This is a genomic window from Vreelandella sp. 2A-K22 (assembly GCF_054065485.1).
The window spans coordinates 1-57,671 of the sequence record NZ_JBSUGC010000019.1 but is presented as its reverse complement, the minus strand read 5'-3'; the positions used below and the strand labels follow the sequence as shown (position 1 = coordinate 57,671).

General features: G+C 56.7%; 48 protein-coding genes and 1 pseudogene (1 of these 49 running past the window's edge). 27 read left to right on the top strand and 22 right to left on the bottom strand.

Features of this window, described 5'->3' with window-relative positions; translation table 11 throughout:
* The 4 genes from ACW17M_RS21815 to ACW17M_RS21800 form a co-directional block, all read left to right on the top strand.
* Positions 1–214 carry the 3' portion of a DUF7709 family protein gene (locus ACW17M_RS21815; RefSeq protein ID WP_027958672.1) on the top strand. It extends 113 nt beyond the left edge of the window, so 214 of the gene's 327 nt are visible here — the last part of the coding sequence; the start codon falls outside the window, past its left edge; the stop codon is at positions 212–214.
* A 51-nt stretch (positions 215–265) separates the two neighbouring features.
* Positions 266–802, top strand: a complete 537-nt coding sequence (locus ACW17M_RS21810) for a PDDEXK-like family protein (protein WP_041158648.1) — start codon at positions 266–268, stop codon at positions 800–802.
* A gap of 116 nt (positions 803–918) precedes the next feature.
* A complete protein-coding gene (locus ACW17M_RS21805; RefSeq protein WP_138800842.1) occupies positions 919–1,161 on the top strand; it encodes a type II toxin-antitoxin system Phd/YefM family antitoxin in 243 nt (80 codons plus the stop codon).
* Positions 1,158–1,421 carry a Txe/YoeB family addiction module toxin gene (locus ACW17M_RS21800; RefSeq protein ID WP_039859212.1) on the top strand — a complete coding sequence of 88 codons (264 nt, stop codon included), beginning with the start codon at positions 1,158–1,160 and terminating at the stop codon, positions 1,419–1,421. The genes ACW17M_RS21805 and ACW17M_RS21800 overlap by 4 nt, the downstream gene beginning before the upstream one ends.
* A 171-nt stretch (positions 1,422–1,592) precedes the next feature.
* Here ACW17M_RS21800 and putA (ACW17M_RS21795) read toward each other — a convergent pair whose 3' ends face one another.
* The 6 genes from putA (ACW17M_RS21795) to ACW17M_RS21770 all read right to left on the bottom strand — a co-directional run bounded on the left by putA (ACW17M_RS21795) (position 1,593) and on the right by ACW17M_RS21770 (position 12,411).
* The gene (gene putA, locus ACW17M_RS21795; protein WP_457548085.1) at positions 1,593–5,249 is read right to left on the bottom strand and encodes a bifunctional proline dehydrogenase/L-glutamate gamma-semialdehyde dehydrogenase PutA; all 3,657 of its coding nucleotides are present in this window, start codon (positions 5,247–5,249) and stop codon (positions 1,593–1,595) included.
* A gap of 144 nt (positions 5,250–5,393) precedes the next feature.
* Positions 5,394–6,887, bottom strand: a complete 1,494-nt coding sequence (gene putP, locus ACW17M_RS21790; protein ID WP_009287104.1) for a sodium/proline symporter PutP — start codon at positions 6,885–6,887, stop codon at positions 5,394–5,396.
* 251 nt (positions 6,888–7,138) lie between these two features.
* On the bottom strand, positions 7,139–10,330 hold the full coding sequence (gene putA / locus ACW17M_RS21785) for a bifunctional proline dehydrogenase/L-glutamate gamma-semialdehyde dehydrogenase PutA (protein WP_457548084.1): 3,192 nt from the start codon (positions 10,328–10,330) through the stop codon (positions 7,139–7,141).
* A gap of 162 nt (positions 10,331–10,492) precedes the next feature.
* Entirely contained in the window at positions 10,493–11,314 is an 822-nt protein-coding gene (locus ACW17M_RS21780) for an AraC family transcriptional regulator (RefSeq protein WP_022522991.1), read from the bottom strand.
* A gap of 60 nt (positions 11,315–11,374) precedes the next feature.
* Positions 11,375–11,734, bottom strand: coding sequence for a hypothetical protein (locus ACW17M_RS21775; protein WP_022522992.1), 360 nt, complete (start codon positions 11,732–11,734; stop codon positions 11,375–11,377).
* A 269-nt stretch (positions 11,735–12,003) separates the two neighbouring features.
* Positions 12,004–12,411, bottom strand: a complete 408-nt coding sequence (locus ACW17M_RS21770; RefSeq protein WP_022522993.1) for a CBS domain-containing protein — start codon at positions 12,409–12,411, stop codon at positions 12,004–12,006.
* A 241-nt stretch (positions 12,412–12,652) separates the two neighbouring features.
* Here ACW17M_RS21770 and ACW17M_RS21765 point away from each other — a divergent pair, with 241 nt between their 5' ends.
* The 8 genes from ACW17M_RS21765 to ACW17M_RS21730 all read left to right on the top strand — a co-directional run bounded on the left by ACW17M_RS21765 (position 12,653) and on the right by ACW17M_RS21730 (position 18,894).
* Positions 12,653–13,213: a YqaE/Pmp3 family membrane protein gene (locus ACW17M_RS21765; protein WP_009287102.1), complete on the top strand. Its 561-nt coding sequence runs from the start codon at positions 12,653–12,655 to the stop codon at positions 13,211–13,213.
* An 88-nt stretch (positions 13,214–13,301) separates the two neighbouring features.
* The gene (locus tag ACW17M_RS21760; protein WP_022522995.1) at positions 13,302–14,171 is read left to right on the top strand and encodes a carboxylate/amino acid/amine transporter; all 870 of its coding nucleotides are present in this window, start codon (positions 13,302–13,304) and stop codon (positions 14,169–14,171) included.
* A gap of 63 nt (positions 14,172–14,234) precedes the next feature.
* Positions 14,235–15,170 (top strand): NAD(+) kinase, encoded by a 936-nt coding sequence (locus ACW17M_RS21755; RefSeq protein ID WP_027958678.1) that lies wholly within the window; start codon positions 14,235–14,237, stop codon positions 15,168–15,170.
* A gap of 2 nt (positions 15,171–15,172) precedes the next feature.
* Positions 15,173–16,159 carry a metallophosphoesterase gene (locus tag ACW17M_RS21750; RefSeq protein ID WP_190373022.1) on the top strand — a complete coding sequence of 329 codons (987 nt, stop codon included), beginning with the start codon at positions 15,173–15,175 and terminating at the stop codon, positions 16,157–16,159.
* Positions 16,160–16,399: 240 nt separating this feature from the next.
* Positions 16,400–17,251: a rhomboid family intramembrane serine protease gene (locus ACW17M_RS21745; RefSeq protein ID WP_159176972.1), complete on the top strand. Its 852-nt coding sequence runs from the start codon at positions 16,400–16,402 to the stop codon at positions 17,249–17,251.
* A gap of 10 nt (positions 17,252–17,261) precedes the next feature.
* Entirely contained in the window at positions 17,262–17,546 is a 285-nt protein-coding gene (locus ACW17M_RS21740) for a YeaC family protein (RefSeq protein WP_022522996.1), read from the top strand.
* Positions 17,530–18,390, top strand: coding sequence for a DUF2797 domain-containing protein (locus tag ACW17M_RS21735; RefSeq protein ID WP_457548083.1), 861 nt, complete (start codon positions 17,530–17,532; stop codon positions 18,388–18,390). The genes ACW17M_RS21740 and ACW17M_RS21735 overlap by 17 nt, the downstream gene beginning before the upstream one ends.
* A gap of 78 nt (positions 18,391–18,468) precedes the next feature.
* The gene (locus ACW17M_RS21730) at positions 18,469–18,894 is read left to right on the top strand and encodes a CopD family protein (RefSeq protein WP_022522998.1); all 426 of its coding nucleotides are present in this window, start codon (positions 18,469–18,471) and stop codon (positions 18,892–18,894) included.
* Positions 18,895–18,919: 25 nt separating this feature from the next.
* On the opposite strand, the gene ACW17M_RS21725 is transcribed toward ACW17M_RS21730, so the two are convergent.
* Positions 18,920–19,381 (bottom strand): DUF2231 domain-containing protein, encoded by a 462-nt coding sequence (locus tag ACW17M_RS21725; protein WP_022522999.1) that lies wholly within the window; start codon positions 19,379–19,381, stop codon positions 18,920–18,922.
* A gap of 36 nt (positions 19,382–19,417) precedes the next feature.
* Between ACW17M_RS21725 and coxB the strand changes: the two genes are divergently transcribed.
* Genes coxB through ACW17M_RS21705 form a run of 4 tightly spaced genes read left to right on the top strand, consistent with a single transcriptional unit; the run spans position 19,418 to position 25,551 of the window.
* A complete protein-coding gene (gene coxB / locus ACW17M_RS21720; protein ID WP_457548082.1) occupies positions 19,418–20,461 on the top strand; it encodes a cytochrome c oxidase subunit II in 1,044 nt (347 codons plus the stop codon).
* Positions 20,458–22,998: a cytochrome c oxidase subunit I gene (gene ctaD, locus ACW17M_RS21715; RefSeq protein ID WP_457548081.1), complete on the top strand. Its 2,541-nt coding sequence runs from the start codon at positions 20,458–20,460 to the stop codon at positions 22,996–22,998. The genes coxB and ctaD overlap by 4 nt, the downstream gene beginning before the upstream one ends.
* 4 nt (positions 22,999–23,002) lie before the next feature.
* Positions 23,003–23,359: a hypothetical protein gene (locus ACW17M_RS21710; RefSeq protein WP_051051983.1), complete on the top strand. Its 357-nt coding sequence runs from the start codon at positions 23,003–23,005 to the stop codon at positions 23,357–23,359.
* A 47-nt stretch (positions 23,360–23,406) separates the two neighbouring features.
* Positions 23,407–25,551 carry a heavy metal translocating P-type ATPase gene (locus ACW17M_RS21705; RefSeq protein WP_457548090.1) on the top strand — a complete coding sequence of 715 codons (2,145 nt, stop codon included), beginning with the start codon at positions 23,407–23,409 and terminating at the stop codon, positions 25,549–25,551.
* Here the strand turns inward: ACW17M_RS21705 and ACW17M_RS21700 are convergent.
* Positions 25,548–25,847 (bottom strand): winged helix-turn-helix domain-containing protein, encoded by a 300-nt coding sequence (locus tag ACW17M_RS21700; protein WP_022523004.1) that lies wholly within the window; start codon positions 25,845–25,847, stop codon positions 25,548–25,550. The genes ACW17M_RS21705 and ACW17M_RS21700 overlap by 4 nt on opposite strands.
* Before the next feature lie 41 nt (positions 25,848–25,888).
* The gene (locus ACW17M_RS21695; protein WP_457548080.1) at positions 25,889–26,974 is read right to left on the bottom strand and encodes a PA0069 family radical SAM protein; all 1,086 of its coding nucleotides are present in this window, start codon (positions 26,972–26,974) and stop codon (positions 25,889–25,891) included.
* A gap of 224 nt (positions 26,975–27,198) precedes the next feature.
* Between ACW17M_RS21695 and ACW17M_RS21690 the strand changes: the two genes are divergently transcribed.
* Together ACW17M_RS21690 and ACW17M_RS21685 are read left to right on the top strand one after the other, a co-directional pair.
* On the top strand, positions 27,199–27,744 hold the full coding sequence (locus ACW17M_RS21690) for a DinB family protein (protein WP_457548079.1): 546 nt from the start codon (positions 27,199–27,201) through the stop codon (positions 27,742–27,744).
* A gap of 138 nt (positions 27,745–27,882) precedes the next feature.
* Positions 27,883–28,353, top strand: coding sequence for a GNAT family N-acetyltransferase (locus tag ACW17M_RS21685; protein ID WP_457548078.1), 471 nt, complete (start codon positions 27,883–27,885; stop codon positions 28,351–28,353).
* Between the two features lie 146 nt (positions 28,354–28,499).
* Here ACW17M_RS21685 and pgi read toward each other — a convergent pair whose 3' ends face one another.
* From pgi to ptsP, 4 genes are all read right to left on the bottom strand, one after another.
* Positions 28,500–30,167, bottom strand: a complete 1,668-nt coding sequence (pgi, locus tag ACW17M_RS21680) for a glucose-6-phosphate isomerase (RefSeq protein WP_457548077.1) — start codon at positions 30,165–30,167, stop codon at positions 28,500–28,502.
* 178 nt (positions 30,168–30,345) lie between these two features.
* Positions 30,346–32,085, bottom strand: a complete 1,740-nt coding sequence (locus tag ACW17M_RS21675; RefSeq protein ID WP_457548076.1) for a PTS fructose-like transporter subunit IIB — start codon at positions 32,083–32,085, stop codon at positions 30,346–30,348.
* The gene (gene pfkB / locus ACW17M_RS21670; protein ID WP_457548075.1) at positions 32,082–33,065 is read right to left on the bottom strand and encodes a 1-phosphofructokinase; all 984 of its coding nucleotides are present in this window, start codon (positions 33,063–33,065) and stop codon (positions 32,082–32,084) included. The genes ACW17M_RS21675 and pfkB overlap by 4 nt, the downstream gene beginning before the upstream one ends.
* Positions 33,065–35,935, bottom strand: coding sequence for a phosphoenolpyruvate--protein phosphotransferase (ptsP, locus tag ACW17M_RS21665; protein ID WP_457548074.1), 2,871 nt, complete (start codon positions 35,933–35,935; stop codon positions 33,065–33,067). Before ptsP ends, pfkB begins: the two co-directional genes overlap by 1 nt.
* A gap of 300 nt (positions 35,936–36,235) precedes the next feature.
* Between ptsP and cra the strand changes: the two genes are divergently transcribed.
* On the top strand, positions 36,236–37,213 hold the full coding sequence (cra, locus tag ACW17M_RS21660; RefSeq protein ID WP_190373026.1) for a catabolite repressor/activator: 978 nt from the start codon (positions 36,236–36,238) through the stop codon (positions 37,211–37,213).
* Here the strand turns inward: cra and ACW17M_RS21655 are convergent.
* Complete coding sequence (locus tag ACW17M_RS21655; RefSeq protein WP_022523012.1) at positions 37,210–37,686, bottom strand: methylglyoxal synthase; 477 nt, start codon at positions 37,684–37,686, stop codon at positions 37,210–37,212. The two genes, cra and ACW17M_RS21655, sit on opposite strands and share 4 nt — an antisense overlap.
* Positions 37,687–37,790: 104 nt before the next feature.
* Positions 37,791–39,293, bottom strand: a complete 1,503-nt coding sequence (pyk, locus tag ACW17M_RS21650; protein ID WP_009287090.1) for a pyruvate kinase — start codon at positions 39,291–39,293, stop codon at positions 37,791–37,793.
* A gap of 211 nt (positions 39,294–39,504) precedes the next feature.
* Between pyk and gap the strand changes: the two genes are divergently transcribed.
* Positions 39,505–40,509: a type I glyceraldehyde-3-phosphate dehydrogenase gene (gap, locus tag ACW17M_RS21645; protein ID WP_138800826.1), complete on the top strand. Its 1,005-nt coding sequence runs from the start codon at positions 39,505–39,507 to the stop codon at positions 40,507–40,509.
* Positions 40,510–40,523: 14 nt separating this feature from the next.
* On the opposite strand, the gene ACW17M_RS21640 is transcribed toward gap, so the two are convergent.
* From ACW17M_RS21640 to ACW17M_RS21615, 6 genes are all read right to left on the bottom strand, one after another.
* Complete coding sequence (locus ACW17M_RS21640; RefSeq protein ID WP_457548073.1) at positions 40,524–41,573, bottom strand: LacI family DNA-binding transcriptional regulator; 1,050 nt, start codon at positions 41,571–41,573, stop codon at positions 40,524–40,526.
* Positions 41,574–41,738: 165 nt separating this feature from the next.
* Positions 41,739–42,845, bottom strand: a complete 1,107-nt coding sequence (locus tag ACW17M_RS21635) for an ABC transporter ATP-binding protein (protein WP_022523015.1) — start codon at positions 42,843–42,845, stop codon at positions 41,739–41,741.
* Positions 42,846–42,907: 62 nt separating this feature from the next.
* Complete coding sequence (locus tag ACW17M_RS21630; protein ID WP_457548089.1) at positions 42,908–44,527, bottom strand: alpha-glucosidase family protein; 1,620 nt, start codon at positions 44,525–44,527, stop codon at positions 42,908–42,910.
* Positions 44,528–44,557: 30 nt separating this feature from the next.
* Positions 44,558–45,400, bottom strand: coding sequence for a carbohydrate ABC transporter permease (locus ACW17M_RS21625; RefSeq protein ID WP_138800824.1), 843 nt, complete (start codon positions 45,398–45,400; stop codon positions 44,558–44,560).
* A complete protein-coding gene (locus ACW17M_RS21620) occupies positions 45,400–46,383 on the bottom strand; it encodes a carbohydrate ABC transporter permease (RefSeq protein WP_457548072.1) in 984 nt (327 codons plus the stop codon). Before ACW17M_RS21620 ends, ACW17M_RS21625 begins: the two co-directional genes overlap by 1 nt.
* Positions 46,384–46,398: 15 nt before the next feature.
* Positions 46,399–47,670 carry an ABC transporter substrate-binding protein gene (locus ACW17M_RS21615; RefSeq protein ID WP_009287084.1) on the bottom strand — a complete coding sequence of 424 codons (1,272 nt, stop codon included), beginning with the start codon at positions 47,668–47,670 and terminating at the stop codon, positions 46,399–46,401.
* 455 nt (positions 47,671–48,125) lie between these two features.
* Here ACW17M_RS21615 and ACW17M_RS21610 point away from each other — a divergent pair, with 455 nt between their 5' ends.
* From ACW17M_RS21610 to ACW17M_RS21580, 7 genes are all read left to right on the top strand, one after another.
* Positions 48,126–49,634: a carbohydrate porin gene (locus tag ACW17M_RS21610; RefSeq protein WP_027958695.1), complete on the top strand. Its 1,509-nt coding sequence runs from the start codon at positions 48,126–48,128 to the stop codon at positions 49,632–49,634.
* A 164-nt stretch (positions 49,635–49,798) separates the two neighbouring features.
* The gene (malT, locus tag ACW17M_RS21605; protein ID WP_457548071.1) at positions 49,799–52,519 is read left to right on the top strand and encodes an HTH-type transcriptional regulator MalT; all 2,721 of its coding nucleotides are present in this window, start codon (positions 49,799–49,801) and stop codon (positions 52,517–52,519) included.
* 145 nt (positions 52,520–52,664) lie between these two features.
* Entirely contained in the window at positions 52,665–54,359 is a 1,695-nt protein-coding gene (locus ACW17M_RS21600) for an alpha-amylase family glycosyl hydrolase (RefSeq protein WP_457548070.1), read from the top strand.
* On the top strand, positions 54,347–55,462 hold the full coding sequence (ugpC, locus tag ACW17M_RS21595) for a sn-glycerol-3-phosphate ABC transporter ATP-binding protein UgpC (RefSeq protein WP_457548069.1): 1,116 nt from the start codon (positions 54,347–54,349) through the stop codon (positions 55,460–55,462). Before ACW17M_RS21600 ends, ugpC begins: the two co-directional genes overlap by 13 nt.
* Positions 55,463–55,573: 111 nt before the next feature.
* Positions 55,574–56,098 carry a DUF3455 domain-containing protein gene (locus ACW17M_RS21590; protein WP_009287082.1) on the top strand — a complete coding sequence of 175 codons (525 nt, stop codon included), beginning with the start codon at positions 55,574–55,576 and terminating at the stop codon, positions 56,096–56,098.
* Positions 56,099–56,216: 118 nt separating this feature from the next.
* Entirely contained in the window at positions 56,217–56,771 is a 555-nt protein-coding gene (locus ACW17M_RS21585; RefSeq protein WP_236614951.1) for a sigma-70 family RNA polymerase sigma factor, read from the top strand.
* Positions 56,768–57,505, top strand: a complete 738-nt coding sequence (locus ACW17M_RS21580) for an anti-sigma factor (protein ID WP_457548068.1) — start codon at positions 56,768–56,770, stop codon at positions 57,503–57,505. Before ACW17M_RS21585 ends, ACW17M_RS21580 begins: the two co-directional genes overlap by 4 nt.
* Positions 57,506–57,522: 17 nt before the next feature.
* Here the strand turns inward: ACW17M_RS21580 and trkA are convergent.
* A pseudogene (gene trkA, locus ACW17M_RS21575) lies at positions 57,523–57,671 on the bottom strand (Trk system potassium transporter TrkA); the annotation flags it as partial.

Below are 57,671 nucleotides of genomic sequence, written 5' to 3'. Positions count from 1 at the left end.
GGGCACTGTCGCAACCATGCTCCACAACATTAATCTATACAATTCAGGCGAGCGCGGGCAAGTAGAGAAAGAGCTTGAGCTGGCGGTGCCGACACTGATCAAGGTAGGACTGTTTGAACTATTTGCGCCTGATGATTGGATAAACGGCTCTAATCCTGGGCGTCGTTTCGTAGGCGAGCTTGCAAAAGGCTACTTGTCAGAAGCAAGAGGCTAAAGCAATGTACGCAACAAGCTTGGGATTACGGCGTTACGTGGAGAGAAGGCGTTGAACCATAGCGAACACTCGTCTTTTAGAGAAAAGCTCGTTGAGCATCTTTTCATTGGCGAACTGCTAAAGCTTTCCTGGAAGGAATTTGGCTGCACGCTAGAGGTGGCGAGTCCAGAAGTTGATAACGCTGGCTATGATCTAATAGCGGAAGATAATGGGGTCGTGAGGCATATACAGCTTAAAGCTTCATACGTTGGCGGCAAAACAGCCAGCCAGAAAGTTCATACGAGGCTTTCTGAAAAGCCTTCTGGGTGTGTTATTTGGATTTATTTCAACGAAGATACCTTGGAGCTGGGGCCATTCCTCTTCTTTGGCTCTCTTCCAGGCGAGAAATTGCCTAGCCTTGACGGGCTTAAGGTTGCAAAACATACCAAGGGCGACCAGGGCGGATTTAAAGCCGAACGCCCTAATATAAGGGTTTTGCCAAAAGGTTGGTTTAAAAATTTCAGTTCTATCGATGAGGTCTATGAGGCCTTATTTGGGGCAACATGTTACAAGGCCGCTACCACGAAACCGGGAGAAAAGGCTCAATGAGTATCAGGGCCATACACGCGAAAGACGTATTCTGACGGTGTTATGCACAACGTTCGCCTTGACGTACGTACCCAAAGGCGTACATTGTTAGAAAATTGAATGAGCAAGAGGGCGTCATGACCGGAATCACAGCAACTGAGGCGCGCAGCAATCTTTATCGGTTGATCGACGAAACTGCCGAGTCTCACCAGCCCATCGTCATCATGGGCAAGCGGAACAAAGCTGTCTTGGTATCCGAGGAAGACTGGTCGGCGATTCAGGAAACACTTTACCTGCTCTCCGTGCCAGGTATGCGGGAGTCTATTCGTGAGGGGATGAATACCCCCCTAGATGAATGCGGTGAGGAGCTGGACTGGTGACATGGAAGTTGGTTTACACCAAACAAGCCCAAAAAGATGCGAAGAAACTGGCCTCCAGCGGCCTCAAGCCAAAAGCCCAGGATTTACTGGTACTGATTGCAGAAGACCCCTACCGTAAGCCGCCTCCGTTTGAGAAGCTCATTGGTGATCTTGCTGGCGCCTACTCACGCCGGATCAATATCCAGCATCGCCTAGTCTACCAAGTGCTTGAGGACGAGCGAGTGGTGAAAGTTCTTAGGCTCTGGAGCCACTACGAATAATGCATCACTAGCTGCTATTACCGGAAAACTCGTTCGTTAGATAAAAAAAGCCGCTAACGAGTAGTGGCTAACTATTGATTACTGAGACAGTCTGGGTGGAGGGCGAGCGACCTCAATGAGTCGCTCGCCTCCTAAGCACCGATCCCTAAGCACCTACCATTTAGCGCCGACCTATTCAGCCGTTGCCAGCAGGCTGGCGTTACCACCCGCTGCGGTTGTGTCTATGCACAGATGACGTTCCACCACGTAGCGATCCGGCGAGATGGTCTGGGTCTCGAGCGATACGATGGCTCCGTCGCGCTTGGCCAGCGCCATCCGCAGTTCACGTGTCCAGTCGCTGGCGCCAGCGGCGGCGACCGCCGCAATGCCTTTGACTTCGCTCAGTGTCTCGGCCGAAACGCCTCCATCAAGCCCAGCCACCGGTGCGCCGGCATCGGTCAGCGGCTTCACGGCTTGCTCGGCACCTGGTGCGACTACGACAGCGGCACAGCCCGCGCCTAGGGCCTGTGCTGCTTGAGCAATGGCGATATCCAGCGTCGGCCCTAGGCACAGAACCACTCCCTTGGGGTACATTGCCAGGCGGTTGCTTTCCCCTGTCGGCCCTGGGAGGGTCTGCGGTGTCATATCTAACGCTGCCGTTTCGGCAAGTGCCTTGCGGATCACGCCGCCTTTGCCGGAGAGCGCCTTGCGCAGTACCTCGATGCGATTGGGTCGTACCGCCCAGTTACGCGCATCCAGCCCGTCTATGGCCGATTGGAGGTCGCCGAGTGATACGGCTTTTCCCTCCGGCGTCTCGTGGCACTCGGCTTCAGCGGTGCGGCGGAAGCGATTGACGTAGAGCGGGCCGCCAGCCTTAGGCCCGGTACCTGAGAGGCCCTCGCCGCCGAACGGCTGAGAGCCAACGATGGCACCGATCTGGTTACGGTTGACGTAGACGTTGCCGACATGGATGCGCTCGACGATCTGCTGCACGCGGTCGTCGATGCGGGTATGCAGGCCGAAGGTCAGCCCGTAGCCCTTGCCATTGATGTCGTCGACGACCTTGTCGATATCCCGCGCCTTGAAGGTGGCCACGTGCAGAACCGGACCGAAGATTTCACGTTCGAGATCTTCAATGCCTCCAACCTCGATCACCGCCGGGGTGACAAAGGTACCGGTGTCCGGTGCAGACAGTTTCTTCAGCACTTTGCCAGCTTTCTCATTCGACGCCACGTAGTCGCTGATTTCCTGTTGGGCATCGGCGTCGATCACTGGCGAGACGTCGGTATCGGTGTTCCAGGGGTCGCCAATGGTGAGCGCGTCCATGGCGCCATAGAGCATGTTGAGCAACCGGTCGCGGGCCTCTTCCTGGACATACAGCATGCGCAGTGCCGAACAGCGCTGGCCAGCCGACTGGAAGGAGGAGATCAGGATATCGCGCACCGCTTGCTCGGTCAGCGCCGTGGAGTCCACGATCATGGAGTTCAGACCACCGGTCTCGGCGATCAGTACGGCGTCGGGACCTGCGTTGTCCGCCAGAGCCTTGTGGATGATCTGTGCCACCGGGGTCGAGCCGGTGAAGCAGACGCCAGCGATACGTGGATCGCTGGTTAGCGGGCCGCCCACCGTTGGGCCGTCGCCAGGAAGCAACTGTAGTGCCGCTTCCGGTAGGCCAGCCTCACGCATCAGCTCGACGGCGCGGGCGGCGATCAGGGGCGTCTGCTCGGCGGGCTTGGCGAGCACCGCGTTGCCAGCAACCAAGGCGGCAGCGATCTGGCCGGTGGTGATGGCCAGGGGAAAGTTCCACGGGCTGATGCAGACGAAGATGCCGCGGGCGCTGCCGGGCTCTTCCGCTTCCAGCCGCTCGCCCTCGTTGGCGTAATAACGCAGGAAATCCACCGCTTCGCGCACTTCGGCAATACCATCGAACATCATCTTGCCCGCTTCGCGGGTGGCGATCACGGTCAGCTCGGCAATGTGTTCCTCGTAGAGGTCGGCGGTGCGTCGGAGTACCGCGGCGCGTTCGGCTGCCGGGCGCGCCGACCACTCTTTGAAGCCTTGCTCGGCGGCGTCGAGGGCAGTGGCGACCTCTTCCGGGGTGGCTTCATGCACCTTGCCGATCACCCGAGAGCCGTCGGCGGGGGAGACGGCATCGCGCGCCGGGCCCTGGGGAGCGGGGCTGCCCACCAGCATGGGGCCTGCGGTCCAGGTGGCGTCGGCAAATGCTTCGCGGGCATTGAGCAGCGGCAAAATCGAAGCGGGTTCGTTGATGCGGTAGCCCTTGGAATTCTTGCGGTCGGGCTCAAACAGCTCGCTGGGCTGGCGGATCAACGGGCTTGAAACGTCGTTGCCGAGTTGCTTAAACCCTTCAATGGGATCTTTTGAGACCTCGCTGGGCGGAATCGAGCTATCCACCACCTGGTTGACGAACGAGGAGTTTGCGCCGTTCTCCAGCAGGCGGCGTACTAGATAGGCCAGCAGGTCGCGGTGCGCGCCGACCGGGGCGTAGATGCGACAGTGCGTGCCCTCTGACTCTTTAACGATGTGGTGCAGCGATTCGCCCATGCCATGCAGGCGCTGGAACTCGTAGCTGTCCTTATCGTCGCCCGCCATTTCTACAACGGCGGCGCAGGTGTGGGCGTTGTGGGTCGCGAACTGCGGGTAGATGCGGTCGCGTCGGTCGAGAAGCATTTGCGCGCAGGCCATGTAGCTGACATCGGTGTTGACCTTGCGGGTGAAGACCGGGAAGGTCTTGACCCCCATCTCCTGGGAGAGCTTGATCTCGGTATCCCAGTAGGCGCCCTTAACCAGCCGCACCATGATTTTGCGGTCAAACCGCTCGGCCAGCTCGTAGAGTGTCTCGATCATCGGCGCGGCGCGGCGCCCGTAGGCTTGCACGACGACCCCAAAGCCGTCCCATCCGTCCAGGCTGGGGTCGGCCATTAGGGCCTCGATCACGTCGAGGGAGAGATCCAACCGATCCTGCTCTTCGGCGTCGATATTGAAACCGATATTGGCCTTGGCCGCCTGCTGCACCAACTCCTTGGCGCGTGGCACTAGCTCTGTCATCACCGTGTCACGGTGTGTGTACTCATAACGCGGATGTAGCGCCGAGAGCTTCACCGAAATGCCGGGGCTACCGCGTACATCGCCCTTGGCCTGCTCGGCGATGGCGGAGATCGCCTTGGCATAAGCCTGGTGATAGCGGACGGCATCTTCATCGGTGCGCGCTGCTTCGCCTAGCATGTCGTAGGAGTAGGTATAGCCCTGTTTCTCCAGTTCGCGGGCATTCTTCATGCCTTCTTCGATGGTCTGGCCAAGCACGAACTGGCGGCCGAGAATCTTCATCGACTGGCCAACCGCCTTGCGTACCACCGGCTCGCCCATCCGGCGCACCAGGCCGCGCAGCGCTCGGGTCGGGCCCTTGGGGTCTTCTTCCAGCACCTTACCGGTCAGCAGCAGTGCCCAGGTAGAGGCATTGACCATTGATGACGAGGACTTACCCAGGTGGGCGCCCCAGTCGGAGGGCTCGATCTTGTCGTGGATCAGGTCGTCGATGGTTTCTGCATCGGGCACGCGCAGTAGCGCTTCTGCCAGACACATCAGGCCAACGCCCTCAGTGGTCGAGAGCCCGTACTCGGCAAGGAACGCCTCCATCATCGAGGGCGACCTTTCCTTGCGCACACGCTCCACGTAGTTGGCGCCAACGGCGGCGACCTTCTTGCGGTCATCCTCCGACAGCTTGATACGCTCGACCAGCCCGTGCAGCACATCTGCCTCGTTGGCGTCGTAGTTGGTGCGAATGCGTGAGCGTAGATCACTCACGTCGCTATGCAGATGGTCGTTCATACAGGGTCTCTCCTTGCTAGCCGACACTAAGGCGTTGCTGCGTCGGTTAGGGTGTAGTCATACTTTTTGCAGTCAACACAAAATAACTAACCTAAAGAGGGCTCCCGCGGGAGCCCTCTTGATACGCTCAATGTGGCTGAGCGCTTACTTGCGTTCGATATGCTGATATTCACCGGCATCGTCAGTCGCATTGCTGACTACGATGATGGCGATGAAGGACGCGATGAAGCCAGGAATAATCTCGTACACGCCAGGACCACCCAGGAATTCACCGTTCCAGCCCAGTGAGATCCAGATCATAACGGTGAGAGCGCCCACGACCATGCCTGCGATGGCGCCATTGCCATTGGTGCGTGACCACATCAACGACAAGATAATCAACGGGCCAAACGCGGCGCCGAAGCCTGCCCAAGCGTTACTGACCAGCCCCAGAACCTGGGAGTTTTCGTCAGAGGCAATAACCGCTGCCACAATGCCCACAAGTACTACACAGACACGGCCTACGGCGACACACTGCGCTTCCGTTGCGTTCTTGTGCAGGAACAGGCGATAGAAGTCTTCGGTTAGTGACGAAGAGGCCACCAGAAGCTGGCTTGAAACGGTGCTCATAACCGCTGCAAGCAACGCCGCATAGAGGAAGCCGGTAATCAACGGATGGAACAGTAGGTCTGCCAGGATGATAAAGATCGTTTCCGGATCTTGGACATCAATACCGTTGCGGATCGCATAGGCCCGGCCGAAGATGCCCAAAGAAACGGCACCAATCAGCGAGATGAGCATCCAGCCCATGCCAATGTTGCGGGCAATGGGCACATCCTTGAGTGTGCGGATCGCCATGAAGCGCACAATGATGTGCGGCTGACCGAAATAACCCAGGCCCCAGGTCACAGCCGACAGCCACCCGATGAAGGTCAGCCCCGACGTCCAGGAAAGCAGGGTGGGATCGACTTCATTCAGGGTCTGTGTTGCCTGCGATAAGCCGCCGCCACCTTCGCCAAACAGCACCACCGCTGGCATGATCACCAACGCTAGCATCATGATGCAGCCTTGCACGAAGTCCGTCATGCTCACTGCCAGGAAGCCGCCGACAACCGTATAAATAAGCACCACGCCCAGGGTGATCATGACCCCCATGGCGTAGTTGCTCATATCGCCGAAGTTGTAAATGCCAGTAAACGCGCTTTCAAACAGCTTGCCGCCTGCCACTAGGCCTGACGCTGTATAGACTGCGAAAAAGATCACGATGACGACAGCGGAGACTGTCCGCAGTGACATTGACCGCGTTGGGAAGCGGTTTGCCAGGAAAGCCGGAATGGTGATCGCGTTGCCGTAGTGAACCGTCTGTTCACGTAGACGAGGGGCGACTAGAATCCAGTTGAATAACGCCCCCACGAGCAAACCAATGCCGATCCACGCCGAGCCTAAACCCGAGACGAACATTGCACCGGGCAAGCCCAGCAGCAACCAGCCGCTCATATCTGACGCACCGGCCGACAGGGCCGCTACTTTTGGGCTGAGGGTACGACCACCCAGCATGTAATCTTCAGAGGAAGAGGTGGATTTGCGCATCGCATAAATACCGATGGCAACCATTAGCGCAAAGTACGCAATGAGACTGATCCAAACACCTATAGCCATGTAACTTCTCCAATTATTAAGGACGGAGCTAGCTCCGACAGGTTAGTGCGCATACCGAGAAGAGTACGGTACTGGCGCAGTCTTGTTGTTGTTAGCCCCTTTTCATATCCATGTTATTGGCCCTAGTGAGCCCGCTATAGATGAAGACAGAAAGGTCTGTGGTGCCTTTGTATGTAACGATCCCTATATTATTTTCGACCATGAGATAGTTTCCTGTTCAGGAGTTCAGGTTAGTGATGTTGATGAGTAGCTCACTCATCGCCTAGCGCCAACAGCGACGCATTCCCGCCTAAGGCGGCGGTGTTATTCGTAATCGTTTTCTCGGTGACAAAGCGCTGAAGATAGTGAGGGCCACCGGCTTTTGGGCCAGTGCCTGAAAGGCCTTGACCACCAAACGGCTGCACACCCACCACGGCACCGATGATATTACGGTTGATGTACACGTTACCCACGCGCATTTTCTGGGCGACTTCAGCGGCAAACGATTCGTTGCGGCTGTGCACGCCAAACGTCAGGCCGTAGTTGCGACCGTTGATGTCGTTGATGACCTTATCAAGCTGGCTAGATTTGTAGCGCACGATATGCAGGACTGGCCCGAACTGCTCGCGGGTCAGCGCATCGATGCTGTCGATAGTGAAAGCGACGGGGGCTACGAAAGTACCCTCCTGGGTATGCTCAGCGGCCATTGGCGTTTCAGCGACAAGGCGATTTTCAGCCTTAAGTTTTTCGATATGCTCCAGCAGGCCTTTGCGGGCGTCTTCGTCGATGACAGGACCAACATCGGTTCCCAGTTCGCGGGGGTCGCCAATGTGTAGCTCGTTCATGGCGCCTTTGAGAATCTCGATCACTCGGTCGGCAACATCGTCTTGCAGATACAGTACGCGCAGTGCCGAACAGCGCTGGCCGGCGCTCTGGAAGGCTGACTGAACCACATCCACCACGACCTGCTCGGGCAGGGCAGTGGAGTCGACAATCATGGCGTTCATGCCGCCGGTTTCGGCGATTAACGTGGGCAGCGGGGCGTTCTCCCTTGCCGCCAGGGCGCGGTTGATAATTTGTGCGGTGTCAGTGCCACCCGTAAAGACCACGCCGGTAATCCGCGAGTCGGAGGTCAACACGCTGCCTACCGTCGGGCCATCGCCGGGCAGTAGCTGAACCACATCCCGGGGCATACCGGCTTCGTAGAGCAGCTCTATGACCCGGTGGGCAATAATGGAGGTCTGCTCCGCCGGTTTGGCCAGTACGGTGTTACCCGCCACTGCCGCGGCCACTACCTGGCCACAGAAAATTGCCACTGGGAAGTTCCAGGGGCTAATCGCCGCGAATACGCCTTTGCCGCCCATCATCAAGCGGTTGGATTCGCCGGTGGGGCCGGGCAGCACAATCGCTTCGCCAAAGTCCTCTTCTGCGCGCATGGCATAGAGGCGGCAGAAGTCGACGGCTTCTCTGATCTCATCGACACCATCGGTCAGTAATTTGCCGCCTTCCCGGGAGCAGAGTGCCATTAGTTCCGCCATATGCTCTTCCATCAAATCGCCCAGGCGACGCACGATAGCGGCGCGTTCGGCCACGGGCGTGGCATCCCAGCGAGGGAAGGCGGCCCAGGCAGCATCCAGAGCCTGGGTTGCCTGCTCTTTGCTGGTCCACTGCACGCTGCCCACAGTTTTGCGGCGGTCATAAGGGCTGGTGACGCTATGGGTATTAGCTGTGTCGTCTGCGACTGCAAAGGCCAGCAGCGGCTTGGCCGGGTACTGCTTGTCCATAAACGCGGCCATCTTCTCCATCAGCGGGTAGTAGTGGCTGCGAATGTTCAGGTTGACCCCGCGAGAGTTGCGTCGTTTAGGGCCGTAAATATCCTTGGGCAGTGGAATGTTCGCATTGGCCAGGTTTTTCTGCTGGCGCAGGGTCTCAATCGGGTGCTGACACAGTGACTTGACCGGTACATCCGGGTCGACCAACTGGTGAACAAACGATGAGTTGGCACCGTTCTCAAGCAGGCGACGAACCAGGTAGGGCAGCAGGTCTTTATGTGCTCCCACCGGGGCATAAATGCGGCAGTAGGTGCCTTTCGGTGCGCGCTCAAGCGCGGCGTCATAAAGGGCTTCACCCATGCCGTGTAGGCGTTGAAATTCGAATGGACGGCTGTCGCGGTTGGCGAACTCGAGGATCGTCGTCACCGTGTGAGCGTTGTGGGTCGCGAACTGAGGGAAAATACGCCCACGGGTATCGTTAGAAAGCAGGAACTGTGCACAGGCGAGGTAGGCAACATCGGTGCCCGCTTTGCGGGTAAACACCGGGTAGCCGTCGACCCCGAGCTGCTGGGACTCTTTGATTTCAGTATCCCAATAGGCGCCTTTGACCAAGCGTAGCGGAATCTCATCCCCCTGCTGGTCGGCCAAACGATTGATGTAGTGTAGCACCGGCAGGGCGCGCTTGGAGTAAGCTTGGACAACCAAGCCAAAGTGCCCCCAGCCTTTGGCGGCTGCGCTTTCGTAAACCGCGCGGAAGACTTCCAGGGAAATCTCCAGGCGATCAACTTCTTCAGCGTCAATCGTAACGGCCACATCAAGCTCGCGCGCCTTGCTCACTAGCTTGATAACGGTGTCGACCAGCTCAGCTAGCACCTGCTCGCGGCGGCCAAACTCATAACGGGGGTGGAGCGCAGAGAGCTTGATGGAGACTGACGGCGCCGGGGTCTTATCGCTTAAGGTTTTGCAGGTTTTTCCCACTTGCTCGATCGCGCGTGCGTAGTCGTCAAAATAGCGCTGTGCGTCGTCCCGGGTGCGCGCAGCTTCACCCAGCATATCGTAAGAGTAGGTGTAGCCTTTATTGAACAGTGGTTTGGAGCGCTTGAGGGCTTCATTGATATCGCGGCCCAGCACAAACTGTTTGCCCATGATCTTCATCGCTTCGTACATGGCACGGCGAATAACCGGCTCGCCCATGCGATTGACCATGCGATTAATAAAGCTGGCGGGCTGACCCTCCTTAGGGTGATCCATTTTCAGCACGCGGCCAGTCATCAATAAGCCCCAGGTAGAGGCATTGACCATCCAGGATTCGCTCTTACCTAGGTGAGACTGCCAATCGGCGGGGCCGAGTTTGTCCTCGATCAAGGCGTCGGCGGTGGCTTTATCGGGGATGCGCAGCATAGCTTCCGCAAGGCACATCAGCATCAGGCCTTCATGGGTATCCAGGCTATATTGCTGTAACAGTTCGTCGATGGTATCGACAGCCGTGTCCATCTTACGGACGTCCTCAACCAGCGCAGCGGTATTGGCTTCAATGCGGGCGAAATCTTCGTGGTTGGCATTCAGCACCTCGATCAGTTCACTGACGTAACTATTTTCGTCCACTAGGTAGTGGTCGCTAACGCGCGCCATGAGGGTGTCGAGATCGGTTTGCCAGATGGCAGGGTCACGCATGTGGTTGGCATTGAGCATTGAAGCCCCCGAAAGTCTGAACAGAACAAATGGGTAACAGGGCATTTCGCCCAAGCAAATAAGCGAATGTAGAGTGCAGCTACCTTTGGTGTATGTTGATTTCAGGGCAAAACGTGTCAATTCCGCGGCAAGAGTAGCCTTTATACGACTTTAGTAGAGTTTTTACTGGCCTGCTACTGACCCTAAAGCAGCGTTTGATGGGTTAATCGAGATCGGTGGTACATCTGCCTGGCGTAATTTCCGCGGCGATAATCCGTAACTGCGGCGAAATGCATGAGAGAGCGCGCTTTGGTTGGCAAAGCCGGTTTGAATCGCAATATCGGTGAGGGGCAAGCGGCTTTGCAGGATCAGTTGACGGGCCGCATGTAGACGTTGGCGCTTGACGTACTGCCAGGGCGAAAGCCCCGTTTGAGCGCGGAAGCAGTCGGAAAAATGCGCTTCGCTTAGACAGGCTAGCCGCGCTAAATCGGCGACGCGCAGGTCTTCGGCGAGATGTTGACGAATAAAGCGGTTAATACGCGTCAAATCCAGGCGCTGCTGCGTACTGTTGGCGGTAGTACCTAGGCGCGCTTTTAGTGAACCCAAAAGCGTGGCGGCTAAACGGTCTTGCTGAAAGGAGTTTGTCGATGTATCCAACCCTTGAGCAAGTTCGCTCTGCATAAACGCTAGGTAGTGGCGTAGTGCGTTATCTAGGCCAAAAAAGCGTGGGGCATCGAATAGTGCTACCAGTTCGCGGTTCTCACCGGTTAGCGCAGGGGCGTCTTCGGGAAGATCGAAAATTAACTGCCGGTTATGGCCGTAACCTGAGTAGTAGTGCTCGTGGTTAGCGGGCACGATACAGCCCGAGAATGCATTTACTCGCCCACCCAAGCCTTCAATTTCAAATTCTGAAGAGCCGCATAGCGTAATCACAATCTGATGAAAATCATGTGTGTGGTGATGTGTAGCGCTAGCTAGCGGTATTTGTCGAATGGTACTGGGCATGCAGTTCTCCTGAATTGCATTAGGTCTCCTGAACCGCAATACGCCTTCAAAACACAACAGCTACTGCTGGCGAAGGGCAGTGTGGGCGGATAAATGGTCGCGAAGGGCCTGAAGCTCTGCCTGTCCCTCTTGATTGAGCAACGGCTTACCCTGGGCAACCATCCAACGGCGGCCGTGCTGTTCCATCAGGTGTGCGGCACGGCGTCTGATGCCGTCCAAGTACTCGTTGTGCCGAATAGGGTAACCGATTATCGCGTTCCACTCGGTTTCGCTCACTTGGCTGCTGAGCGCTTTATCAAACAGCGCCAGTAAATCTTTGGGCTCCGTGCGGTAGCGTGGGGTGCTTGAAGTCATCAGCACCAGCATTACCGCACCAATCACGAGTAAGCAGACTCCAAACACTAATAAATACAGCGCCATTCGCTCTGCTCCTGGGCGTCATCCGTTAATAAATAGCTACGTTATTATACGCTTGGCGCCGCTCGGGTCGGAAATTTTACTTTTTTGCGAACTTTTACTTCATAGCGTGTCTGAGTATGTACAGGCAACATCGCGATAGCAGTCGCTAAAGTTGTTGTCCTGGCTCTTTGTTTTGATCCCTTGCTTCCGCTACTTCTTGAGTAGCGGCTTTTTTTTGTCTAAAGCTCAACTGTTCTTCGACACCTGATTTGAAACCGTTAAGCACTCTGCTAGTGGCGACGTATAGCCAGCAGCGCTACCAGGATATCACGTCGTGTCACAATTCCTATTAGACGCTGCTGTTCCACTACTGGGTAGACTTTGGGTTTAGGGCCTAGCATCTCCTGGGCCAGGTCGGTAATGCTTTTATTGGGAGAAACGCTGAGCACTTCGTGGCGCATCATCTCTTTCACCAGGGGCGCTTCATCGTCATGATAAATGCTGTCCAGCACACGTCCCATGACATCCTGCTCCGAAATAAAGCCGATTAAACGATCACTCTCATCCACAACCGGTGCGCCAGGCAGGCGATGCAGTGCCAGCCCCTTGGCCAAGGTTGTTATCGAGGCGTTGGGTGAAACGCGGTAGCAATCACGGGACATGATATCGCGGACGATGCTAGGGGTTGCTCTATTCATGGTGGGCGCTCCTCGCTCATCGTATTTAGCGCTATGGCAAATCGGGTATCGCAAATTATGCGAACTGATAAGTCGTCGCTAAGTGCTAAAGTAGCTTCAACACTTTCACTGTAGGCGATTTAAGCCGCTGTGTTCTAACTGCAAGCCGTGTTTTTTCAACGCTATCAGTACTGAATTTTCTAAGCTGTTAATTTTCTAACTGCTCAAATGACCTGCAAGTTAACGAAATAAGGAGCTACTCATGGATGCACGTGAGTACTTAAACCGCAAAGGGGTAGGGCTCGACCGCGACCCTGACCGGCCAAACACCTTGGAAGAGAAGGCCTGGGAGCGTGCGCGGGGTTCCGGTCACCAGCGGCCAAAATCGGGGACGCCTCACGACTGGGAGGATTGGGAGCGTTATCACGATGACCTGGCAGAAGGGGCTGAAACCCTAGAGCAAAAAATTGATAAAGAAGCCCACCGACTTGCCCAGGAGCGGGCAGCTAAGGCCGCGGCTGAACCAGCCTCCAGCTCAGTGGAGCACTTCACTCCGACGCCTAACGTTGATCCAGCGCCTGCCGAAGCCGCGTCTGCCAAAGCCACGCCGCCTAAAGCGACGCCCTTAGAGCAAGCGGAACAAACTGTCCCGGAGCCTGGAGCGTTAAAATTCGCCTACTATGCTCTTGCGTTACTATTGCCGCCGCTGGCGGTAGGGCTAACTGATGGTGGTCGTAAGCGAGTAGGGGTAGCTGTGTTGCTAACCCTAGCGGGCTGGCTGCCCGGTGTCGTGTATGCTTTTTGGTGGTTGCAGCAGCGTTAACTAAAGACCCTTGCAGACGTTAACTACTTGGCAGCCTGATCCAGGTGCGTATAATCCCGGTAAACTAATTTACAAGTCGGGGTTTACGATGGGTTATTTGATAGGCGTCACGGCGCTATGGGCGTTCTCATTTTCGCTGATAGGCGTCTACTTGGCGGGCCAGGTCGACAGCTACTTTGCAGTACTTTTGCGGGTAACGCTTGCTACCCTGGTCTTCCTGCCTTTTTTAAGACCCAGCCTTCTGCGGGGTAAGCACCGGCTGGCGCTTATGGGCTTAGGTGCTATACAGCTGGGAGTAATGTACACCTTCTTCTATCAATCCTTTCTGCTGCTGTCGGTACCTGAAGTGCTGCTGTTTACTATCTTCACGCCTATTTATATCGCGCTACTGGATGATCTGCTGTTTGGGCGTTTTACGCCGATTTATATCGTGACTGCACTGCTCGCCGTCGTTGGGGCGGGGGTGATTCGCTATGACGGCGTTGATAGCGGTTTCTGGGCAGGCTTTTTAGTTGTGCAGGGGGCCAACCTCTGTTTCGCGCTTGGTCAGGTAGGCTATCGCCGTTTAGCCGCTGATTTGCCACCTACCCTGGCGTGGCACAACGTGTTTGGTTGGTTCTTTATTGGCGCGATGGTCGTGGCCCTGCCTGCTTATTTACTCTTTGGTAACAGCGCAGCACTGCCTACCACGTCACTACAGTGGGGCGTGCTCGCATGGTTGGGGCTAGTGGCTTCTGGCGTGGGCTATTTTGCCTGGAACCAGGGCGCCACCAAAGTAGATGCAGGCACTTTAGCGATTATGAATAATGCGCTGGTGCCGGCGGGGCTAATCGTCAATCTAGTGATTTGGAACCGCGATGCGGATATTCCGCGTTTGCTGTTGGGGGCACTTATCATGGCCGCCTCCCTATGGCTCAATCACTGGTGGTGCCAGCGTCGTCAGGTAGCCGTTAGCTAAGCCTATTTGCCCGATAGCTGAGGTGTCCCCATAATGGCGACTTATGTTAGCGAGAGTCGGCCCATGAGCAACACCTTATCAGCAGACGCTAAGTCAGCGCCCTCCAGCGATCCATCAAGCAGAACCTTTAAAACTATTGGGCTGATTGGTCGGCTGGGGAGTGACAAAGTGGTCGACTCCCTTCAGCGGTTGGTAACCTACCTAGTCGCCCATGACTACTCGGTATTAGTGGAAGATCGCACCGCTACTGTCATACCGCACCATGGTCAGCCGGAAGCCAGCCGCCGCATGCTGGGCGAGCTGTGTGACTTGGTGATTGTGGTAGGGGGCGATGGCAGTCTATTGGGCGCGGCGCGTGCGCTATGCCGCAGCGGTACGCTGATTTTAGGCGTTAATCGGGGCCGCTTGGGGTTTCTTACCGATATCTCCCCAGATGAGTTGGAAACCCGCGTCAGTGAAGTGCTGGCGGGGGAGTTTGAGGTTGAACAGCGTTTTTTGCTCGATACTGTGCTCTACCGTAATGGCGTTGCCGTAGGTAATGGCGATGCCTTGAACGAAGTCGTGCTGCACCCCGGTAAAGCGGTGCGCATGATAGAGTTTGAGCTGTTTATCGATGGTCAGTTTGTGTATAGCCAGCGCAGCGATGGCTTGATCGTTGCCACTCCCACCGGTTCTACGGCCTATGCGCTCTCTGGCGGCGGGCCGATCATGCACCCCAAACTGGATGTTGTGACGCTGGTGCCGATGTTCCCGCATACGCTGTCGAGTCGCCCCATTGTGATCGATGCCGCTAGTGAAATACGTATTCACATTGGCGAAACCAACCAGTCCTACCCGCATATCAGCTGCGATGGACAAACTCGAGCGGTAGCCAAGCCCAACGATGTGCTGGTGATTACCCGCAAGCCTGAGCGTATCCAGCTGGTGCACCCCATCGGGCATAATTTTTACGAAGTGCTGCGCAGCAAATTAGGCTGGAGCCATCGGTTGGGGGATTGAGTATGGAGGGATACGACCTCATTGGCGATGTCCACGGCTGCGGTGCTACGCTGGCCTCACTACTGGAAAAATTGGGTTACCACCAGCGCAACGGCGTCTATCGCCACCCGCGTCGCAAAGTGATTTTCCTCGGTGATTTGATTGATCGTGGCCCGAGAATTCGCCTGGCAGTGACCATTGCCCGGCGAATGGTCGAGCAGGGCGAAGCGTATATCGTCATGGGTAATCACGAGTATAACGCCCTGGCGTATACCCATCCTGGGCCTGCAGGTAGCCACAAACGCTGGTTGCGCGAACATACGCCGCGGCATAATCGTATTATTCAGGACACCCTAGAGCAGTATCGCGACTACACCAACGAGTGGGAAGACACCCTGGCGTGGTTTAAAACCATCCCTTTGTGCTTGGAAATCGATGGTATCCGCGTGGTGCATGCCTGCTGGGATGAGGCGCTGATTGAAGAGCTGAAACAGCGCCGCCCTGATTACTGCATGGACACACAGTTTCTGATTGAGTCCACCAACTCCCAAACCCAGGCGTTTCGAATTTTAGACCGCCTCACCCGGGGCCCTCATGTCTCACTACCCAAAGGTATTGCGATACACTCTGGCGATGGCTTTACAAGACAAAGCTTTCGCGCCCACTTTTGGGCCCAGGCACCTCAGCAGTGGGGTGATGTCGTCTTTCAACCGGATAACTTGCCCGGCGACCTTGAAACGCGCGCATTGACCCACGAAGAGCGCCAGAAACTTAGCTACTACGGGCCAGAGCAGCCGCCGTTGTTTATCGGCCACTACTGGTGTGAAGGCATACCGGCACTGCCGACACATAATATTGCCTGCCTAGATTACAGTGCCGTGAAATATGGGCGTTTAGTGGCTTATCGCTGGAGTGGTGAGAGAGTATTAAATGCCGACCATTTTGTGTGGATTAAGGTACCAAAAGAGGAAAGGGCGCTGCCCAAACCCTGGGAAATCGACTTTGATTGACAGTTGTTTCATTTTATTACATAAAATTACATATTTTTTTCAAAACGGCTGAACTAACCCTGCCGCTGGCCATCTGAGTAAGTGTTCCCTTGAATGATCCCTTGCTTTTATTCTCCGGCGGTTCCCACCGCCGGTTTTTTTTGCCTGTTTGTTGGCAACCGTGTGGTTCATTCAGTAGTTGTCTTCAATAGCTACCCGCTGCGGTCAGCATGCCGCAAGCGCTTTGATTAGAGGGATGTCATGCATCCAGTGATGCTTCTGCCCGATCACGCGGATACCAGTGAACTTCGCCAAGCACTCTGGCGCCACCGCATTGGTCACCGCATTACCGATGAAGCGGACGGCCAACTGCTATGGATAGCCGACCCACGCCAGCTTGGCGAACTTAAAGCACTGCTAGAGCGCTGGCAGCGGGGCGAACCCCTGGTGCTTCATCAGGCTGCTCAGCGCCCGCGCACCATGACCAACTTCTTGGCATCGCTAAAGCAAGTGCCGGTAACGGCGCTGATGATTGTCATTAGTCTGGTGGTATTTGCCCTGATTGGTGTTTTTGGTGACCAGTTGATTGTCACTCTAACCATCGTGCCGATAGGTATTTCAGAGGGTGAGCTGGTCTTCGGTAATCTGTCTCAAACGCTTACGTCAGGACAAGTATGGCGCTTTTTATCGCCTGCTTTTCTGCACTTTGGCTGGATGCATTTAATATTTAACCTGATGTGGGTGTGGTACTTCGGACGTCAGATTGAAGCACTCCAAGGCAGCCGTACCATGTTACTGCTGTTGATTGTGGCGGGCGTTGGCGCGAATGTGGCGCAGTACGCGACCGGAACCGTGCTATTCGGTGGCATGTCCGGGGTGGTATATGCCTTACTGGCTCACGTTTGGTTGATGTCACGCAGGGTGCCCCAAAGCGGCTTCTTTGTACCGCAAATGCTGGTGGTCTTTATGCTCGGCTGGATGGTGTTCACCATGACTGATATGGCGGGCAGCGTTGGTTTTGGCAATGTCGCTAATGAAGCACATTTGGGCGGTCTACTCGTGGGGCTTGTCACAGGCTGGTATTATTCATCCCGCCGTTTGAAAAACCGTTAAGAGGCCTGCAATGAGCGAAATGACGTTCGAAAAAATGATCAACCAGATGACCCCAGCGATTTATGAAAGCCTTAAACAGGCGGTATCGCTGCGCAAATGGCCCGACGGTCGCCGCTTAACGCCGGAACAGACCGAACTCTGCTTGGAAGCCGTCATGCGCTTTGAGGTGGAGAACAACGTGCCGGAAGAGAGTCGCGTAGGGTATTTAGAGCAGCGTACCTGCGGTGCAGCGGCTAGCGGTGCTGGCGTAACGCCTGAAATGGCGGGTTTGGCACGGGATGCCACGCGTGATTGAAGCGGCAGTACCGGGCTTTTCAGTACAGGGCTGTTTAAGCAAAATGGCGGCAGCGCTACCTGGCCGCCAAGATCAGCCGGTGGTTTACCACTTACGCGCGGGTGAGCACCGTGTTGCGCTTAACGAGCGTATCGGTGAGCCGCTTAGTTTGCGGTGGACGGGAGCAATTGCCTGTACCCACTGCGGGCGAGCAACCAAGAAGAGCTTTGCCCAAGGCCACTGTTACCCCTGCTTCAAGCGGCTAGCCCAGTGCGATACCTGCATTATGAAGCCGGAAACCTGCCACTTTTTCCAAGGCACTTGCCGTGAACCGGAGTGGGGCGAGCGGCACTGCTTCCAGCCCCATATCGTCTATTTGGCTAACTCGTCGGGGCTTAAAGTCGGCATCACTCGCAAAACCCAAATGCCTACCCGCTGGCTGGATCAAGGCGCGATCCAGGCGCTGCCGATTCTTGAAGTGGATACTCGTCAGCAGTCCGGTTTTGTCGAAATGCTGTTTAAAGAGCAGGTGGCCGACCGCACCAATTGGCGTGCGATGCTCAAGGGCGACGTCGAAACCATGGATTTAAGTGCCGAGCGTGACCGTTTGCTAACCCTGCTAGCCGATGGGTTGCACCAACTGCGCGAAACCCATGGTGCGGATGCCATTCGCTTGTTGGAACAGCCAGCGCAACATTTTCACTACCCCGTCAGCGTTTTTCCCAAAAAAGTGGTGTCGCATAACTTTGATAAACAGCCGCTGGTAGAAGGCGTGCTGCAAGGCGTCAAAGGGCAGTATTTGATCCTTGATAGTGGGGTCATTAATCTCCGCAAATTCACTGGTTATGAGGTCCAGGTAAGTTGAACGGCTAGCCATAAAGGGGTGCTTTGACTAAGGTTAGGGGTGATCTGCCCCCGCCTTACGCAACGCAAGGAAGCCCCGATGCCTTGGCTTAAACTGCTTCACATTGCCGCGCTAGTGATCTGGTGCGGCTCACTGCTTTATCTGCCCGCCTTGCTTAGCCAGGCACTGCAGCTTCGCAAAGACGCGGGCTTCGCTCAGGGCACACCGCCCATGCCGCGGTTTTTTTATAACTCAGTCGCTACCCCGGCCGCTTTAGTGGCTATTGCCTCGGGCACGCTGCTATTTCTCATCCATGGTGTGTTGGGCGGCTGGCTGATCTTAAAGCTGGGTGCCGTAGTGGCCATGGTCGCCGCTCATGGCAGCTTTGGCTGGTTAATCTTGCGCCTTGAGATGGGCCACTACCGCTGGGTAAAACCCGCCAACTGGACGGCGCTATGTGTTGCGTTAGCGGGCATTATAGGTGTGCTGGGGCTTGTGTTAGCTAAGCCACTGGATTGGAGCTAACGCCGTGTCTTTTAACAGCTTAGTTTTAATCCTCAACGTCGACCCCCACGGCGTGCTCATACACCAACTGCCCACCCAGCCAGCCTGCCAAAGCGATCAACGCGGCGGTGAGCAGCGATACGGCCAGCCCCCAAGGCAAAATCGCGCTCGGGTCGTTGAAGCGCAGCAGCCAGTTCAGCGACGCCAACGAGAGCATCACCACCGCGACGATAGCGTGGCTCCAGCCGGTAATCAGGCGGCGAATGCGCGGCACAGTGACCAGGTCAATAATGCCTGCCGTGCTGGCAATCCAACCGCCAAATGCGCCGACACCGGCCAGCCACAAGCTGGCGCGCAACCAGAATGGGTCGCCGCTAAGCAGGAAACCGATATCGCTTGCCACCAGCGCCATCAGGGCTGCGACGGGAAAGTGAATCATCACGGGATGAAGCGGATGGCCGGCGAGAGATGCGTGGCTTTTAATCGAGCGCTGGCGAGGCTTTGCCATGATCACTTCCTGTGGGCAGAAAAAGGAATTCAAGGGATGAGGCTGATAATTCAACGCTTAACCAAGCAGCGGGTCAACTCACTTGGCACACCGCTAGCGCTGTTAGTCGGCCTGCTATTAGCCGGTTGCGCGGGGGATAAGTCTATTCTAGACCCGGCAGGCCAAGCCGCGCGAGACGTGGCGATGATTTGGTGGGTAATGCTGAGTTTTGGCACTGTGGTATTGGTGCTGGTGACTGCTTTTTGGCTGTATACCTTCAAGCGCAAGGAGGTCGTACGTACGTCTGCCGAGGAGCGAAAAATAGCGCGTCGCTGGATTATTGGCGGTGGCATTGTGCTGCCGGTGGCCAGCATTACCGCACTACTGGCCTTTGGTGTGCCCACCAGCCAGCGGCTTTTACCGTTGCCCCTGGCAGAACCGCCGGAGGTAATTGAAGTGATTGGCCACCAGTGGTGGTGGGAAGTGCGCTACCCCGGCGCAGAAGGGGGAGAGGTGGTGACTTCAAATCAGCTCATCATGCCCGCTGGTGAGCCAGTCGATTTTCACGTTACGGGTGCTGACGTTATTCACGCTTTCTGGGTGCCTCGCCTGGGCGGCAAGATCGATATGATCCCAGGGCGAGTGAACAAAATACGCTTGGAAGCGGACGAACCGGCGGTATTTGGTGCTCAGTGCGCAGAGTTCTGCGGCGCCCAACATGCCCAGATGCAACTCTATGTGGAAGCCGTCGGGCGTGACGAGTACGACGCTTGGCTGGCCGCCCGTCAAACGGAAGCATTATCGTCGCTAGCTGCAAACGATCAGGAGCATGAGCCTGCCAGGGAGGCATTTATGACCCATTGCGCGAGCTGCCACCGGGTAGCGGGACTATCCTCTGGGGAGGAGGGGCCGGATCTTTCTGATCTTGGCAGTCGGACTAGCTTAGGGGCAGGGATAATAGCCATGAAGGAGGGCGCAGTTACCCACTGGCTTAAGCACCACCAACGCTTAAAACCGGGCAACAAAATGCCGCCCCACGATGATATTGAGACGGCCACCTTGGCGTCCCTGGGGGCTTGGCTGGAGACGCTAACCCCATGACCACCATTAACCGTGAAGCGACCCCAGAAGGCGATAACATCGCAGCCCCCAACCAGTTGCACAGTGACTTGCACGATATCTGGGGCAATCCGCGTGGCTTAAAAGCCCTCACCATTGTGAATCACACCACTCTCGGCCTGCGCTTTATGGTGACCGGGATGGCGTTCTTCTTGCTCGGCGGGCTGTTAGCCATGCTGGTGCGCACCCAGCTGGCGCTCCCTGATCAAGACTTTATGTCGCCGGATATCTATAGCCAAGTCACCACCATGCATGGCACGGTGATGATGTTTCTGTTCGCCATTCCCATGCTGGAAGGGCTGGCGATTTATATGATTCCCAAAATGATCGGTGCCCGGGATCTGGTTTGCCCACGGCTAACATCCCTGGGTTACTGGTGCTATCTGTTTGGCGGCATCATCCTGTCGTTTAGTTTGGTGTTAGAGATGGCGCCTAATAGCGGCTGGTTTATGTATACCCCGCTCAGTGGCAGCGAGTACTCACCGGGTTTGGGCTCAGATTTTTGGCTGCTAGGGATCACCTTCGTAGAGATTTCCGCGCTCTCTGCCGGGGTCGAATTGGTGGTCTCGATACTGCGTACCCGCACTCAGGGCATGGCGCTGCACAAAATGCCGCTGTTTGCCTGGTATATCCTCGCCATGGCGCTGATGATCGTGGTCGGTTTCCCGCCGCTGATTCTGGGCAGTATTCTACTGGAGCTTGAGCGCGCAGTGGGGATGCCCTTTTTTGAAGTGACCGGTGGCGGTGATCCGATTCTATGGCAGCACCTATTTTGGCTGTTCGGCCATCCCGAGGTTTACATCATTTTCCTGCCTGCGGCGGGCATTGTCTCCACGCTGATACCAGTGTTTGCTGGCCGTCCGATCGTTGGTTACGGCTGGGTGGTCTTCGCCATTACCGTGACAGGCTTTATCAGTTTCGGACTATGGGTTCACCACATGTTTACCGTGGGGATTCCGCAACTGGCTCAAGCATTCTTCTCCGCGGCCAGTATGCTGGTGGCGGTACCTACCGCGATTCAGGTGTTTGTCTGGCTGGCTACGCTATGGCTGGGTAAGCCCAAAATGAAGCTTCCAATGCTATGGATCATGGGCTTCCTGATTATCTTCGTGTGTGGAGGTTTGACTGGAGTAATGCTGGCGCTGGTGCCCTTTAACTGGCAGGTGCACGATACCCACTTTGTGGTGGCGCATATGCACTATGTGTTGGTGGGGGGCATGTTCTTCCCGCTGATTGCCGGACTCTACTACTGGCTGCCGCTGTTTTCAGGGCGAATGCCTTCTGAAACCCTGGGCAAATGGGGCTTTTGGCTCACCTTTTTGGGCTTTAATGGCACTTTCTTGATCATGCACTGGACTGGCCTTTTGGGGATGCCGCGGCGGGTCTACTCTTATGAAACGGGCATGGGCTGGGATATTTTCAACCTGCTGTCATCCATGAGTAGCTTTATTATGTCGGCGGGGATTGCCATGGTGCTGCTGGATTTTGCGCTGCACTTCCGTTTTGGCAAACCCGCTAAGCATAATCCCTGGAACGCGGATACCCTGGAGTGGGCCAACAGTATGCCACCCAGCGCCTATAACTTTGTCAGCCTGCCAAAGATCGATACGCGCCACCCACTATGGGATGACCCGGATCTACCGCGCACCATGGCAGAAGGGCAACATAGCTTGGCGGTGGCTACCCATGGCCGGCGGGAGATGTGGGGCACCGACCCATTAACGGGCAAAGTGCGTGAAATCATTCACCTGCCGGGTAACTCCTGGTGGCCGCTGTTCGCCGCAATGGCATTGGCCGTGGTGTGTTTAAGCCTGCTGACGCGGCTATATCCGCTGGCGGGTATAGCCGTTGTCGTGGCCGGACTATTTCTACTGCGCTGGTCTTGGGAGAATGGTGCGCATCCAAAAGCGGCGCCAGATGCAGAGGTAGCCCCCGGTGATCCACCGCTGCACTCGCGCACCATGGATGGTCCAGGCTTATGGACCATGTCGATCACGCTGCTGGCCAATGGTTCGTTCTTTCTCTCTTACCTGTTTGGCTGGTTCTATCTATGGACGGTGTCCCCTGAGTGGCGGATGCCTGAGACCTCACCGCTCTCCTTGGTGGGGCTGATCCTTGCCGGGGTGGCGCTAACTGCTGGCGTGGGAATTCTCGAAAAACTGGTGCGCGGTTTGCGCCAGGGTAAGGATGCGGGGCTGGCTGTGGGCATGTATTGCATCAGTGCCCTAGGCTTTGTTCAGGTTGCGATAACGCTTTGGGTGCTGTTGAGTGCAGACTTGGCGGTGACCGAAACCTCCCATGATGCGATCATTATGGTCGGGCTGGCCTATGCGCTGCTACACGGCGGTTTAGGCGCGGTGCTGACCCTGCTTCAGGGCCTGCGGGTAGGTTATGGCTATGTGGGTGCCCATGCGCCTTTCGAGCCTGCCGTGGTTGCCCAGTGGTGGCGCTATAACCTGGTGACGTTCTGGATACTCGTGGGCGCGCTTGCCGTGTTGCCGCGTGTGATAGGGAGCTAAGTTAATGTCCATCACGATGCAGCGGTTACATCTTACCCATCCCTTACATTTCGTCATTGGCTTAACGCTATGGTGTATCTGGTTCGTAGCCGTTTACGGCGGGCACGCAATAGCCTGCTCAGTTGCGCCGCCTGCTCCCGAGCAGGGCGTATTCACCCTGGTAAACGCTATGCTGCTGGTGGTTAGTATCGCGGCGATTGCGTTACTGGCGGTGCTAACAGTGGGTTGTTGCCGCATGGCTAGGCGCCATGAAGGGCGGCTGCGCTTTAATGCCACTGTTTCCGCCGGGCTGTATCTTTTCTCTACCTTAAGCGTTGTGTTTGCTGCAATGCCGATTATTGGTATTCCGCCTTGCCTGTAAGCGATGCGCTTAACAAAGAGGAAGAGCAGCTCTATACCCTACACGGTATGTGGTGCACCAGCTGTGCCCTGGCCGTGGAGGGCTCTCTAAAGCGGCTTGAAGGCGTGCGTGAGGTTAGCGTCCACTACCCAAGCGCAACGCTCTGCATCAGCGGTACACCTGTCGCTATCCAGCTCCCAACGCTCGCCCCAAAGGTTAAACGTTTGGGCTATCGGCTTACGGAACTTGAGCCGGTGGCAGATGCCCATGGGCGTTTAGAAGAGGAGAGCCGCTACCTGACGCTGAGGCTAATGGTCGGTTCGCTGTTCGGCATGTGGACGATGCTCGCTTCACTATTGATATATGCGGGTGCATTGCCTTCGGAGCGGATTGAACTGGTGGTGGCGTGGGTATCGGGGGCATTTTCCTTACCTGTCGTGCTGTTCGCAGGCGTGCCGTTTTACCGGGCCGGGTGGCGCACGCTGCTCGCCAAGCGCCCCGGCATGGATGTTTTAGTTAGCCTGGGTGTTATCGGCGCGGTGGTGGTCTCGGTTTGGCTACTAGGGCGCGGCTCTAACGAGGTCTATTTCGACACGGCGGTGATGCTTATTGTGCTTTTACTGGTTGGTCGGCTGGTGGAAACGCTGTGCCGTCACCGTGGGCTAAAAGCGCTCGATGCCCTGGCGCTTCCAAATGATGACATAACCGTTTGGCAGAACGAGCACTGGGGATCGGTTCCTGTGGATGAAGTGACGAAGGGAACGCGCGTCGAGCTAGCGCCCGGTGAGTTGATAGCCCTTGATGGGATCCTGGAAGCCCCGGGTTGGATCGATACTGCCTCGCTTACTGGCGAAAGCCTGCCTCGCTACTTTAATGCAGGACAGAAGGTCTACGCGGGCTGCCGTTACCTGGGGACAACGCCGCTGGTAATGCAGGTGAGTGCTGGGGTAGGCAAGCGGCGACTGGATCGGCTGTGTGACGAAATGCGCCGCTATCAGGCCAAAAAAGGCGAATTGCAGAAACTCGCTGACCGTTTTGCCGCATGGCTAAGCCCACTAGCGCTAGTGCTAGCGATGCTAACGCTGCCCACTGCGCTGCTACTTGGGTTGGGCTGGGAGGATGCCTTTGTGCGCGCACTGTCGGTGTTAGTGGTTGCTTGCCCCTGTGCCGTGGGGCTTGCAGTGCCGCTGGCAAGTCTTGCCGGTAGTGGCCAGGCCATGCAGCAGGGTGTTGCGCTACGCGACCCGGCAGCGCTCGAAACCTTGGCTCACATTCGCTCGGTAGCGCTGGATAAAACCGGCACCTTAACCACTGGCAGCCACTCGGTGCTGCACTGGCAGGCCAGGGAGGGCATTGATAAGCACACTTTGCAGCGCAAGCTCAGAGCCGCTGTTGCTGGCAGCGAACACCCCTTGGCACAAGCGTTAGCGCGCTGGTTGGGCAGCCAACATGATCAACAACCTGAGCAATGCGTGGACGTAAACGAAGCGCCTGGGGAAGGGCGCCATGTGCGCTTGAGTAACGGTGAATGTCTTATGGTAGGCAGCGCCGGTTGGCTTTCTCGCCATCAGATAGCGCTGCCAGACCACGAGGAGGACACAACGCTGGCCTTTGCTTCTCAAGTGATGGTAGCTGATAGTGCAGGCTGGCTAGCCACGCTCTATCTTACTGATCAACCAGTGGAAGATGCTGAAAAAAGCGTGAAACACCTGCTAGATGCAGGGTATGTGGTGGCAATGATCAGCGGTGATCGGCAGGAGGCGGTTAGTTGGTTAGATGAACAGGTGGGGCTTGGAAGAGAAGCTTGCTATGCCCAGCGCTCGCCTGAAGCCAAAGCGCGGCTTTTGCAGGGGTTGCCATCGCCAACGCTCTACGTGGGGGATGGCTTAAACGATACCCTGAGCCTGGCCGCGGCAGATGTTGGCATCGCTCCGCTAAGTGCCAGCGAAGCTGCCCGCGAAGGCGCTTCCGCACAGCTAATGACGCCAGGTATTGGTGGGGTAGTCAAACTGCTCAGCACTGCTAAACGCACGCGGCGCATCATGATTCAGAATCTATTCTTTTCAGCGCTCTACAATACCTTGGCACTCGGGCTGGTGGTGCTGATGGCGATCCCCCCGCTAGTAGCGGTACTCGCCATGGCGGCAAGTTCGCTGACGGTTACCCTCAACGCTGCACGGCTGGCCTGGGCAGAGTCTAATGATAATGGCTAAATAGCATAGCCAAGCGCCTGTTTAAGCCGCTCGGCGTGTGTGGCCACCCAACGTGGATCTATCGCCCCCCAATCACGTATCTGGTAGCGGCCGATGTTGTGACGCTCGCCCTCATCTTTCGTAAATACGCACTCGATATCCAGCTCGGCAAGAGATGCAATCGTATCCTGTGCGGTGCGCCGGGGCATACCGGTGGCCTCGATCAACGTCGGCACACTGGCGACACCTTGTTCGATCAAATGGGCGACGTATAAGCGGCGGTAAAAACTCGATTTGGTTTTGCTTAGAGCAGGCATTCGGCTTCCTTTGCAGCTGATTTATGCGCGTGCTGCTTAGCTTAAATGAATAAATCCTGCTGCGCTCGTGGTGGGCGAAAATCCCGGGTGTTTAAGCCCTGCTCGGTGCGGTCCTGCATGTTCCACTGGCGGCTGGCGCGGGCAAAGCGTTGCGCAATTAAATCGGCAAATACTCCTTCACCGCGAAAGCGCTTACCAAACTTGGCATCGTACGCTTTACCGCCACGGCACTGACGCATTAGGCTCATCACTTTCGCAGCGCGCTCCGGGTAGTGGGCTTCTAACCACGCTTCAAATAGCGGCGCCACTTCATGGGGTAAGCGCAGCAGCATCCAGGTAGCGGTTCGCGCTCCTGCACGACTGGCGGCTTCCAAGAGTTTTTCGATTTCATGATCGGTTAGCCCCGGAATAACCGGCGAAATTAAAGCACCTACGGGAATGCCCGCGGTATTCAGTTCCCGAATGGCTCGTAAGCGCGCCTGAGGAGATGCCGCCCGCGGCTCTAATGTGCGTTTCAAGTTGGCATCCAGGCTAGTCAAACTAACAAATACGTGCACCAGCCGGTGCTCAGCCATTTCGGCCAGGAGTTCCAAATCGCGCAGCACTAAGGTGCTTTTGGTGACCAGCGTTACCGGATGGCGACACTCCAGCAGCAGCTCAAGTAACTGCCGAGTGGTTTGATGTTTGGCTTCAAGCGGTTGGTAGCAGTCGGTGTTGCCGGAAAGGTTGATGGGGCGGCACACATAGTTGGGATGACAAAGCTCTTCAGTTAACCGCTCCACTAAACCGCTGCGGGCAATCAATTTGGTTTCAAAATCCAACCCCGGCGACAAATCCCAGTAAGCGTGAGAGGGGCGGGCATAGCAGTAAACGCAGCCGTGCTCACAACCACGATACGGGTTCAGTGATCGATCAAAGGGTAAATCCGGCGATTTGTTCCAGGAGAGTGCGCTTTTGCTGACTTCCTCACGTACTTCGGTGGCGATAGTGGTGGATGTTTCCTCCCGCCACCAACCGTCGTCTTCCGCAATGCTTTGGGTGGGCGCAAAACGGTTATGCGGATCGTACGTTGCCCCGCGACCTTTACGCACGGCTGACGCATGAGACGCTTGTTCGGGAGTCGTCATTGGCCACCTCACCTCTAAATGCTATTGATGCATATGCATGGTTATATATACAGTATATGGCGTTTATAAAAAGACGCAAGCAGAGGGGTAGGGGCTTAAATGCTAAATTCGGGGGATGAACAGACGCTCCGTTATTTCATACTCTTAACTAGGGCCTGTTGGCGTTTCACTCACGGCCACGCTGGCGCCCATATTGGCCCATATTGAAAGAGGCGATATGACCTATGGAGCTGCAACCACATTTTGAGCTGATGGCATCCTATAACCAGTGGATGAACACCAAGGTATACGATGCTGCCAGCAGGCTGACGACCGCTGAGCTTAGCGAAGAGCGTGGCGCTTTCTTCGGTTCGATTTTTGGCACGCTAAATCATGTTATGGTCGCCGATACCATTTGGCTTAAGCGGTTTGCAGCGCATCCCGCGTCTAGCGCAAGAACGCTTGCGGTAATAGTCGACCTCCCTACGCCACAGCGGCTTGATGAATTGATGTTTGATGACTTGGAAGGCCTGAAAGCGCATCGCCGATGGTTTGATACTGTGATTATTAACTGGGTGGGCGCGCTAACTGATGACGATTTGAGTACCACGCTGAGTTATCACAACACAAAAGGAGTGGCCTCAAAACGACGCTACTCAAGCCTGATTCTCCACTTCTTCAATCACCAAACCCACCACCGCGGGCAGGCATCTACCTTATTCTCCCAAGCCGGTGTGGATATTGGCGTCACTGATCTGCTGGCGCTGATTCCGGACGAAGCATCAATATGATGTTTAACCACCTTATATGGTGGAAAACGGTGAAGGGAGAAAGGCCATGCATATTAGATATATGTATACTGAAGATCATTGATAGTGGTCACTTACATTGAAAGGTTTCACATTAATTAAGACGGTTGCGAGCACTAGATGATCAAGCTAGAAAAACTTGATGCAGCGGATGTGGCTGAAGTGCGCAACATCGCGGTGCGCGATGATCAGGTGAAATTTGTGGGAACCGCTAAGGAGTTTCTCACTGATCGACATGAAACGACGCATCTGCATGTGATTAAGCACGATGACCAGTTGGTAGGATGCTTCAAAATCGATATAGCCTACGCTGATGACTATGATTTTTGTACGGAAGGCAGCATAGGCCTACGCACGTTTTTCATTGACGCCAAGCAGCAGGGTAGAGGGCTTGGGACGTTGGCGGTAAAAGCGCTGTTTCCCTACCTAAAAGAAAACTATGCGAATTATCCCCGAATCTACCTGACGGTGAACGCCAAGAACCCTGCGGCTCACACCTGTTACCAAAAGGCGGGCTTCCATGAAACAGGTGAGCACTACCTGGGCGGGGCTGCGGGGCCTCAACATATAATGTATTGGGACCTCCAGTGATCAGAACGTTTACCCCAAGCGATAGTGAGTCAGTTCTGACTTACTAGTTCGTTGATGTTATGTAGCTTGACGTATAAGGGCGAGCATAAACGCCTTGGTTTTCTCAAACCAAGGCGTTCTTTTTTCTACCCGGTTAGCAAGCTAGCCTAGCGCTTCTTCTTCGCGGGTTTCTTACCGGCACTGGCTGGTGCGCTTTCCTTCTCACCGCTACCGCCATTAGGGAAGTGCGCACGCACCAGTTCCAGCAGACCTTGCGTTGAGGCGTCGAAGTCGGCGGCGTTGGTGTCGATGCGCTCGCTGATTTCACCGGCGATGCGCTTGCCGAGCTGTACGCCCCACTGGTCAAAGGAGTTGATGTTCCAGATGACCCCTTGCACGAACACCTTGTGCTCGTAGAGCGCGATCAGTGCCCCCAGGTTTTTTGGCGTTAGCTCATCCAGCAGTAGGGTGCTGGAAGGACGGTTGCCGGGGCAGCTGTAGGGGTCGTGTTGACTGAGCTCTTTGCTGTCCCCTTGGCTGCCTTCCATAAAGGCGTTGGCCTGGGCGAGCATATTGGTCAGTAGGGCGAAGTGGTGGTCTTCCACGCCGGGCTCGGGCTTGAGCGAGGCAATAAAATCAATCGGCACGTAGCGGGTGCCCTGGTGCAGTAGCTGGAAGAAGGCGTGCTGGCCGTTGGAACCGGTTTGGCCCCATACAATCGGGCCGGTTTTATAGTTCACCGGGTGGCCGAAAATATCCACCGACTTACCGTTTGACTCCATATCCAGCTGCTGCAAAAACGAAGGCAGTTGGTTCAGCGCCTGGTCGTAAGGCACGATGGCTTGGGTCTCAGCGCCAATAAAGTTGATGTACCAAATACCAATCAGTGCCATCAGCACGGGCATGTTTTGCGAGAAGGGCGCGTTGATGAAATGGTTATCCATCTCATGAGCGCCTTCCAGCAGCTCGATAAAGCCCTCAAAACCGATCGAAAGCGCAATTGGCAGGCCGATGGACGACCACATGGAGTAGCGTCCACCCACCCAGGCCCAGAACTCGAACACGTTCTCTTCGCGAATGCCGAATTCCATGGCCGCTTTGCGGTTGGTAGAGGCGGCAATAAAGTGCGCGCCCACGTCGGCATCTTCACCAGCGTTCTCCAGGAACCAGCGCCGCGCGGTTTTGGCGTTTAGCAGTGTCTCCTGGGTAGAGAAGGTCTTGGTAGAGACGATAAACAGCGTAGTCGCCGGATCAAGGCGCGAGAGCACTTTTTGAATATGGGTACCGTCCACGTTGGAGACGAAGTGGAAGTGGAGCTCCGGGTGGCGGTATTTGAGCAGCGCGCGAACCGCCATATTGGGCCCAAGATCCGAGCCACCAATGCCGATATTGACCACGTCTTTAATGCGTTTGCCGTTGTAGCCTTTCCATTCACCGCTGCGCACCGCTTCCGAGAACAGCTTGATCTGCTCGCGGGTGCGGGTGATCTCCGGCATGACGTCTTCACCGTCCACATAGACCGGCTCATCGCCTAAGTGGCGCAGAGCCGTATGCAGTACCGGGCGGTTTTCCGTAACGTTGATAATATCGCCGGAGAACATCTGTGCCCGCCGCTGTACCAGTGCGGAGTGGTCGGCTAGCTCAATCAGCTTGGTAAGCACTTCATCAGAGACATGGTGCTTGGAGTAGTCAAGAAACAGACCGCCTACCCGTAAACTCATTTTCTCAAAGCGCTGCGGGTCATTGGTGAAGTAGTCACGAATGCGGTCGTTGGCGGTTTTGTCGCGCAGGCGTTCAAGTGCCTGCCAGGTAACACTGCGAGTGAGCTGAAACATAGGATGATCCGTTTGTTATAGGTGAATTAGTGATCAAAAAGTAGGTTATGTAAAAATACTACATAAAAAATGACAAAGAGTAGAGGGTATAAGTGGCGTGAAAAGGTATTAAATGCGTAAAGCGACGTATTTAAAAGGGCAGGCATGTTCGCCTGCCCTCATTTTTTGGTAACAGCGGTTAGGTGGCGAGTGCTACTTGGGCCGCATCACGTTTGATAAACGCATAGCTTAAACCCGTCACCAACGAGCCAGCCACAATAGCGCCAAGGTAGAGCAGTACCGGGGTAATGGCGTTGGGAATCAGCAGTACGAAGATACCACCGTGAGGAGCCATGAGTTGCGCGCCTACCAGCATCGAGAGGGCGCCTGTGAGTGCGCCGCCCACCATGCAAGCGGGGATAACTCGTAGCGGGTCTTTCGCCGCAAAGGGAATCGCGCCTTCGCTGATAAAACAGAGGCCCAGTACAAAAGAGGCTTTGCCCGCTTCCCGCTCCGGTGCCGAGAACTTGTTGCGCGCTACAAAGCTGGCAATACCCATACCAATGGCAGGTACCATCCCAGCCGCCATGATCGCCGCCATGGGGCCGTAAGTTTCAGAGGCTAGCAGGCCTACGCCAAAGGTGTAAGCCGCTTTGTTGACCGGGCCACCCAGATCGAAACACATCATCGCGCCGAGCAGGATACCCAGTAGCACAGCGTTGGTGGAGCCCATGGACTCCAGGAAACTGGTCAGAGCATTAAGCAGCGCCGCGACCGGTTCGCCAATCACATAGATCATGGTGAGGCCGGTGACCAAACTGGCGACTAGCGGAATGATCAGAATTGGCTTCAGGGATTCAATGCTGGAGGGCAGTTTGACGTAGCGCGTAACCGCTAGCGCCACGTAGCCCGCCAGGAAACCCGCCAAAATACCGCCGATAAAGCCGGAGCCGATATTGGCCGCCAGCATGCCACCAATCATACCCGGTGCGATGCCGGGGCGGTCGGCGATGGAGTAGGCAATATAACCTGCCAGCACTGGAATCATCAGTGCAAAGGCGGTGCCACCGCCGATCTGCATCAGCGCGGCGGCCAGAGTGCCTTCCTGCTCAAAGGCCTCAATACCGAACACAAAGGAGAGTGCAATCAGTAGGCCGCCCGCCACCACCATTGGCAGCATAAAGGAAACGCCGGTGAGCAGGTGCTTATAAACGCCTTTCTCTTTGACGCTCTTATTTGCTGTGCCCGCATTGCTGCTGCCGTTCTCTATGGCGGCCTCGCTGAGCGCAGCTTCAAGCGTGGGGCGTGGTTTTTTTAGCGCGTTGCCAGTAGAAGTGCGGTAGATGCGCTTACCAGCGAACCGCGACGGATCAACGTCGATATCGCAGGCCAATACGACTATGTCGGCGTCGGCGATCTCTTCTTCGGTCAATTTATCTTGTGCGCCCACCGAGCCTTGGGTTTCCACGCGAATGGCGTGGCCCATGGCTTTGCCCGCCTCTGCGAGTGCTTCGGCGGCCATAAAGGTATGCGCCACGCCGGTGGGGCAGGCAGTGACGGCAACGATTTTCTTGCCACCCGCGCTGTTTGCAGCGGTAGATGCGCTAGTAGTAGAGGCGGCAGGTGCGCTATAAATCGGCGCTTCACGCTTAGCCTGGGCTAGAAAAGCGCTGGGATCGGGGAGTGCGCTGGCAATCGGTGCTTGGAATAGCCGCTTGCCTTCAAAGCGCTCTGGGGCAGGCACGTGATCGGCGGCGACCACGATCAAATCGGCATTGGCGATCTGCTCGGCAGTAGCGGCCTGGAGCGGCGCGACTTCGCCGTGCATTTCCACATGCGCCGACCAGCCTTGGCGCTGGGCGGCTTGTTCCAGGCGCTTAGCCGCGAGGAAGGTGGTCGCCATGCCGCTGGGGCAGGCGGTAATCAGAATAATATTCATAGCGTGGCTCCCTCGGTGATGGTGTCGTCAAGACGCCGTATCCGGGTGTGTTGTTGGAGTGAATCGAAATCGGCAGCGTGGGGGTTGCCCACGCCAACGTGGCGCACGGCCTCGGCCGAGAGCGCGGTGGCAAAGCGCAGCGTCTGTTCAGCGTCTTGCTGGCCGTTCTGATGAGTCAGCAGGCCGTGGAGCATGCCCGCGACGAAGGTATCGCCGGCGCAAACGGTATTCGTCGCGGTGACCTTAGGGGGTGTAGCGTGCCAGGCACCTTGAGCGTTAACCCACAACACCCCTTCGGCACCCGCTGAAATCAGCGCATGGGCGATGCCGCTTTTATGCAGCCGTTTAGCCGCATTCAAGCGAGCATCAGAAGAGGTCATATCTTCGCTCGCCCACTCTGCCAGTTCGTTTTCATTAGGCTTAACACCGGCGGGGTGAGTCGCTATGGCCGCATTGAGTGCCGGGCCACTGGTATCTACCCAGAGCGGTACGCCGCTGGCGTTTAAGTGGTTTAACAGCGCGCTGAAATCGACCAGTGACAGCCCCGGGGGCAGGCTGCCCGCCACGACGACCGCCTGGGGGGGCGTCGCGCTGGAAAGCTCGGTATTTAGCGTGTCGATCAGCGCCTGCAAATGCGTGGCGTCAATGGGCATGCCGGGGCCATTAATATCGGTAACGCGGCCGCTTTGTTCCGCAATTTTGGCATTAATACGGGTTTCTCCCGGCACGCGCACAAAGGCGTCGGTCAGGGAGTGCTGGGTAAATGCCAATTGAAAGGGAGCGTCGTTATCGGCACCTAAAAAGCCGCTGACGGTGACGTCGTGACCAAGACCCGCCAATACGCGAGCAACGTTAACGCCTTTGCCCGCTGCTTCTAATTGGGCGCTAGTGGGGCGGTTGACGCTGCCCAGCACCAAGGCGTCAAGGTTAAACGCCAAATCCAGTGCCGGGTTCAGGGTAATGCATAGCACGCGGGCCATTAGCGCGCCTCCAGTGCATCGCGCACTTCATCGCTAGTCGCCTGATTCAGCGCTAACTGAGCGCTGGCTTGGGCATCAGCGAAGTCAAACTCGCGCAGGCGGGCTTTGACCAGCGGGATCTGCCGCGCGCTGACGGAGAGCTCGTCCACGCCAAGGCCTACCAGTACCGGAATGGCCACGGCGTCTGAAGCCAATTCGCCGCACACACCGACCCATTTGCCTTGGGTATGGGCAGCCGCCACGGTCATCTGAATCAAACGCAGCACAGCAGGGTGTAAGCCATCGGCTTGAGCAGAGAGCTCTGGGTGGCCGCGGTCGATAGCCAGGGTGTACTGGGTTAAGTCATTAGTGCCTACTGAGAAAAAATCCACCTCGGCGGCAAGGCTGGGTGCCAGCAGCGCGCTAGAGGGTATTTCAATCATCACCCCCAACTGCACATCGGTGGCGCGCTGGGAAGTAGGGATCTCTTTGAGTAGGCGATCGTAGATGGCTTTTACAGCGCGGAACTCAGCGATATCTTTGACCATCGGCAGCATAATCCGCAGTGGACTATCCTTGCCTGCCATCAATAACGCACGCAATTGGGTCTCGAGCACTTCGGGTTGTGTCAGCGCTAAGCGAATACCGCGTAGGCCCAGGAAGGGGTTGTCTTCTTGGGGTACCGGCCAGTAGGGGAGTGGCTTGTCGCCGCCGACATCTAATGTGCGCGCTACCAGCGGGCGGCCATCCAGGGCGTCAATTGCCTGACGGTACTCGCTAATCTGAGTGGCTAAGTCTGGTGCGCTGGCGTGGGCCATGAACAGGAATTCAGTACGCAGCAGGCCAACGGCCTCAGCGCCACGCTCTACTGCATCAGCGGCGTGGGCAGTGTTGCCCAGGTTGGCGGCAACTTCGACACGGTGCCCATCGCGAGTTTGGGCGACCTCGAAGCGGCTTTCCCAGGCATCGGCTTCGCGCTGCTGGAGGTCTAGTAACTGCTGCTCGGCACGCTGTAGGCGCTCTTCGGAAGGTTGCGACGTCACTCGGCCACGCTCGCCATCCAGAATCATCATGCTGGCGTTGTTAAGCGCCATCACCGCTTGACCCGCGCCCACCACGGCGGGAATGCCCAGTGCACGGGCCAGAATAGCGCTGTGCGCCGTGGCGCCACCGCGAACGGTAAGCAGGCCGCGGACACGGGAAGTATCCAGCCGGGCCACATCGGAAGGGCCGATATCGTCCATCACCAGAATATAAGGGTGATCCGGCGGTTCGGGGAGCGTCACATCGCAGAGTACGCCCAACACCCGGCGACCTACGTCGCGCAGGTCGGCAGCGCGTTCGGCTAGCAGGCGGTCAGCGAGCATCTCCTGGGCGTGGGCCGCGGTTTCAATCGCTTCCCACCAGCCCGCTTCCGCCGAGCGCCCTTCACGAATGGCATCCGTCGCCGCGTGATGGAGCTCCGGGTCGTCGAGCATCTCTTCGTGCATTGAAAGAATATCGGCGACTTCGCCACCGGGGGCGTTATGCACCAATGTCTGCAGCTGGGCGGCGCCCTCTTTCAGCGCGCTATTTAAACGGCTGATTTCGTGTTCAGCGTCGCTTGCGTGCTCGGCGTACTCGAACTGCATCGGGCGAATGACAAATACTGGTGCAATGGCCAAGCCCGGCGAGGCGGCCACGCCGGTGTGGGGCGTATCGGCAGCGAGGGGCTCAACGGCCGGTGTAGCGGTGCTCGTTTCCTGCGTGCTATCAAAGCCGCCGTCAAAGGGCGTTACTTTTTCTCCCAGGCCCGATTCAACAGCCTCGGCGACGGCCTCTAGCGCCGCGCTTGCCTGCTCACCCTCGGCTGACAGCACCAGCCACTGGCCGCGGCGTGCGCCCAGGCCAATCACTTTGGTTAGGCTGGCGGCGGAAACCGGGGTGGCGCTGCCTTCTTCCAAACGTGCCTGAATCGGCATGGCCTGGGCGCGCGCTATCTGTACCAACTGTTTGGCGGGGCGAGCGTGCAGCCCATGGGGGTTGAGCACCCGTACCCGACGGGTTTGGGTATTTGCGGTTTCGCCCGCCAGGGTGGCCAGCAGCTGCGCGCTGGTTTTGCCCACCAGGCTTTGGCTTTCGCTGTTTTCCAACACCGCCATCAGTTGCTCTAACAGCGGGCGGTGGGCATCGCCGTGGGCGGCCAGACAGAACAACGCATGCACTGGATGACCAGTGTTTTCCAGGCTTTGTTCAGCCGGTGTGGCCACCCCAAGCGCGGGCTGGTTAACGCCCTGGGCGCTGCTAGCCAGCCACAGCCCTTTACCTAACCAGGTCGGCTGTGCTGCGGCGACGGCGGTAATAAAACTGTTATCGACACAGCCGCTTTGGCGTAAGCGGGCGGCTGCAGCCAGGGCGAGTTCTTGTGGGTCGCGTGCCGGAAAGTTGACGCATAGGGTGTCGGCATCCAGGCGCGGTTCTAATGCTGGTTTGGAAAGCAGCCGCGCTACATCTGCCGCGGAGGTGGCGTTTGCCAGTTGCTCGGAAACGCCTTCGCGATCCAGCACATGGGTGAGCTGGCGCAGAATATCCAGATGCTCATCATTCTGGGCAGCAATCGTTACCAGTACGTGCACTTGCTGGCCGTCGTGCCACTCGATCCCATGTGGGAACTGCAACACGCGTACACCCGTCTGCTTCACATACTGACGGCTTTCCGGTGTACCGTGGGGTATTGCGATGGCGTTGCCTAGAAACGTTGATGATTGTGCCTCGCGGGCGTGTAGGCCGTCGCGGTACTCGGCCTCAACCAATCCGGCCTCAACCAGCGCCTCAGCGGCACTGTCCAGCGCGGTTTGCCAGCTGTCGGCGTGGCGGCCTAGCAAGATGTCATCGGGGCCGAGTGTCAACATAGTATTCTCCTGTAAACGCGCACTGTCGGCATTTTAATGGGGCAGCGTCGACGCAGCGTCGTGTACATAAAGTGATCGTCGTTAAATGATCATGGTAATGGCGTTGATGCCAATGAGATGAACCGTGCCGTTTCAGTCGGTTTATCCTTGCCATTAAATCTGGGTATGGTGCTATTAAATCTGCACATAGTGCTATGCTGAATCGATTCACTGAATGACACAAGGTTTGAGCTTTTAGACTTTGGTCTGGTAGGCGCTAACTTGCTGATAAACTGCCCGGTCACACCAGGGGGAAACCGCATGACACTTGCCGATATTGCCCGGCTAGCCGGCGTCTCGCGCACCACTGCTAGCTACGTCATTAATGGTCAGGCCGAGCAGCGCCGCATTAGCGCAGCGACAATTGAAAAAGTGATGGCGGTGGTGCGGCAACACCGCTATCACATTGACCCTCAGGCGGCTGCGCTGCGCCGGGGTGCAAGCCGCTTGCTGGGGCTTATCGTGCCGGATTTGGAGAACATTAGTTATGCTCGCCTAGCCAAACGCCTGGAGCGGGGTGCACGGGAGCAGGGTTATCAGCTGTTGATCGTAAGCTCAGATGACTGTGCAGAGAGTGAACGGACACTCGCGTTGGCGCTGCGTGCGCAACGCTGTGAGGTGTTGATAACCGCCAGTTGCTTGCCTAGCGACGATACTTTTTATGCCGACCTGGTAGACGAGGGATGGTGCGTGGTGGGGATGGACCGTGGCCTCAACCCGACGCGCTTTGCCAGTGTCGTGAGTAACGATCAGGAGGCGGCTAAGACGTTGACCCGTTCGGTGATCGGCGCGGCGACCAAGCGTATTGCCTGGTTGGAAGCGATGCCGGAGCTGTCGGTTAGCTGTGAGCGGCGGGTGGGTTTTCAGGCGGCCCTTGAAGGCAGCATGATTGAACCGCTTTATCTTACCGGATCGCACTATGAGCGTAGCGAAGGGGTGCGTTTAGCGATTCAACTGCTGGATGAACAGGGCGGTGCCGACGCACTGGTGACGGCGTCCTATACACTGATGGAAGGGGTGTTTGATGTGTTCTTGGAGCGCGGCGGTCTGCCGGAGAATATGCGCCTGGCGACCTTTGGTGATCACCGGCTGCTGGATTTCCTTCCTCAGCCAGTGAACTCGGCGCTACAGGATTATGACCGTATTGCCGAGTTAACATTGCGCTGTGCCCTAGCCGCCATGAACGGCCACTATGAGAGCGGGCTGCAGGTGGTGGCGCGTCATCTGCACCGGCGTTAAACCGTGCGCGCCTGGGCCCAAGCTGCTGCATCTGGTATCGACATATCGTAACTCTCGCTCAAGTAGGGCGAGGAGAGCACGAAGTCGGCGCTCGCCGCATTGCAGGCAACGGGTACATTCCACAGCGCCGCTAAACGCAGCAACGCTTTGACATCCGGGTCGTGGGGCTGGGGTGAGAAGGGATCCCAAAAGAAGATCAGTACATCCAGCCGCTGCTCCGCAATCCGTGCGCCAATCTGCTGGTCACCGCCCAGAGGGCCGCTCATTAGACCCTCGACTTCTAACCCTAACGCGGTTTTAAGCCGCTTAGACGTTGTTCCCGTGCCAATCAATTCGTGCTGGCTCAGCGTATCCTTCCAGCGAGTTGCCCACTCAAGCATTTCGCTCTTCTTGCCATCGTGGGCAATTAGCGCAATACGCTTGCGCGCTTGCAGCGTACGGATGGCTTGGCGGGGCGGTTGCGCGTCACTCATTTCGTCACTTCCCTCATGGTTCTATTGCCTTTCGGTCTTATGGCCGAATGGTTTTTCTTTTTAAAGGTCGTAAAAGCTAAAAGCTCGCTACAAAGGTTAGACCGTTACTCGCTATCAAAGGCAAGGATTTTCATCGTATTGGTGCCCCCATGGGCATTCATATGGTCGCCGCGAGTGAGAATGACATGCTCGCCAGGGTGGATAAATCCCTGTGCCTGCAAGCATTTCAATGCTTCTTGGTTAAGGTTGGCCGGATCCATATCGGTGGTGTTGAAAGGAATGGAAACCACGCCACGATAGAGCGCCATACGCCGCTGGGCGATAGGGCTGTGAGCCAACCCTACGATAGGCAGGCCGGAACGAATGCGCGATGCAATCAGCGGTGTATAACCGGTGGAGGTCATGCAAGCGATGGCGCTGACGCCGGATAAGTGATTCGCTGCATACATCGCCGATAGCGCGATGGTTTCATCGATGCGCTCAAAGCCCTCATGAATACGGTGGCCTGACTCCTGAGCGAGACGCTCACGCTCGGCACCCAGACACACACGGTTCATCGCTTCGATGGTTTCCACCGGGTAGTCACCTGCGGCGGTTTCCGCAGAGAGCATCACTGCATCGGTGGCGTCGAGCACCGCATTGGCCACGTCGAAGACCTCGGCGCGGGTGGGTAGCGGCGACTCGATCATCGATTCCATCATTTGGGTGGCGGTAATGACGGCACGGTTGAGTGTGCGTGCGTGCTTGATAATTCGCTTCTGAGTACCGATCAGCGCGGCGTCGCCAATCTCAACGCCCAGGTCGCCCCTGGCCACCATGACCGCCTCAGAGGCTTCAATGATGCCATCCAGCGTAGCATCGTCGGCAACCGCTTCGGCGCGTTCAAGCTTAGCCACCAGGCCGATCTCTTTCCCGGCTTCGCCAAGCAGCTCGCGGGCTTCTTGCATATCTGCGGCGCTGCGCGGGAAGGAGACGGCTAAGTAGTCAACGCCAATCTCAATAGCGGTTTTTAGATCGGCCTTATCTTTCTCAGTAAGGGCGGGCGCTGAGAGTCCTCCTCCCTGCTTGTTAATGCCCTTATTGTTGGAGAGCTTGCCACCTACGTGAACGCGGGTATGCACTTCTTGTCCAATTACACGGGTGACATCGAGTACCAAACGGCCATCGTCGAGCAGTAGGCGGTCGCCCTCAACGACATCATCGGCCAGTGTTTGATAGTCGCAGCCGACGCGTTCTGCAGTGCCGCTATTGGCGTCCAGCGCCATGTCCAAGACAAATGCCTGGCCGACATTGAGGTTGACGGCGCCTTCGACAAAACGCGCAATACGAATTTTCGGCCCTTGCAGGTCGCCCAGCGCAGCAACGCTGCGGCCAAGGCGTTCGGCGATCTCGCGGACTTCGCTTAAGCGACGGCGGTGATCATCCGCCGAGCCGTGGGAGAAGTTAAGCCGCACCACATCCACACCGGCTTTTAGCATCGCTTCCAGCACGCCGGGGCGATCACTGGCGGGGCCGAGTGTGGCAACAATTTTGGTGCGCCTTAAAGGCGTATGGGAATGAGGGTTGGTAGACGCCGGTGCTGCTGTATTCGAGGTTGCATTCGTCATGGGCGCTCTCCTTGAGTAAGGGGATTGTGGGCAATTTAGTATTGGACTACGATAGCGTTTATATAGTAATTTTACTACATATTGGATATTTACTAGCCTTTTGGGGCGGTTGAAACGCTGTTTATCGGCCTCATGACGCTTAAATACGTATTTTTAGTAATTTTTTTACTAAAGGTGCAGATTGTTACTATTGGTCAATTGAGGAGCTATCATGACAATAAGAGTTGCGATTAACGGATTTGGCCGTATTGGCCGCAATGTACTGCGCGCCCTTTACGAAAACAGCTACCGTGACCGCGTACAGGTCGTCGCCATTAACGATCTCGGCGACCCCTCGCTAAATTCCCACCTGCTGCGTCACGATACCGTGCATGGCCACTTCCCCTTTAAGGTAGAACACGACGCCGAGAGCATCACGGTGGATGGTGATCGTATCGCCATCTCCTCAGAGCGCGATCCAGCGGAGTTGCCGTGGGCATCGATGAATATCGATCTGGTGATGGAGTGCACCGGGTTGTTTACCAAGCGCGAGGCGGCGGCCAAGCATATCGAAGCGGGTGCCAAGCGCGTGCTGATTTCCGCACCCAGCCCCGACGCTGATGCGACGATTGTGTATGGCGTTAATGACCAAGTGTTGACCGCTGAGCACACGGTTGTCTCTAATGCTTCCTGCACCACCAACTGCCTAGCGCCGGTCGCGAAAGCGTTGAACGATGCAGTCGGTATCGAAAACGGTTTGATGACCACGGTGCACGCTTACACCAATGATCAGAACCTCTCGGATGTTTACCACTCTGACCCCTACCGGGCGCGCAGTGCAACGCACTCCATGATCCCGACCAAAACCGGTGCTGCCGCAGCGGTGGGCTTGGTGCTACCAGAGCTGGCGGGTAAATTTGATGGCCTAGCCGTTCGCGTACCGGTGATCAACGTCTCGCTGGTGGATCTGACCTTTAGTGCCAGTCGCGATACCACTAAAGAAGAGATTAATGCCATCGTTGAGAAGGCCGCGGCTAACTCTCCGGTATTGGCTGTTAACGCTGAACCGCTGGTCTCTATTGATTTCAATCATGATGCCAACTCATCGACCTTCGATGCTAATCACACCCGCGTGAATGGCCGTCTGGTTAAAATCATGGCGTGGTACGACAACGAGTGGGGCTTCTCCAACCGTATGCTGGATACTGCGCTTGCCATGCAGGCGACTGCTAAGTAATACCCTCCTAAGGGCTAAGGGCAGGTGTCGCCCAGCAGCAGCTCAGTTTGCAGCAACTGCTGGGCGAGGGGGATGCGGCCAAGAATCATCTGCGCTGCGACTCGCCCTTTGCCCATGCTATCCTGGCGCACCGTGGTTAAACGCGGTGCGCGGTACTGTCCTTCAGCAATGCCATCGAACCCGGTAATGCGTAACTCTTCCGGCACCCGTATACCGCGCTGCTCGGCTAGCGTTAGCGCCGTGAGTGCAATACGGTCAGACATGCACAGCAGCAGGTCTGGCCGTTGTTCTAGTGGCTGGTCGAGAATCTCGGCAATCACCGGCGAGCACACCTCAAAGGTATTCTCCTCGATATTCCAGAGCGGCACTTGCGCCACATCCACACCTTGCTCACTCAGCGCGTTATGAAAGCCCTCAAGGCGGGCACGGCTAATGGTGCTGGTGTTGGGCAGCAGCGTGTGCTCGGCCGTCACGCGGCCGTTGCAGACCTCTTTGGTTAAGCGCAGGTTGATAATCGCCGGGCGTTTGGGCAACTGGTTAAGCGCATGCTGGGCGATTTTATAGCTAGCAGCTGTATCATCGATATGCACCGTCGGGCAGCCTTCAATATCAAAATCGACGGCCACCAGGGTGCGTTGGGCGGGCAGTTCATCGAGCAGCTTATTGTTGGGCATTAATCCATAAACGATAAAGCCATCGGCGATATTGGCGGAGCCCGGCGGCTGTGAGGCATGGCCGCGACCCGGCAATAACAGCAGCGTGTGGCCGTGGGCATCAAGAACTTCGGCAACCCCTGATAAAAACTCGCTGGCCACGGCGTCGTTCAAACTGTAGGTCAGGCTTTCCGCAAGAATCACCGCAATAATCCGCGAGCGGCCGGTGCGCAGGCTGCGCGCTTTGGCGTCAGGGCCGCTGTACCCCAGCCTTTTCGCCTCTTTGAGTATGCGTTCGCGCAGGGCTGGAGAAAGCTGATCCGGCCGGTTAAAGGCATTGGAAATCGTGGCAGTGGAGACGTTGAGTTCCTGCGCAAGATCCTTGAGTGTCATACGGCGCTGATCAGTCACGGTACTTCCTTATACAGGCTTTTTTAATAATTGAAGATTAGCTATTCAAAGGATGTGCATAATAAAATCGACCCGCTGTGTGCTGCCACTCCCCATGATAAGCGAAGGGAAGGTTAGGCACACACAGAGGGTCGTTAAAGCGGGTATCTTGGTTGACTCTTGTGCTTAAGCCGCTGCTTGTTGAGTGGATAACGTCAGTGCTGCACCGCTCTCATCAAACAGGTGGACTTTTTCCCAATCCGCTGCCAGCGACACCTGCTGGCCTTCCTGCCACTGGCTGGGCGCTTCGCTGCGATGAATCAACAGCGTGTCGCCCTGTTTGGGCTCAAGGTAGACGTAAACTTCGTTACCTAAATACTCGACATTGACGATATCGAAGCAGTTGTCATCAGTGGGTGCCGCTAAGCATAGGTGCTCTGGGCGAATGCCGAGGGTCAATGCTTCGCCGCTTTGCCGCTGCTGGGCATTCTGGGGCAGGGCGAGCTCGCCAACGCCTACGGCTCGCACACGACAGCCGTTGGCGTCACCAGCGAGTAACTCTGCGGGCATGAAGTTCATGGTGGGCGAGCCGATAAACCCGGCAACGAATTTCGTCGCCGGGCGCTGGTACAACTCGTGGGGGCTGCCTACCTGCTCAACGTGTCCGCCATTGAGCACCACAATTTTGTCGGCCAGGGTCATGGCCTCCACCTGGTCGTGGGTCACGTAAATCATGGTGGAACCAAGGCGGTTATGCAGCCGTGCGATCTCGTTACGCATTTGTACCCGCAGCGAGGCATCCAGGTTGGAGAGTGGCTCGTCAAACAGCAGAATACGCGGTTCACGCGCCATGGCACGGCCCATGGCCACCCGCTGGCGTTGGCCCCCGGAAAGGGCTTTTGGCTTACGGTGCAGCAGCTCTTCAAGCTGCAAAATCTTTGCTGTGCTCATGACCCGCTCGTGCACGGTCTCTTTGGCGGTCTTGGCCAGTTTCAGGCCAAACGCCATATTGTCGTAAACGGTCATATGCGGGTAGAGCGCATAGGATTGAAACACCATGCCCACACCGCGTTCCCGCGGTGGCAAGTCATTGACCACGGTGTCATCCATGCTCAGGTCGCCATCGCTAATCGATTCCAAACCGGCGATCAGGCGCAAAAGGGTCGACTTGCCGCAGCCGGAGGGGCCAACGAAAACCACAAATTCGCCGTCGCCAATATGTAGGTCCACATCGTTAATAATGTGATCGCTGCCAAACACTTTGTTGATCTTGCTAAGCGTAACACTTGCCATAGGTAACTCCTTGCCGACCTCAATGCTTATGTCTTCTGGGTCGGCCTGTTGTTGTTTAGAGCTTATGAGGCGACGCGCATAAAGGCCGCTTGATACCCCGGTAGCGTCAGGCTGTCACCGTCGCGCTGGGGGGTAAAGCCGTGGCCCTGCAAATCGCTGTCTATCGCTAGCGGCAGGTTAACCGTCTGCTTCCCAGCGGTGAGGTTGAAAACGCACAACAGCTTCTCATCCGCTTTTTGGCGGGTAAAACCGAGCAGCGTTTCACCCACATCGACCAGCGTTAAGTCGCCATCGAACAGCGCCGGGTGCTGGCGACGGAAAGCCAGCATGTTGCGCAGCGCGTTCAAGGTGGAGTTGGCATCATCCTGTTGGCGGCTTACCGCTAGATCGCGATGATGGGTCTCCATGGGGAGCCAGGGCTCAACGCTGGAGAAACCGCCGTTTTCGCTGTCGTTCCAGGGCATGGGCGTGCGGCAACCGTCGCGGCCTTTAAATTCCGGCCAAAGCACTTTGCCGTAAGGATCCTGGATGCGTTCAAACGGCACGTCGGCTTCCGGCAGGCCTAACTCTTCGCCTTGATAAAGGCAGACGCTACCGCGCAGCGAGCAGAGCATAGCCAGCGCCACTTTAGGGTAGGCGCTAGGGTCTTTGCCTGCGCCCCAGCGGGTGGCGCTGCGCACTACATCGTGGTTTGAGGTCGCCCAACAGGGCCAGGCGTCGCCTGCCAGGCGTTGAAAGCGCTCCAGCACTTCATGAATATAGCGCGCCGAGTGGGGTGTGTTGAGTAGGTCGAAGGTGTAGGCCATATGCAGCTTGTCGCCGCCTGCGGTGTACTCGGCCATGCGCTCCAGGGGGTTATCATCACCAATTTCACCCACTGTCGTGGCGCCCGGATATTCATCCATTAACGCCCGCAGGTCTTTCAAGAAGTCGAGATTCTCCGGGCGGCTAAGGTCATAAACGTGGCGCTGCCAGGTGTAAGGGTTGGTTTCCGGAGCGCCCAGGGTTTTGGCTTCGCCTTTGGGAACCGGCGGATTGTCGCGCAGCTCGGCGTCGTGGAAGTAGAAGTTAACCGTATCGAGGCGGAAACCATCAACGCCCAGATCCAGCCAGAAGCGCATATTATCCAACTGCGCCTGCCGTGCTTCCGGGTTATGGAAGTTTACGTCCGGCTGGCTGGTTAGAAAGTTATGCATATAGTACTGCTGGCGGCGTGAATCAAACGTCCACGCCGGGCCACCGAAAATCGATAGCCAGTTGTTGGGTGGCGTGCCGTCCGGCTTGGGGTCAGCCCATACAAACCAGTCGGCCTTGGGGTTGGTGCGGTTTTGGCGACTCTCCTGGAACCAAGCGTGTTGATCCGAGGTGTGGCTAATCACCTGGTCGATCATCACCTTAAGGCCAAGCGAGTGGGCTTTTTCCAGCAGCGCTTTAAAGTCCGCCAGGGTGCCGAACATGGGGTCGACGTCGCAGTAGTCGCTAATGTCGTAGCCAAAATCGAGCATTGGCGAGGTGAAAAACGGCGATAGCCAGATACCGTCCACGTTTAGTGACGCCACGTAATCGAGTTTTTCAGTAATGCCGTTAAGATCGCCAATACCGTCACCGCGGCTGTCCATAAAGCTGCGTGGGTAGATCTGGTAAATAACCCCACCGCGCCACCAGAGTGTGTTGTCTTGCATCGTAGAGTCCAACGTTGACATAAAAATTCCTTATCCTTTAACGGCGCCTGCGGTAAGGCCTGACACAATGCGGCGCTGGAAGATAATCACTAATACGACCAGGGGCACCGTGACCACCACAGAAGCGGCCATAATCGGCCCCCAGGGCAGTTCGTAGGCGCTGCCGCCTGACAGCAGCGCAATAGCGACGGGCACCGTGCGCTGGGCGTCGGTCAGCGTGAAGGTGAGGGCAAACAGAAACTCGTTCCACGCGGCGATAAATGCCAACAGGCCGGTGGTCGCCATGGCGGGCCACATCAGCGGCAGAAATACTTTCGTGATGGTTACCCAGGGCGTGGCGCCGTCCATGATGGCGGCCTCTTCCAGCTCCATGGGCAACTGCTTCATAAAGGTGGTCAATACCCATACGGTGAAGGGCAGGGTGAAGATGGTGTAGCTTAAAATCAGCCCGGCGGGGTTGTTGTAAAGGTTGAGCGCACGAATCACCTCAAACAGTCCCGAAAGCACCGCCACCTGAGGAAACATCGACACCCCAAGAATCACCAGCAGCACCGTGGAGCGGCCCCGAAAGCGCACGCGGCCCAGGGCGTAAGAGGCAGTAATGCCGAGTAGCAGGGCAATAAACACCACGCTAAACGCCACCACAATGGAGTTGAAAATAGCGCGCAGAAAGCTGGTTTGGCTAAAAATGCTGATGTAGTTATCGAAGTTCCAGTTCGAAGGCCAAAGCTCAACGCGGAACAGGTCGCTCGACGGTTTTAACGAGGTGACCACCGCGTAGTAGAACGGGAAGACGGCGTACACCATAATCAGCACAATCAGCGCCCAAAACCCGATGCGCTTGGCTATTTTGGCCAACTGACGAGTACTCATTAGTCACCTCCCAATTGGATTTGTTTACGCCCAACGTAGAGGTAAGCCACGGTGGCCAGGGCAATGATCAAGAACAGCAGAGTAGAAGCGGCGCTGCCGTAACCGACATCCTGGAACTCGACCAGCTGTTGGCGGGCATAGACCGACATCGACATGGTGCTGGTGGAGTTGGAGGTGAGTACGTAGATAACATCGAAGACACGCAGCGCATCCAGCAGGCGGAAGATCACCGCGACCATTAACGCCGGGGTAATCAACGGTAGGGTAACTTTGAAGAACACCCGCAGCGGGTGAATGCCGTCTACCTCGGCGGCCTCGTAGCAATCCTTGGGCAGCATCTGCAGAGCCGCAAGCACCAGCAGCGCCACGAAGGGAATGGTTTTCCACACATCGACCATAATCACCGCCCACATGGAGTAGGCGGCGTTCGCCGTCCAGGCGATAGGGGCATTGATAATGCCCACGCTCATCAGCAGGTGATTGATGATGCCGAATTGGTCGTTGAGCATCCATGCCCACATTTGCGCGGAAACAATAGTTGGGATTGCCCAGGGAATCAGCACCGCAGCGCGCACAATTACACGCCCCTTGAACTCGGCGTTCAAAATCAGCGCCACAATGACCCCGAAAACCACTTCCAGCGATACCGACACCACCGAGAAGTAGACGGTGTTCCATACCGACTGCCACCACACCGAGTCGGCCAGTACCCCATACCAGCGGCCATCTTCATAGACGAGGTAGTTCTCGAAGCCAATCAGATTGGCAGCGCCTAAATCTGACAGTGATGCATCGGTGAAGCTGAGAAAGAAGGTGCGCACCAGTGGCCAGCCAGCGACCAGGGTTAACGCAATCAGCATGGGGGCTAAAAAGAGCCAGGCGGCTTTAACCCGCTGACGGCGAACCTTAGTGCCTCGGCGCGGCTTGGTAGTGAAAGAACGCGCCCCAGCGGGCGCGTCATCATGCTTGATGGAGGTCGACATGGAAAGGCTCCAGGGTTACCAGTTGCGACGCTTCAGGCGAGCCAATTCGTCTTCAAGATCAGCGACCGCTTGAGTGCCATCTTTAGTGCCGGAAAGCACGTCATGGGAGGTGCTGAAGAAGGCGTTACTCACCCGGCCATAAGCATCACCGGTGGGGGCAGAGGGGCGAGCGACCGCATTGACGAAGGTGTCGTAAAGGGTGCCAAAGAAGGGCACGGCTTCAAGCACTTCGTCATCCTGGTAGAGGGCGTCGATAGTGGGGTTGTAAGAGGCCTGTATGGCGCGACGCTTCTGTTCCTCTTCACCGGTCAGGAAGGCGACCAGGTCGGCGGCCAGCTCGGGGTGTTCGCTGTAGCGCGATACCGCCAGGTTCCAGCCGCCCAGGCCAGCGGCACTTTGGCCGTTTTCGCCACCTGCGGGCAGTTGGGTAACACCTACTTTGCCGCGAACGTCACTGTCTTCGCTTTGGGCCAGTGCCCAGGCGTAGGGCCAATTGCGCATAAACACGGCACCGCCGCTTTGGAAGACGCCGCGCGCTTCCTCTTCGGTGTAATTGAGCACACCGTTAGGCGAAATATCACCAATCCACGATGCGGCTAGGTCGAGTGCTTCTGCGGCGTGTTCGTTGTTAATGCTAATTTCGCCATCGGCTTCCACCACTGTGCCGCCGCCAAAGCTGGCTACCCACTCAAGGGCGTTAACGGTCAAACCTTCATAGGCGCGCCCCTGGAAGACATAGCCCTGCATACCGTCTTGGCCCTCAGCGCGCTCGGCGTCTTTGATCTCGCGGGCAATTTCGGTGAGTTCTTGCCAGGTTTTTGGCACGTCATGGCCATACTTTTCCAGCAAGTCTTCGCGGTAGTAGAGCACGCCCGCATCGGTGAACCACGGCATGGCGACTAAACGGTCATCGATGGTGTTGTTGGTGACAATGGTGTCAAAGTGCCCCGCAGCGGCATCATCGCCAAGCACTTCTTTGAGATCGAGTAGGTGATTGGCAAGCAGGCCGGGCCACACCACGTCAATTTGCATCACATCGATATCGCTGGAGTTAGCCGAAAGGATCTGCTGGTAGAGCGAAAGGCGCTCGGTGGAGGAGTTGGGCGTTGAAACAACATCGACGCTATGGCCGGTTTTCTCTTCCCAGGCGCGTACGCCTTCCTGGCACAGCGTCAGCTCTGCGCCGACTGCGCCACAGGAAATGGTGAGTTCTTCAGCCTGAGCTTGGCTTGTTGCACTCAGCGTGCTGGCTACTGCGATGGCGGTAGTGATTAAAGTCTTTTTCATAACGGCGTACCTCGACGTTTATTGTTGTGGATGGTGTGGCTTCTAAATTAGCGTTAATTCACAAACTCAACGTTTGTTCAATGGCTCTCTTAATCTTTATCTTAATCGATTAAGATTGTGCTGCTCAGTTAGCCGCTTTGATCGAGGAAGTTCAATAGCGACTTTTGTCTAACGGCATTGTTCAGTTTTCACTAAATAAAATCGTTCCTTAGACATTAGTCGCTAATTAGCAACTAGCCGTTGGTAAAAAGAGACTTAATCGATTAAGTTTTGGCTACCTTTCCTTAAGCGCCGTGGCGTTTAGCAGCAAAGCCACTACCCCCTGGGTGAACCGTGCAAGGGAAGTGTTATCGATTCGATCTTAATCGATTTAGGCAAAAGCGCTTACAGGCAGACGCTTAAAAACAGGCGCTAATAAACAACCGCTTGCCAATAACAATAGGGTACTCAAAACAATGCATAAAATGACATTTAAAACGCCGTTAGCCATTGCTATTGCCACCGCCAGCTTGGGAATGAGCGGTGTTGCTTCGGCACAAATGACCATGGAACAACGCTTTGCCGAGCTTGAAGCCCGCATTGAAGCCGCGGAACAGCGCGCTGATGCCGCCGAGCGCCGTGCCGAGATTGCCGAGCAATCACAGTCGACTGCCGTGGCGACAGAGAGCGACGCGGAGATCGAAGAGCGTCTGGCTCGGGTGGAGCGTTACGCCGATGGCGAAGAGGGTTTCTCGTTCAACGTTTATGCGCGTTCAGGCTTGTTGATTGGCGAAGATGGTAAAAGCGAGAATGCTGGCCCTTACCTGACACCCGCGGGTGGAGAGGGCGGCGCCGTTGGCCGTTTAGGCAATGAGCCGGACACCTACGCTGAAGCTATTTTCAACTACCGCATGCAGTTCGATAACGGCGCCAAAGCGCTTTATCGCACCATGATTGCTGACGGCACGACCTCCAGCAATGACTGGACTGGTGGCGAGTCCGATCTCAACGTGCGCCAAGTGTTTGCTGAATTCAGCGATCTTCCCAGCTTTACCGGCGCATTTGAAAACGCCTCTATCTGGGCCGGTAAGCGCTTTGACCGCGATAACTTCGATATCCATTGGCTCGACAGTGATGTGATTTTCCTGGCCGGTACCGGTGGCGGTATCTACGACATGCAGTTGGCAGACAACTGGAAATCTAACCTCTCGATTTATGGCCGTAGTTTTTCTGACTATCCGATTGTTGACCGCGAGAACCCCGGTCTTGAAGGCGACACCGACAACCTGATCCTGACCTCCAACAACTACTTCGGCAACTGGCAGTGGATGGTCAACGGTATGTCCGCTGCAGACAACGACGAGCGCGACATTGATGTCGGCCAAACTGCTGCCGATACTGGTTTCCACACCATGATTGCTTATCATGGCGACAGCTTCTTCGGCATGGGCGAGGGTAGTTTCAAAGCGGCCGTGCTGCATGGTCAGGGGTTAGGCGCCGAGACCAAAAGTATTGGTTCACGGGGTGATCTAACTGATGACGCTACCGCCACGCGCCTAGCGCTCTATGGCACCACTTATATTGCCCCGCAGTGGCGCGTTGCCCCCTCCATTCTGGCTGAAACCAGCGAAGACCGTTATGCCCAGGGCGATAAGTACAACTGGGCAGGGCTCAACGTGCGCCTAGCCAACGAGTTAACGCAGAACTTCGAAATGCAGTACGAAGCGGGCTATCAGTGGATGGATCTCGATCCCCAGGGTTACAGCGGACGTAACGCCGTGGATGGTGGCTTCAGCAAATTCACGATTGCGCCCACCTTCAAGCCTGAAGTCGGCGGCTTCTGGCAGCGTCCTGAGATTCGTCTGTTCACCACCTTCAGCGATTGGGATGACGACCTTAACAACTACGGTGCCAGCTCACTGGGCAACGAAGGCTTTACCGGTGGTCAGTGGACTTTCGGCGTTCAGACCGAGGTATGGTTCTAAATCGATGTAAGTTGGTTAGCGTTTAACTGTTTCTTCTCCAATGCACTTTGCCCGCGACATGTCGCGGGCTTTTTTATAGCTTTAAAAGTATTGGTAAAAAGTAATTGGAAAAGTGCTTGGGAATAGTATCTATGGACGGCGGGAAGGGTTGCTCAGGAGCGTTTATGTCACTACTGCAAGAGAAATTAAAAGCACCGCCACTACCGCTTGGCGTGGTGGCCCGGCCGCGCCTTAATGACCGTTTCGGGTTAGATGAACGTGTCCGCTTGCTGATGGTGCAGGCGCCTCCAGGCTATGGCAAAACCACGCTGCTGGCTGAGCGGCTGCCCGCGCTGGAGCAAGAGGCCGCTTGGCTAGGCTTGGATCAGCGCGACAACCAACCCGCACGGTTTTTAGCCTACTGGCAGGCAGCGCTCGATGCACTGTTAAGCGAGCAACTGTTAAGCGAGAAAATACGGCTTTCACCCGTGGCAGACGATGGAGACTGCGTGGAGCAGTTAGAGCGCTGGCTTGGCGAATTGCCTGAGCAGCGCTCGCCGTGCCGTTTGGTAGTGGATAATTTTGAGCACCTTAGCCACCCGGATATCTTAGCTGGGATCGCCCACTGGCTGCGTCATCAGCCGCCTTGGCTAACGTTAACGCTGGCCAGCCGCTCAAGGCCAGCATTGGGTTTGGCAAGCCTGCGGCTAAGAGGTGAACTCGAAGAGATCGACCTTCACGCGTTGGCCTTTGACAGCGAGGAGGCGCAAACTCTGTGTGCCGAACAGTTGAGCTTTCCCCCCACGCGGGTCAGCCTGGAACGTGCACTGCGCAGAAGCGGTGGCTGGGTAATGGCGTTGAGCTGGCTGGTAGAGCGCACCACCACGCGGGCAGGGTTTGACGCCCTGGTTGACCGGTTAAGTGGTGCCCACCCAGACTTTGCCGCTTGGTTTGACGAACTGCTCTCCGCTGCACTGCCATTGGAAGAGCGAGAGCTAATGCTGCAACTGGGGGTGCTGGAGCGCTTTTCCCCCGAGCTTATGGCCCGACTACTGGAAGGGGAGCGCTTGACCCAGCGCCTGGAGGCCTTTGAACAAGCGGGGCTATTTATTGAACGCCCAGACCCGCATGCTCAGTGGTACCGCTTTCAACGACTGTTTGGCGAGTACCTCCGTCATCGCCGTCATGAGCTTAGTTTGGCCACCCAGCGCGTGCTGCACCAGCGCGCAAGCCAGGCGTGGTTAGCCTTGAACGATCCGGTGATGGCTCTGCGCCAGGCGATACTCGCCGAGGCCCCCGATGATGTGGCAAGCCTACTGACCGCCCATGGACCCGCCTTGCTGGCAAGCGGCGCCTATTCACTGTTGGCCAAGGGCTTCGCCCTGCTCGGTGAGCCGCGGCTCTCTACCTGTCCGGAACACACGCTGCTCTATGGCTGGGTCTCCCATGTTCAGTTTCAGTTTGATATTACCGCACGCGTAATTGGCTGGATTGAAGCACAGTTGCACGCGTCAGAGTGGCAGTTGCTCAGCGCTGAATTCGCTACGCTGCGCGCCCAGTTAGCGATTAACCAGGGCGATGCCGAGCGCGCCGCACCGCTGGCCGAGCAAGCGCTAGCCGTGCCCGCCCGCTATTTAGCTTCCACGCCGCTGACTGCCACTGCCATCTTAAGCGAAGCGCGCTTTGTGCTGGGCTATTTGGAAGAGTCGCTGCAGCGGGTGCGCGAGGTAGAGCGTCAGGCCCGCCAGCGTGGCGATCATCAACTGCTGCTCTGGTCGTTTTGCCATCAGTCGGAGACGCTGGTGGCGCAGGGGCGACTACAGGCCGCCTACGATATTCAGGAGCGCGCCTTTGCCCACCTGGAGCGCGCGGAGCTTGAGCACCTGCCCGTGGCGGAGTTTCTCTACCGCATTCGCAGTCAGGTACTCTGGGAGTGGCACCGGCTGGATGAAGCCGAGCAGGCCGCGCTGAAAGGGATTGCTGTCTTGGATAACCAGGGGGAGCGCTGGACACTTCAGTGTCATATCCAACTGGCCAAAATCGCCCAAAGCCGTGGCGACCAAGCCCAGTGCGCTGACCATATTCGGCGGCTGCGCAAAATTCTCGCAGAAGGGGATTACCATATTGACTGGGTGGCGAATGCTCACGCTACCCTGTTGGCCTGGTGGTACTCCACCCAGGATCTTGATGCGGTAGAGCGCTGGCGCCAGGAAGCGCCGTCCCCCATTACTGAAGGGGCCACCAACCACTTTTCCCAGTGCAATGTGCGCAACCACGCCCGGGCGCTCACGCTGCTGGGACGCTTTGATGAAGCCTGCATGCTATTAGAGGCCCTTGAAGTGCACACTCAGCGCTTGGGGCTGGTCACGGATGCCAACCGCAACCAGATCTGTCTCGCGGCAGCGGCGTGGTATGCAGGAAGAGAAGAGCATGCCTGCCAGCATATGCATCAAGCGCTGAGCTTGGCTTCCCGCACCGCCCTGGTGGGCAGCTTTCTGCGACTGGGCAAACCCCTTGGGGAGTTGCTCAATCGGTTGCTCGACAGCGGCACCTTGGATGCCTTAGAGCAGGCGAGGGCAGAGCGGTTGCTGGCGCTGGCGGGGCGCCAGAAGGATTTTGGCAGCGCCCGACGCTTAATGCTGGATGAAACGGTGATCGCCGATATTGTCGCCCGGCCAGATGTCCCCGAGCTGATCCGCACTTCGCCGCTCACTCGCCGGGAGTGGCAAATCCTGGGGCTGATTCATGCCGGGCTTTCCAATGAGCAGATCGCCGAGCAGCTGTCGGTGGCGCCTACCACCATCAAAACCCATATCCGCAGCCTCTATCAAAAGCAGAATATTCGACGCCGCGACGAAGCGATTGCCCTGGCGGGACAGTTGCTGGCGCATATTCAGGGGGAATAAGTCGACAGACGGGCTACTCCTAACGCCTACGCCCAGAGTCACCCTGGGGGGAGGATTTTATCTTGTGAGCAACCCTGCATCATGCCAAGTAACCAGCAAGAACTATGTCAAGAACTGTGACAAGAACTATGGCAAGGACAAAACAATGATGCAGACAACCTCTACTTCCCACTACGTTGGCAGCCAAGGAGCCGACTGGTGGCGCGGCGCTGTGATTTATCAAATCTACCCGCGCAGCTTTATGGACAGCAATGGCGACGGCATTGGCGACTTAAAAGGCGTGATCGACAAACTTGATTACATCGCCTCGCTTAACGTCGATGCGATTTGGTTGTCGCCGTTCTTTACCTCACCGATGAAAGACTTCGGCTACGACATCAGCAACTATCGCGATGTTGATCCGATGTTTGGCACCCTGGAGGATTTCGACCGTTTAGTCGAGGGTGCCCATGCCAGGGGGCTAAAAGTCACCATCGATCAAGTCATGTCGCACACTGCCGATCAGCATGCCTGGTTCGAAGAGAGTCGCCAAAGTCGTGATAATCCCAAAGCCGACTGGTACGTTTGGGCTGACCCTAAGCCCGATGGCGCGCCGCCCACTAACTGGCAATCCGTGTTTGGTGGCAGCGCCTGGCAGTGGGACACCCGCCGCTGCCAGTACTATCTGCATAACTTCCTGGCTAGCCAGCCGGATTTAAATTTCCGCACACCTGCGGTGGTCGATGCCATGCTGGAGGAAGTGCGCTTCTGGCTAGAGCGGGGCGTGGATGGCTTCCGGCTGGATGCGGTGAACTTCTGCACCCACGGCGAGCTAAAAGATAACCCGCCGCGCCAGGAGATGACCGAAAGCTTTCTAGGCGTTCGCCCCGACAACCCCTACGGCTACCAGCTCCACCAATACGATAAAACCCAGCCGGAGAACCTGGTGTTTCTGGAGCGGCTGCGCGCTCTGTTGGATGAGTACTCCGGCACCACCAGCGTGGGCGAGGTGGGCGACGACGACGCCTTGGGCGTGATGGCGGAGTACTCCCAGGGCGGCAAGCGGCTGCACATGTGCTACTCGTTCAACCTGCTCACCGATAAAGCCGACCCCGGCTACTTGCACGAAACGCTAACCGAAATGGAAGCACGCATTGGCGATGGCTGGCCCTGCTGGGCGCTGGGCAACCACGACGTGACGCGGCTGGCAACTCGCTGGCAGGCGGAAGGGCAGTTGGATAAGCTGCGCCTTTATATGGTGTTTCTACTCACCCAGCGCGGTAGCGTATGCCTTTATCAAGGTGAAGAGTTAGGACTGCCCGAAGCTCCGCTGACGTTTGAACAGTTGGTTGACCCTGCGGGTATTACCTTCTGGCCCGCTTATAAAGGCCGAGACGGCTGCCGAACGCCGCACCCCTGGCAGGCCGATGCTCATCATGCGGGCTTCAGCAGCGCCACACCCTGGCTGCCGGTGCCTGACACTCATGCTAGCCTCGCCGTTGATCAGCAAGATAACGATACTGATTCATTGCTCAATGCCTACCGCGATTTTTTAGCCTTCCGTCGTACTCAGCCTGCGTTGGTGAAGGGCGATGTGCGCTATCACGCTGTGCGTGACGATGTGCTCTGTCTTGAGCGCAGCTACCAGCAAACACGGTTACTAATTGCTCTGAATTTTAGCGGTCAAACGGTCACCCGTTCGGCACCTGAAGGCGCTGAAGCCATTGCCGATGCCCCCGCGTGGTTAACCGGTGAGTGGCAGGGCAGTCAGCTGTCGCTTCCGCAACTGTCCCTTCCGCCCTATGGCGTGGCCATTGCCCGCTGCTCCCAGCTTGAGGAGAACGCACCATGGGACGTCTAACACTAAGTGGTATCGGTAAATCTTTTGATGGCGTGGAAATCTCGCGGGATATCGATCTCACCATCGAAGACGGCGAGTTCGTGGTGTTTGTTGGCCCCTCCGGCTGCGGAAAATCCACGCTGCTGCGCATGATTGCCGGGCTTGAAGATATCAGCGAAGGGGATATGCAGCTGGATGGCCAGCGGATCAACGAGATCCCGCCCCAGGAGCGGGACATCGGCATGGTGTTCCAATCCTACGCCCTCTACCCGCATATGAGTGTGGCCGAGAACATGGCCTTTGGCCTGAAGCTGGCCCGCACTGATAAGGCAGAGATACGCAGCCGCGTCCAGCACGCCGCCGAAATGCTGCACCTCACCGAGCTATTGGAGCGTAAGCCCAAAGACCTCTCCGGCGGTCAGCGCCAGCGGGTAGCCATTGGCCGCACGCTGGTCAAAGAGCCTGCCGTGTTTCTGTTCGACGAGCCGCTCTCTAACCTGGATGCCGCGCTGCGGGTGGATATGCGTGTACAAATCGCAGAGCTGCACAAGCGTCTGCAAGCGACCATGATCTACGTGACCCACGATCAGGTGGAAGCCATGACGCTGGCGGATCGTATCGTGCTGCTTTCCCGGGGAAGAATCGCCCAGGTAGGCGCGCCGCTCTCGCTTTATCACTTTCCCAAAACCTTAGAGGTAGCGGAGTTTATCGGTTCGCCGCGCATCAATACCTTCCCGGTTACGGTAGTCGACCCAGGTGAGCGCCAAACGGTGGTGCGTTTGCCTAACGGGGAGACACTGACGGTCGCGGTCAATGGCAAGCACCTCCATTCCGGTGATGGCGCCACTTTGGGATTGCGGGCAGAAGATTTTGTATCGCCCGAACAGGCGGAGGCTCGGCTGACAGCGAGATTAATGGTGGCGGAAAAGCTGGGTTACGAAACCCTGGCGCATCTGCAGGTAGACGGTATAGACGCTACCTTAACCCAGCGTTTGGATGGCTTAACGCAACTAACCGAAGGCCAAACGATCGACTTGGGTTTAGCGGGCCAGCATTGCCATCTTTTTGATCTACAGGGGAGTGCCTGCCCGCGGCAGGTGGTGGTAGATGGGGTAAGCCAATAATCGCCCATCTTATTTTTTTCAATAAAAGTGCATCCAATACGTCTCCTCGCGGGTAATCCCTATACAGGCGCTATTTAAGGCGGCTGATAAAAACCTTTTAGGAGACTGAAAATGACCATCCAACCTCTTACGCGTGCAGCACTTGCCGCTACCTTGATTGCATCCTTCAGTCACGTCGCGCTGGCAGACATGACGCCCGCGGAAGTTCAGGTGCCGGACGGTAATGCTGTCGCCCTCGAAACCGTTGGCGTTGGCGCTATTACCTACATGTGCGAAGCCAAAGACGACGGCAACATGGGCTGGGTATTCAAAGGCCCCCACGCGGCGCTTAACGACAGCGAAGGCACACAAGTAGGAAGCTACTACGGCCCGCCAGCCACCTGGGAAGCGTTGGATGGCTCAAAAATTACCGGCACTCAGCTAGCCACGGCTGCCAATGGTGATGGCAACATCCCGCTTCAACTGGTGGAAGCCAATCCGGCTGAAGGCGAAGGCGCTATGAGCGGTGTTAGTTACATTCAGCGCCTGAACACCCAGGGTGGTGTTGCCCCGGACGTCACCTGCGATATGGATCACGACGGAGCCACCGCGGTAGTGACCTACCAGGCGGACTATATCTTCTGGGTTGCTGAATAAGTCGACTGGAATGTTAACTCCGCTGGGGGCTCGTCTGTCGAGTCCCCAGCGGCTATGCTGTCTCTGAGAACGACGACTGGCGTCGGTGCCGTCACCAGGGAGCTAGGGTTTGACTGACGTGTATTCAGAATTTGATCATGCTGCTGCATTAGCCAACTGTGCCCGTGGCGAGCATGACGCCTTGCACCAACTCTATGTTCATGAAGGTGCCCGACTATTAGGCGTCGTCATAAGAATCGTCAAGGATCGTGGTATGGCCGAGGATATTGTCCACGATGCCTGTCTTAATATTTGGCAGCATGCCGATAGTTTTGATCCCGCCAAAGGATCCGCGCGGACGTGGATATTTAGCGTGGCGCGTCACCTGGCACTGAACGCTATCCGTTATCGCGACCGTGAAGTCACTTTTGATAATCACGATCCCACCGAATTAGATCTCGATGAACATTTTCAGCACGCCTCCGTTGCCGATGAAGCTTTCGATTGGCAAACCGGCCAGCGGATGGATAGCTGTTTGGAAGCGCTTGAACCGGAGCGGCGTAACTGCGTACTCCATGCCTATGTTGACGGCCTTAGTCATGCGGAAATTGCGGCGCATACCGGCGCGCCGCTGGGAACCGTAAAAGCCTGGATCAAACGCAGTTTGCTGCGCCTACGGGAGTGTATGGCATGAGCCGCCCCAGTCAGCACGAACACCAAGACGACCATACTTTAGCGGGTGAATACGTGCTGGGTACGCTTTCGTTAGAGCAGCGTAAGGCGCTAGAGGCCCGGCTACCTAACGAGCCTGAATTGCAACAAGCCGTGATGGCTTGGGAAGAGCGTTTCTTGCCCTATACCGCTATCACCGACCCGGTAACGCCTTCTGACAATTTATGGCCGCGTATTGAGCGCAGCTTAGCATCACGGAAAGCGCTTGCTAAGCGTGCTCGACCTGCCTCTGTCGTGCCGCCAAGACCTCTCCGCATGCTGCACAGCCTGCCGCTTTGGCGCGGCGCTGCCGGGTTTGGCTTAGCGGCGGCGTTAGTATTGGGCGTGATGCTGGCCAATGAAGTAACTGAACCGACGACCCCCGAGTACATGGTGGTTCTGCTTGCTCCGCAAACGCAGTCAGCGGGTTGGGTAGTGCAGGCCTCATCACGCCAGGAAATCGAGCTGATCCCATTGGGTACTTTCGAAGTACCTGAAGGTAAAGCGCTTGAGTTTTGGACCAAAGCAGATGAGTGGCAGGCCCCGGTATCGCTGGGTTTAGTGGAGCCAGGGCAGCCGATCCGTTTGCGCTTGGATGAACTGCCGCCTCTTGAGGATAACCAGCTATTTGAGCTAACGCTGGAAGACGAAACCGGCTCACCAACCGGCCTGCCCACCGGGCCGATTGAGTTTATTGGCCGCGCGGTCGAGATTTAGCCACTCAAAAGCGCCAGTTAAAAGAACGTCAAGCCGACCTGGAACAGGCGCTCCACATCGCGAATGCGGCGCTTGTCGATCACAAATAGAATCACGTGGTCACCGCTCTCAACCATCACGTCGCCGTGGGCGATAATGACTTCCTTGCCGCGCACAATCGCACCGA

What these genes read in the sequence shown, in the direction of transcription:
- ACW17M_RS21765 (WP_009287102.1), top strand. Translation starts at nt 12,653, where the DNA reads ATGGATGCACGTGAGTACTTAAACCGCAAAGGGGTAGGGCTCGACCGC.
- pgi (WP_457548077.1), bottom strand. Translation starts at nt 30,167, where the DNA reads ATGTTTCAGCTCACTCGCAGTGTTACCTGGCAGGCACTTGAACGCCTG.
- ACW17M_RS21615 (WP_009287084.1), bottom strand. Translation starts at nt 47,670, where the DNA reads ATGAAAAAGACTTTAATCACTACCGCCATCGCAGTAGCCAGCACGCTG.
- ptsP (WP_457548074.1), bottom strand. Translation starts at nt 35,935, where the DNA reads ATGTTGACACTCGGCCCCGATGACATCTTGCTAGGCCGCCACGCCGAC.
- ACW17M_RS21740 (WP_022522996.1), top strand. Translation starts at nt 17,262, where the DNA reads ATGAGCGAAATGACGTTCGAAAAAATGATCAACCAGATGACCCCAGCG.
- ACW17M_RS21735 (WP_457548083.1), top strand. Translation starts at nt 17,530, where the DNA reads ATGCCACGCGTGATTGAAGCGGCAGTACCGGGCTTTTCAGTACAGGGC.
- ACW17M_RS21730 (WP_022522998.1), top strand. Translation starts at nt 18,469, where the DNA reads ATGCCTTGGCTTAAACTGCTTCACATTGCCGCGCTAGTGATCTGGTGC.
- ACW17M_RS21690 (WP_457548079.1), top strand. Translation starts at nt 27,199, where the DNA reads ATGGAGCTGCAACCACATTTTGAGCTGATGGCATCCTATAACCAGTGG.
- ACW17M_RS21695 (WP_457548080.1), bottom strand. Translation starts at nt 26,974, where the DNA reads ATGACGACTCCCGAACAAGCGTCTCATGCGTCAGCCGTGCGTAAAGGT.
- ACW17M_RS21635 (WP_022523015.1), bottom strand. Translation starts at nt 42,845, where the DNA reads ATGGCAAGTGTTACGCTTAGCAAGATCAACAAAGTGTTTGGCAGCGAT.
- cra (WP_190373026.1), top strand. Translation starts at nt 36,236, where the DNA reads ATGACACTTGCCGATATTGCCCGGCTAGCCGGCGTCTCGCGCACCACT.
- ACW17M_RS21780 (WP_022522991.1), bottom strand. Translation starts at nt 11,314, where the DNA reads ATGCCCAGTACCATTCGACAAATACCGCTAGCTAGCGCTACACATCAC.
- ACW17M_RS21600 (WP_457548070.1), top strand. Translation starts at nt 52,665, where the DNA reads ATGATGCAGACAACCTCTACTTCCCACTACGTTGGCAGCCAAGGAGCC.
- ACW17M_RS21770 (WP_022522993.1), bottom strand. Translation starts at nt 12,411, where the DNA reads ATGAATAGAGCAACCCCTAGCATCGTCCGCGATATCATGTCCCGTGAT.
- putA (WP_457548084.1), bottom strand. Translation starts at nt 10,330, where the DNA reads ATGCTCAATGCCAACCACATGCGTGACCCTGCCATCTGGCAAACCGAT.
- pfkB (WP_457548075.1), bottom strand. Translation starts at nt 33,065, where the DNA reads ATGGCCCGCGTGCTATGCATTACCCTGAACCCGGCACTGGATTTGGCG.
- ACW17M_RS21685 (WP_457548078.1), top strand. Translation starts at nt 27,883, where the DNA reads ATGATCAAGCTAGAAAAACTTGATGCAGCGGATGTGGCTGAAGTGCGC.
- ACW17M_RS21580 (WP_457548068.1), top strand. Translation starts at nt 56,768, where the DNA reads ATGAGCCGCCCCAGTCAGCACGAACACCAAGACGACCATACTTTAGCG.
- ctaD (WP_457548081.1), top strand. Translation starts at nt 20,458, where the DNA reads ATGACCACCATTAACCGTGAAGCGACCCCAGAAGGCGATAACATCGCA.
- putP (WP_009287104.1), bottom strand. Translation starts at nt 6,887, where the DNA reads ATGGCTATAGGTGTTTGGATCAGTCTCATTGCGTACTTTGCGCTAATG.
- malT (WP_457548071.1), top strand. Translation starts at nt 49,799, where the DNA reads ATGTCACTACTGCAAGAGAAATTAAAAGCACCGCCACTACCGCTTGGC.
- ACW17M_RS21745 (WP_159176972.1), top strand. Translation starts at nt 16,400, where the DNA reads ATGCATCCAGTGATGCTTCTGCCCGATCACGCGGATACCAGTGAACTT.
- ACW17M_RS21805 (WP_138800842.1), top strand. Translation starts at nt 919, where the DNA reads ATGACCGGAATCACAGCAACTGAGGCGCGCAGCAATCTTTATCGGTTG.
- ACW17M_RS21705 (WP_457548090.1), top strand. Translation starts at nt 23,407, where the DNA reads ATGTGGTGCACCAGCTGTGCCCTGGCCGTGGAGGGCTCTCTAAAGCGG.
- ACW17M_RS21760 (WP_022522995.1), top strand. Translation starts at nt 13,302, where the DNA reads ATGGGTTATTTGATAGGCGTCACGGCGCTATGGGCGTTCTCATTTTCG.
- ACW17M_RS21755 (WP_027958678.1), top strand. Translation starts at nt 14,235, where the DNA reads ATGAGCAACACCTTATCAGCAGACGCTAAGTCAGCGCCCTCCAGCGAT.
- ACW17M_RS21700 (WP_022523004.1), bottom strand. Translation starts at nt 25,847, where the DNA reads ATGCCTGCTCTAAGCAAAACCAAATCGAGTTTTTACCGCCGCTTATAC.
- ACW17M_RS21675 (WP_457548076.1), bottom strand. Translation starts at nt 32,085, where the DNA reads ATGAATATTATTCTGATTACCGCCTGCCCCAGCGGCATGGCGACCACC.
- gap (WP_138800826.1), top strand. Translation starts at nt 39,505, where the DNA reads ATGACAATAAGAGTTGCGATTAACGGATTTGGCCGTATTGGCCGCAAT.
- ACW17M_RS21750 (WP_190373022.1), top strand. Translation starts at nt 15,173, where the DNA reads ATGGAGGGATACGACCTCATTGGCGATGTCCACGGCTGCGGTGCTACG.
- ACW17M_RS21655 (WP_022523012.1), bottom strand. Translation starts at nt 37,686, where the DNA reads ATGAGTGACGCGCAACCGCCCCGCCAAGCCATCCGTACGCTGCAAGCG.
- ACW17M_RS21590 (WP_009287082.1), top strand. Translation starts at nt 55,574, where the DNA reads ATGACCATCCAACCTCTTACGCGTGCAGCACTTGCCGCTACCTTGATT.
- ACW17M_RS21710 (WP_051051983.1), top strand. Translation starts at nt 23,003, where the DNA reads ATGTCCATCACGATGCAGCGGTTACATCTTACCCATCCCTTACATTTC.
- putA (WP_457548085.1), bottom strand. Translation starts at nt 5,249, where the DNA reads ATGAACGACCATCTGCATAGCGACGTGAGTGATCTACGCTCACGCATT.
- ACW17M_RS21775 (WP_022522992.1), bottom strand. Translation starts at nt 11,734, where the DNA reads ATGGCGCTGTATTTATTAGTGTTTGGAGTCTGCTTACTCGTGATTGGT.
- ACW17M_RS21610 (WP_027958695.1), top strand. Translation starts at nt 48,126, where the DNA reads ATGCATAAAATGACATTTAAAACGCCGTTAGCCATTGCTATTGCCACC.
- ACW17M_RS21725 (WP_022522999.1), bottom strand. Translation starts at nt 19,381, where the DNA reads ATGGCAAAGCCTCGCCAGCGCTCGATTAAAAGCCACGCATCTCTCGCC.
- ACW17M_RS21625 (WP_138800824.1), bottom strand. Translation starts at nt 45,400, where the DNA reads ATGAGTACTCGTCAGTTGGCCAAAATAGCCAAGCGCATCGGGTTTTGG.
- pyk (WP_009287090.1), bottom strand. Translation starts at nt 39,293, where the DNA reads ATGACGAATGCAACCTCGAATACAGCAGCACCGGCGTCTACCAACCCT.
- coxB (WP_457548082.1), top strand. Translation starts at nt 19,418, where the DNA reads ATGAGGCTGATAATTCAACGCTTAACCAAGCAGCGGGTCAACTCACTT.
- ACW17M_RS21620 (WP_457548072.1), bottom strand. Translation starts at nt 46,383, where the DNA reads ATGTCGACCTCCATCAAGCATGATGACGCGCCCGCTGGGGCGCGTTCT.
- ACW17M_RS21630 (WP_457548089.1), bottom strand. Translation starts at nt 44,527, where the DNA reads ATGCAAGACAACACACTCTGGTGGCGCGGTGGGGTTATTTACCAGATC.
- ugpC (WP_457548069.1), top strand. Translation starts at nt 54,347, where the DNA reads ATGGGACGTCTAACACTAAGTGGTATCGGTAAATCTTTTGATGGCGTG.